This window comes from Pseudomonas sp. 22072, from assembly GCF_052046095.1.
GTDB classification, from domain to species: domain Bacteria; phylum Pseudomonadota; class Gammaproteobacteria; order Pseudomonadales; family Pseudomonadaceae; genus Aquipseudomonas; species Aquipseudomonas paracarnis.
Genome location: NZ_JBQEQE010000018.1, coordinates 87308 through 129093, shown reverse-complemented (window position 1 = coordinate 129093; position 41786 = coordinate 87308). Strand labels below are relative to the sequence as shown.

General features: G+C 61.2%; 35 protein-coding genes. 19 read left to right on the top strand and 16 right to left on the bottom strand.

Annotated elements, in window-relative coordinates; translation table 11 throughout:
- Nucleotides 1-95: 95 nt before the first annotated feature.
- The 3 genes from ACTJLA_RS19095 (at nt 96) to pcsA (ending at nt 2655) form a co-directional block, all read left to right on the top strand.
- On the top strand, nt 96-584 hold the full coding sequence (locus tag ACTJLA_RS19095; RefSeq protein WP_440841878.1) for a DUF1289 domain-containing protein: 489 nt from the start codon (nt 96-98) through the stop codon (nt 582-584).
- 285 nt (nt 585-869) lie between these two features.
- Entirely contained in the window at nt 870-1790 is a 921-nt protein-coding gene (locus tag ACTJLA_RS19090; protein WP_440841877.1) for a class I SAM-dependent methyltransferase, read from the top strand.
- Nucleotides 1791-1938: 148 nt separating this feature from the next.
- Entirely contained in the window at nt 1939-2655 is a 717-nt protein-coding gene (gene pcsA / locus ACTJLA_RS19085) for a phosphatidylcholine synthase (protein ID WP_440841875.1), read from the top strand.
- 4 nt (nt 2656-2659) lie between these two features.
- On the opposite strand, the gene ACTJLA_RS19080 is transcribed toward pcsA, so the two are convergent.
- From ACTJLA_RS19080 to ACTJLA_RS19070, 3 genes are read right to left on the bottom strand one after another with little or no spacing between them, the layout of a single operon-like run.
- Complete coding sequence (locus ACTJLA_RS19080; RefSeq protein WP_198791641.1) at nt 2660-3424, bottom strand: nuclear transport factor 2 family protein; 765 nt, start codon at nt 3422-3424, stop codon at nt 2660-2662.
- Nucleotides 3425-3463: 39 nt separating this feature from the next.
- Nucleotides 3464-3934, bottom strand: coding sequence for a nuclear transport factor 2 family protein (locus ACTJLA_RS19075; RefSeq protein ID WP_054895947.1), 471 nt, complete (start codon nt 3932-3934; stop codon nt 3464-3466).
- Between the two features lie 49 nt (nt 3935-3983).
- A complete protein-coding gene (locus ACTJLA_RS19070; protein ID WP_054895948.1) occupies nt 3984-4883 on the bottom strand; it encodes a haloalkane dehalogenase in 900 nt (299 codons plus the stop codon).
- Nucleotides 4884-4997: 114 nt separating this feature from the next.
- On the opposite strand from ACTJLA_RS19070, the gene ACTJLA_RS19065 reads away from it, so the two are divergent.
- Complete coding sequence (locus tag ACTJLA_RS19065; protein ID WP_440841872.1) at nt 4998-5936, top strand: LysR substrate-binding domain-containing protein; 939 nt, start codon at nt 4998-5000, stop codon at nt 5934-5936.
- A gap of 468 nt (nt 5937-6404) precedes the next feature.
- Entirely contained in the window at nt 6405-7184 is a 780-nt protein-coding gene (locus ACTJLA_RS19060; protein WP_003191011.1) for a TSUP family transporter, read from the top strand.
- On the opposite strand, the gene nudC is transcribed toward ACTJLA_RS19060, so the two are convergent.
- Nucleotides 7152-7985: an NAD(+) diphosphatase gene (nudC, locus tag ACTJLA_RS19055; RefSeq protein ID WP_034127621.1), complete on the bottom strand. Its 834-nt coding sequence runs from the start codon at nt 7983-7985 to the stop codon at nt 7152-7154. The two genes, ACTJLA_RS19060 and nudC, sit on opposite strands and share 33 nt — an antisense overlap.
- A gap of 5 nt (nt 7986-7990) precedes the next feature.
- On the bottom strand, nt 7991-8803 hold the full coding sequence (locus ACTJLA_RS19050) for a crotonase/enoyl-CoA hydratase family protein (RefSeq protein WP_034127622.1): 813 nt from the start codon (nt 8801-8803) through the stop codon (nt 7991-7993).
- Between the two features lie 184 nt (nt 8804-8987).
- Here ACTJLA_RS19050 and ACTJLA_RS19045 point away from each other — a divergent pair, with 184 nt between their 5' ends.
- The 3 genes from ACTJLA_RS19045 to ACTJLA_RS19035 all read left to right on the top strand — a co-directional run bounded on the left by ACTJLA_RS19045 (nt 8988) and on the right by ACTJLA_RS19035 (nt 11558).
- Entirely contained in the window at nt 8988-9542 is a 555-nt protein-coding gene (locus ACTJLA_RS19045; RefSeq protein WP_313043304.1) for a UPF0149 family protein, read from the top strand.
- Nucleotides 9543-9778: 236 nt separating this feature from the next.
- Nucleotides 9779-11035, top strand: coding sequence for a 3-phosphoshikimate 1-carboxyvinyltransferase (locus ACTJLA_RS19040; RefSeq protein ID WP_034127624.1), 1257 nt, complete (start codon nt 9779-9781; stop codon nt 11033-11035).
- A gap of 133 nt (nt 11036-11168) precedes the next feature.
- Complete coding sequence (locus ACTJLA_RS19035; protein WP_440841870.1) at nt 11169-11558, top strand: hypothetical protein; 390 nt, start codon at nt 11169-11171, stop codon at nt 11556-11558.
- 1 nt (nt 11559) lies between these two features.
- On the opposite strand, the gene ACTJLA_RS19030 is transcribed toward ACTJLA_RS19035, so the two are convergent.
- Nucleotides 11560-12159 (bottom strand): NAD(P)H-dependent oxidoreductase, encoded by a 600-nt coding sequence (locus tag ACTJLA_RS19030; RefSeq protein ID WP_440841868.1) that lies wholly within the window; start codon nt 12157-12159, stop codon nt 11560-11562.
- Between the two features lie 72 nt (nt 12160-12231).
- On the opposite strand from ACTJLA_RS19030, the gene ACTJLA_RS19025 reads away from it, so the two are divergent.
- Complete coding sequence (locus ACTJLA_RS19025; RefSeq protein ID WP_054898697.1) at nt 12232-12834, top strand: TetR/AcrR family transcriptional regulator; 603 nt, start codon at nt 12232-12234, stop codon at nt 12832-12834.
- Here ACTJLA_RS19025 and ACTJLA_RS19020 read toward each other — a convergent pair.
- Both ACTJLA_RS19020 and ACTJLA_RS19015 read right to left on the bottom strand, forming a co-directional pair.
- A complete protein-coding gene (locus tag ACTJLA_RS19020) occupies nt 12824-13501 on the bottom strand; it encodes a GNAT family N-acetyltransferase (protein WP_440841867.1) in 678 nt (225 codons plus the stop codon). The genes ACTJLA_RS19025 and ACTJLA_RS19020 overlap by 11 nt on opposite strands.
- A 56-nt stretch (nt 13502-13557) precedes the next feature.
- Nucleotides 13558-14442, bottom strand: coding sequence for a LysR family transcriptional regulator (locus ACTJLA_RS19015; protein ID WP_072447880.1), 885 nt, complete (start codon nt 14440-14442; stop codon nt 13558-13560).
- A gap of 113 nt (nt 14443-14555) precedes the next feature.
- Between ACTJLA_RS19015 and ACTJLA_RS19010 the strand changes: the two genes are divergently transcribed.
- The 6 genes from ACTJLA_RS19010 to ACTJLA_RS18985 all read left to right on the top strand — a co-directional run bounded on the left by ACTJLA_RS19010 (nt 14556) and on the right by ACTJLA_RS18985 (nt 22527).
- A complete protein-coding gene (locus ACTJLA_RS19010) occupies nt 14556-15788 on the top strand; it encodes an MFS transporter (protein ID WP_054921404.1) in 1233 nt (410 codons plus the stop codon).
- A 38-nt stretch (nt 15789-15826) separates the two neighbouring features.
- On the top strand, nt 15827-16537 hold the full coding sequence (locus tag ACTJLA_RS19005; RefSeq protein WP_054898701.1) for a FadR/GntR family transcriptional regulator: 711 nt from the start codon (nt 15827-15829) through the stop codon (nt 16535-16537).
- A 105-nt stretch (nt 16538-16642) separates the two neighbouring features.
- Complete coding sequence (lhgO, locus tag ACTJLA_RS19000) at nt 16643-17836, top strand: L-2-hydroxyglutarate oxidase (protein ID WP_054898702.1); 1194 nt, start codon at nt 16643-16645, stop codon at nt 17834-17836.
- A gap of 55 nt (nt 17837-17891) precedes the next feature.
- Nucleotides 17892-19217, top strand: coding sequence for an MFS transporter (locus tag ACTJLA_RS18995; RefSeq protein ID WP_054898703.1), 1326 nt, complete (start codon nt 17892-17894; stop codon nt 19215-19217).
- 81 nt (nt 19218-19298) lie between these two features.
- Nucleotides 19299-20150 carry a CAP domain-containing protein gene (locus ACTJLA_RS18990; RefSeq protein WP_054921410.1) on the top strand — a complete coding sequence of 284 codons (852 nt, stop codon included), beginning with the start codon at nt 19299-19301 and terminating at the stop codon, nt 20148-20150.
- Between the two features lie 172 nt (nt 20151-20322).
- Nucleotides 20323-22527 (top strand): ATP-binding protein, encoded by a 2205-nt coding sequence (locus ACTJLA_RS18985; protein WP_054921412.1) that lies wholly within the window; start codon nt 20323-20325, stop codon nt 22525-22527.
- Here ACTJLA_RS18985 and ACTJLA_RS18980 read toward each other — a convergent pair.
- The 4 genes from ACTJLA_RS18980 to ACTJLA_RS18965 form a co-directional block, all read right to left on the bottom strand.
- Complete coding sequence (locus ACTJLA_RS18980; protein WP_057977238.1) at nt 22506-23666, bottom strand: GGDEF domain-containing protein; 1161 nt, start codon at nt 23664-23666, stop codon at nt 22506-22508. The genes ACTJLA_RS18985 and ACTJLA_RS18980 overlap by 22 nt on opposite strands.
- Nucleotides 23667-23708: 42 nt before the next feature.
- Nucleotides 23709-25955 carry a 1,4-alpha-glucan branching protein GlgB gene (gene glgB, locus ACTJLA_RS18975; RefSeq protein WP_034127633.1) on the bottom strand — a complete coding sequence of 749 codons (2247 nt, stop codon included), beginning with the start codon at nt 25953-25955 and terminating at the stop codon, nt 23709-23711.
- The gene (gene treS, locus ACTJLA_RS18970) at nt 25952-29299 is read right to left on the bottom strand and encodes a maltose alpha-D-glucosyltransferase (protein WP_440841862.1); all 3348 of its coding nucleotides are present in this window, start codon (nt 29297-29299) and stop codon (nt 25952-25954) included. Before treS ends, glgB begins: the two co-directional genes overlap by 4 nt.
- 154 nt (nt 29300-29453) lie before the next feature.
- Entirely contained in the window at nt 29454-31442 is a 1989-nt protein-coding gene (locus tag ACTJLA_RS18965) for an alpha-1,4-glucan--maltose-1-phosphate maltosyltransferase (RefSeq protein WP_054898707.1), read from the bottom strand.
- A 548-nt stretch (nt 31443-31990) separates the two neighbouring features.
- Here ACTJLA_RS18965 and ACTJLA_RS18960 point away from each other — a divergent pair.
- Nucleotides 31991-33028, top strand: coding sequence for a M10 family metallopeptidase C-terminal domain-containing protein (locus tag ACTJLA_RS18960; RefSeq protein WP_089042612.1), 1038 nt, complete (start codon nt 31991-31993; stop codon nt 33026-33028).
- A gap of 6 nt (nt 33029-33034) precedes the next feature.
- On the opposite strand, the gene ACTJLA_RS18955 is transcribed toward ACTJLA_RS18960, so the two are convergent.
- The gene (locus tag ACTJLA_RS18955; RefSeq protein ID WP_034127637.1) at nt 33035-33532 is read right to left on the bottom strand and encodes an MgtC/SapB family protein; all 498 of its coding nucleotides are present in this window, start codon (nt 33530-33532) and stop codon (nt 33035-33037) included.
- A gap of 123 nt (nt 33533-33655) precedes the next feature.
- Between ACTJLA_RS18955 and ACTJLA_RS18950 the strand changes: the two genes are divergently transcribed.
- The 3 genes from ACTJLA_RS18950 (at nt 33656) to mapR (ending at nt 37058) form a co-directional block, all read left to right on the top strand.
- Nucleotides 33656-33895 carry a DUF3203 family protein gene (locus tag ACTJLA_RS18950; RefSeq protein ID WP_054921427.1) on the top strand — a complete coding sequence of 80 codons (240 nt, stop codon included), beginning with the start codon at nt 33656-33658 and terminating at the stop codon, nt 33893-33895.
- Between the two features lie 184 nt (nt 33896-34079).
- Nucleotides 34080-35489 carry a cytochrome c oxidase accessory protein CcoG gene (gene ccoG, locus ACTJLA_RS18945; protein ID WP_034127668.1) on the top strand — a complete coding sequence of 470 codons (1410 nt, stop codon included), beginning with the start codon at nt 34080-34082 and terminating at the stop codon, nt 35487-35489.
- Nucleotides 35490-35648: 159 nt separating this feature from the next.
- On the top strand, nt 35649-37058 hold the full coding sequence (gene mapR / locus ACTJLA_RS18940) for a GntR family transcriptional regulator MpaR (protein WP_054898710.1): 1410 nt from the start codon (nt 35649-35651) through the stop codon (nt 37056-37058).
- Here the strand turns inward: mapR and ACTJLA_RS18935 are convergent.
- The 3 genes from ACTJLA_RS18935 to ACTJLA_RS18925 all read right to left on the bottom strand — a co-directional run bounded on the left by ACTJLA_RS18935 (nt 37055) and on the right by ACTJLA_RS18925 (nt 41745).
- Nucleotides 37055-37801 (bottom strand): SDR family oxidoreductase, encoded by a 747-nt coding sequence (locus ACTJLA_RS18935; protein WP_034127640.1) that lies wholly within the window; start codon nt 37799-37801, stop codon nt 37055-37057. The genes mapR and ACTJLA_RS18935 overlap by 4 nt on opposite strands.
- 54 nt (nt 37802-37855) lie before the next feature.
- Nucleotides 37856-39949, bottom strand: coding sequence for a putative bifunctional diguanylate cyclase/phosphodiesterase (locus ACTJLA_RS18930; RefSeq protein WP_127881359.1), 2094 nt, complete (start codon nt 39947-39949; stop codon nt 37856-37858).
- A 368-nt stretch (nt 39950-40317) separates the two neighbouring features.
- Entirely contained in the window at nt 40318-41745 is a 1428-nt protein-coding gene (locus tag ACTJLA_RS18925) for an efflux transporter outer membrane subunit (protein WP_054898712.1), read from the bottom strand.
- Between the last annotated feature and the right edge of the window lie 41 nt (nt 41746-41786).

Genomic DNA, 41786 nt, shown 5'->3' with positions numbered 1-41786 from the left:
CAGTCACGGATGTACCCACTGACACACAGCTATCGCGGGCAAGCCCGCTCCCACATTGGCTATTGATGATCCATAGACTTTGCAAGCAAGCCTTTATGCCCAACCAAACCATCAAAACCCCTTGCGTCGGCCTGTGCTCCACCGTCTACGGTGACCTGGTCTGTCGGGGCTGCAAGCGCTATCACCACGAGGTGATCCAGTGGAATGGCTATAACGCCGAGGAAAAACAGGCGGTGTGGCTGCGTCTGGAACAACTGCTGGTGCAGGTAATGGCCAGCAAGCTGGAAGTGTTCGACCCGCACTGCCTGCGACAGCAGTTGGAAGCGCGCAAGATTCGTTTTATGCCGCACCAGTCGCCGTATTGCTGGGCATACCAGTTGATTGCACGGGGTGCACGGGTGATTTCCAGGCTGGATGCCTATGGTTTGACGCTGTTACCGGAGTTTCGTGAACGCCACCTGGCGGAGTTGCGCGATGCGATAGATCGAGAGTTCTTTTTGCTGTCCGAGGCACATTACGAACGCTATATCGCCCCGGCTTTCTTGAAAGAGTCATTCGGGCCGGCGCTGATTGCCACGCGCTGACCCAAATCGCAAACACTGCGGGAACGCGGTAAAGCGCTGGACCTGTGGCGAGGGAGCTTGCTCCCGTGACGGCCCTGACAGCCGACGATGATCCATCTCACGCTCCGCGATCCAAGGTAGATAAGCGTCGACCATCAGGCCGTCATCGCAGGCAAGCCAGTTCCCACAGTTGGATGCCGGGGCTTCAGGTATATATGGGTCGGCTGTCAGGCCGCCATCACAGGCAAGCCCGTTCCTTCCCAATTGTGTTTAAAATGCCGCCCGCCCGATGACTGACGCTTAACGATGAACCCAGACGCACTCGCTACCCTGCACGCCCACTTGCTCACTGTCCTGGCTGACGCGCCTGCGGAAACCCGGCGCCTGTTCCATGGCCGTGGCCGTTGCTGGCCAGGTCTGGAACAACTGACAGTGGACTGGCTGCAAGGGGTGGTGCTGGTTGCTTTGTTCAAAGAAACCGAGCACCTGGATGCCCTGAAGCACACGCTGTTGCAGATCGAGTGGAGCCGTTTCGGCGTGCACACCGTGGCCCTGCAACACCGCTACCTGCCGCAAAGCACCACCGAATGGCTGGTGGGCAACGCCATCGACGAACTGACCATCACCGAGGGCGGCCTGCGCTACCTGATCGACCTGGGTAAAAAACAGAACAGCGGGCTGTTTCTCGACATGCGTTACGGGCGCAACTGGGTGCGCGAACAAGCCCAGGGCCAGCGTGTGCTGAATTTGTTTGCCTATACCTGCGGTTTTTCCGTGGCCGCCATCGAAGGCGGCGCCGACCATGTGGTGAACCTGGACATGGCCCGTGGGGCCTTAAGCCGTGGCCGCGACAACCATCGCCTGAATGGGCACGACCTGAGCCGAGTGAGTTTCCTGGGCCACGACTTGTTCAAGTCCTGGGCCAAGGTGACGAACAACGGCCCTTACGACCTGGTGATCATCGACCCGCCCTCCTTCCAGAAAGGCAGTTTCCTGCTGACCAAGGATTACCAGCGCGTGCTGCGCCGCCTGCCAGACTTGCTCAGTGCCCACGGCACCGTGCTGGCATGCATGAACGATCCGGCCTTCGGCGAAGACTTCCTGATCGACGGCGTGACCCGCGAAGCACCGGGCCTGCGGTTTGTACAGCGGCTGGAAAACCCACCGGAATTTCCTGACATTGACCCACAGAGTGGGCTGAAGGCCCTGGTGTTCCGTCAGGGTTGATGCCGAAACATCCTACGCTTGCTACGCTAACGGATACGCCGGGCGGTGAACCTTATCCTCCCCTTCCCGGTCGATACCTGCATTCCCTGGCCAGACTCGACGGCGCTACGTTGTCGGCTGCCCCGTTTGACCTTTTGGAGAACCGCCCGTGATATCGACCCTGCATGTAGCCAGACTCAAAGCCTGGGGCGCCCACGGCTTTACCGCCACCGGTGTGGTACTGGCCTTTTTGGCCACCCTGGCGCTGCTGGAAAACTCCCCCAAGGCGTGCCTGCTGTGGCTGGGCCTGGCACTGGTGGTGGATGGCGTCGACGGCTCGCTGGCGCGACGGGTGAATGTCAGCACGGTGCTGCCCAGCTTTGACGGCTCGGTGCTGGACCTGGTGATCGACTACCTCACCTACGTGTTCATTCCTGCCCTGTTTATCTACCGCTACATCGACCTGCCCGATTTCACCCACCTGTTTGCGGTGTCGGTGATCCTGGTGTCGTCGCTGTTCTGCTTTTGCAACGTGAACATGAAGAGCAAGGACAACTACTTCGTCGGCTTCCCTGCCGCCTGGAACGTCGTTGCCCTGTGCGTCTATATCATCCAGCCGGATGCGTGGGTCACCTTGCTGACCGTGATCGGCCTGGCGCTGTTGACCGTCACGCCGATGAAGTTCCTGCACCCGTTCCGGGTCAAGCGCTTCATGCCGATCAACATCGCGGTGACCACCCTCTGGCTGCTGTGCAGCTTCCTGATGGTGGTGGATTACCCGAACACCAACCCTTGGACATTTGGCTTATGGTCGCTGATGTCGGCGTACTTCCTGGGTATCTGCATCTGGCGCACGGCCGTGGAATGGCTGGGCGCGCACAAATAACGCTCTAGAATGGGCCGTTGTCGTGGGGTACGACATCGGGGAACACCGCGGCTACCTGCCACTGTTCAGCGATCTTTGCATGCGCATCGATCCTGAACAGGTCCCAGAAGGTATGGGTTTGACCATTGATCCGTCCCTCTGACTGGACCGCCGCAAACTCACCTTCAGCCACCACTTTCCTGATCGCGACATACTCCTTGTCGCTCACCGCCAGCGCTTGCGCCAGGCAAGCGGCGCCATCGGCAATCTCCGTAATGTGCTGCGCCAATCCATGCTTGCTGAGGAACTCAGGCAGGCGCCGATGCTGCCTGTCGACCAGCACCGTCTGGATGAAGGCGGTTGCAGTGTTTTTGCTGTGCGCGGTCCTGTCCGCATGTTCGACTGTCGCCGGCCCGTCGAACTGGGTGCGGCCCGATGCCGAAATGCGCATGACGGGCACCGACGCATCCCAATGCTCTTGGATCTGATCATCCGCAACGCGGAACATGTCGATGCCGACAACGGCTTCGCCGCCGGTGAATACGCCGTTGAGCCAGTTGCGATGAATGCCGTGCAACACCACCAGATCGCCGTCGCTGAAGATCCGCACCAGCTCGTAGCTGTAGTCGTCTCGCAGGCTTGCCACTAACTGCTCAAGACCTTCTCGGCCGGTTTGCACATAGGGGCTGTGCTGTTTGTAGGTGGGGGCTACCCACTTCTGGATCACGGCCGGGTCCTTGGCGGTCATCAGTTCGGTCCACATCGTGGTTACCACATCTTTTGCGTTCATGTACCACCTCGTCTTTGCAATCAGCAATTGCCGCTGTCGCTACCTCGCGTCACCGTCAACGGGACGCGCCAGGCCAAAATCGAGCAGCGCAACGTACGGGTTCCAATGCTCGCGATAGGTTTTGATCTTGCCGCCTTCCAGCGTCACGATCGAAATGTAGTTCTGCTCGTAGAGCTTGCCCGAGCCCTTGATGGTGGCTGTGCCGGTGTATTCATACACGTAGGTATGCGGGGTCTTCAGCGTATGAATGGCCCAATTCTCTACCGGTCCGATATCGAGGTTTTCCATATAAGGCACGAGTGAGCTGAAGTAGCGTTTCATGGCTTCACTTCCACGGACCTCTTTGAAGAACAGGCCAAACTCGGTGGGCGCGAACGGAAATTCCCAACCGCCGTCCGGGGTGAAATAGGGAATCATCCGTGTCGGGTTTTCGGTCCAGCCGTTGACTGCATTGCAGACAAAGCGCGCCACTTCCAAGGCATCGTCGGGGCCTTTGTAGGTGTGTTTCATGGTCTATCTCCAGGGGGTCAGGTCATGCACGGGTGTGAATGGGATGGCTTCAGGTAATGGGGCGCAGTTCTCGCAGGAACAGCGACAGCGCCAGGCCGATCTCGGCCGGAGAGTCTTCCTGCAGGCTATGAATGCCCGGCACGCTGACCTCGCGTTGATTGGCCCAGGTGCGGGCATAGGCCAGCGCACGCCCGGTGAGCACCGCGCCTGGCTCCCCGACGATCAGCAGCTTGGGCAGTGCCTCGGTCGCCAACCATGCGCCAGACGCCTCGATGATCTTGACGACATTGGCCGGTTCACCCTCGATAGGCAGTTCGCGGGGCCAGGCGAGGGTCGGCCAGCGGTTTTCCCGGGTGGCGAAGGGTGCGCGGTAGGCGTCCATTTCCTCGACGCCCAGAGTGCGCAACGTGGTGCGAGGCAGAATCCCCTCGATGAAGAGGTTCTCCTCAAGGATCATCTGCTCGCCTGGTTCCGAGCGCAGGGCTTTGAAGAGGTCCTTGCCTGCGCCAGCGTAATCGTCCCAGCTTCCCGGAAACACCACACCTTCCATATACACCAGCGCCTGTACACGATCCCGGTTGCGGTTGGCCCAATGCGCCCCCAGCGCAGTGCCCCAGTCATCGGTAACCAACACAACGTTGGTCAACCCCATGGCCTCGAACCAGGCCTCGAGATAGCGGGCATGATCCTCGAAGCGATAGGCGCGAGTCGGCGACTTGCCCGAGAGCCCCATACCCACTAGGTCCGGCGCCAGGCATCTGCCGTGCGGCAGCGCGTGAGGAATGATATTGCGCCACAGATAGGACCACGTGGGGTTGCCGTGCAGGAAGACGATGGGCTCGCCTGCGCCGACGTCCACGTAGCTCATGTCGGTGTCGAGGACGGCAACTCGCTGGCGTGGATGCGGGTCGCCATATTGCGCAAGATTGTCGGCGGTAAGCAGAGGCATGTCGGCGGCTCCTTGAGTGCCAGTTGATTCGGTGAGTCATCAGCCTAACCAAACGACAATCATCCCAATAGATGCTATTTTTGAACCATCTGTTACCTGAAATCGGACAATAGAATGACCACCCAGGCTGTGCTGGAGGACCTCAACGATCTCTACTATTTCTCCATGGTCGCCGAGCACGGCGGGTTCTCGGCGGCGGGCCGAGTGCTAGGCATCCCCAAGTCGCGGCTCAGCGCACGCGTTGCGGCGCTCGAACAACGCCTGGGCGCCCGCCTGTTTCATCGAACCACACGCCATGTGTCTCTGACTGACCTCGGTGAGCGATTTTTCATCCATTGCCGCGCCTCGATCACTGAAGCGCTGGCGGCTCAGGAAGTCATCGACATGGCCAGCGCCGCGCCGCGCGGGCTGGTGCGCATCAGTTGCCCGGTGCTGGCGACCCAGATATTCCTGGCCCCTTACCTGCCGCCGTTCATGGCCCGTTACCCCCAGGTGCGCGTGCAGGTGCTTGCCACTGATCGCACGGTGGACCTGCAGGCGGAATCGGTGGACATTGCCGTGCGGCTGCGTCAGCCGGAGGATATGGACCCCGACCTGGTGGCCAAACCGCTGGGGATCAGCCGGCGCATCCTGGTTGCCAGCGCGGACTACCTCAAGCGCACAGGGCCGCTGTCTCATCCGGACGAGCTGGCACAACGGCCAACGCTCTACTACGAAGCGGCAGATGAGCCACAGCCGCAATGGCTACTGGTTGGCCCTGATGGTGCGCGCACCACCGCCAAGCTGCGGCCGACCTTGATGTGCAGGGAGCATGAAACGATCCTGAATGCGGCCATCCAGGGGTTGGGCATCGCGATGATGCCGGATGTTGCGTGCCTGCCCGCCCTGGCTCGACAGCAACTGGTGGTGGTGCTGCCAGAATGGAGTGCCCCCGAGCTGACACTGCACCTCGCGTATTCGGCGCGGCGCGGCATGCTGCCTTCGGTCAGGGCGCTGATTGACTTTCTGTCCGAGCATCTGCCACAGATTGTGATGCAGAACTCGGTTCGGTGAGGCTGGTGCCTACACAATACTTGTTAAGTACCAAATACCTTGTGGGGCTTGCCTGCGATAGCGGTGGTTCTGTTACGGACTCAGTGACTGACACTCCGCTGTCGCGAGCAAGCCCGCTCCCACAGGGGGACTGGGCCAGGCGCTGATTTTTGTGGGCCATACATGGCCAATGTGGGAGCTGGCTTGCCTGCGATAGCGGTGGTTCTGTTACGGATTCAGTGACTGACACTCCGCTATCGCGAGCAAGCCCGCTCCCACAGGGGGACTGGGCCAGGCGCTGATTTTTGTGGGCCATACATGGCCAATGTGGGAGCTGGCTTGCCTGCGATAGCGGTGGTTCTGTTACGGACTCAGTGACTGACACTCCGCTATCGCGGGCAAGCCCGCTCCCACATTTGCATCGCATAGACCCGCCACATCGCAGTAAGATGCAGCCTTTCTGCGGCCCTCCAACAATAAGCCCTGCCCATGCCCTTCGAACTCAGCGTTGACCTCACCACCCTGGCCATCCTGGCCGTTGTCGCCTTTATCGCCGGTTTTATCGACGCCATCGCCGGCGGTGGCGGTTTGTTGACCACGCCCGCCCTGCTCACCGCTGGTATGCCGCCGCACCTGGTGCTGGGCACCAACAAGCTCAGCTCCACCTTCGGCTCGGCCACCGCCAGTTTTACCTTCTACCGGCGCAAGCTGTTCCACCCACGCCAATGGGTGCACGCCATCGTCGGTACCTTGATCGGCGCACTGACCGGCGCGGTCGTCGCGCATTACTTGCCTGCCGAAACCCTGAACAAAATGCTCCCGGTGATCGTCTTCGCCTGCGGTGTGTACCTGCTGTTCGGTGGCACGCCCAAGGCGCCACTGGACGCGGAGGCACCGATCAAAAAGAAATGGCAAGCCACCCAGGGCTTTGGCCTGGGTTTCTACGACGGCGTGGCGGGGCCCGGCACGGGGGCGTTCTGGACGGTCAGCACGATGCTGCTGCACCCCATCGACCTGGTGAAGGCCAGCGGCGTGGCGCGCAGCATGAACTTCGTCAGCAACGCGGCGGCGCTGACGGTGTTTATCATCAATGGTTCGGTGGACTGGATTGTCGGCCTGGCGATGGGGGTATCGGTGATGTGTGGCGCGTTCTTTGGCGCACGCAGCGCGATCAGCGGCGGCGCCAAATTCATTCGCCCGGTGTTTATCACCGTGGTCCTGGGCCTGACCGTGCGTCTAGCCTGGCAGCACTGGTTCAGCGTGGCCTAAACGGCGGGCCACGTAGAGGTCGATGAGGTAACGCGCAATCGAGCGTGACGCCGGCAACGGCGGCAGCTCGTGGATATTGAACCACTGCGCGTCCTCGATCTCGTCGGCCTGGGGCACAATATCGCCACCGGCGTATTCGGCGTGAAAGCCCAGCATCATCGAGTGAGGGAACGGCCAGCATTGGCTGCCCATGTACTGGATGTTCTTGACCTCCAGCTGCACCTCTTCACGCACTTCACGGATCAGGCAGTCTTCGGCGGACTCACCCGGCTCGGCAAAACCGGCCAGGGTGCTGTAGACCCCGGTGACGAAACGCGGCGAACGCGCCAGCAGGATGTCATCGCCACGGGTCACCAGCACGATCATGCTCGGTGAGATCCGTGGGTAGCTGCGCAGGTCGCAGGCCTGGCAATACATCGCCCGCTCCCTCGGCACCTGTACCATCGCCTGGCCACAACTGCCACAAAAACGGTGTTCCCGCGCCCAGGTACCGATCTGCGCGGCGTAGCCCAGCACCTTGTACAGGGTGTGATCACCTTGCAGCATAAAGCCGCGCAAGCCCTGCCAACTGCACCCTGGCACATCAGCCGGCGAGTCGAGTTCCAACAGGTACACCGGCTCGCCGTCGAGGTGGCCGATGCCGTGTTCGGCAAACACCGGCAGGTCCTGGCGCTTGAGCCATTCGCGCGGGAACAGCGGGCCGTTGGTGTCGTGTAAGAAGCCTTCGCGGCTGCGGGCGACGGCCCAGCCGCCGGGGGCGTCGTTGTCCAGCAGCGTTGTGGTAATCCAGCCTGGGGTCATGTCAGTCAATCCACGAATTCGGGTTTCTGCTTACTCATATGGGCCGCAATGGCCACGCGCAGGTCGTTGGATTGCAACATAGCCGAGTTCCAGGTGGCAACGTATTCCAGGCCGTCATTGACTGTGTGGTCACGCATGTAGCTGATCATGGCCTTGGTGCCGGTCACGGCAATCGGCGACTTGGCGGCGATTTGATGGGCTAGGTCCATGACACCCGCCAGCAGGCTTTCATGATCGGCAAACACGCGATTGACCAGGCCGATGCTGCGCGCTTCTTCAGCGCCGAACTGACGGCCGGTGTAGGCCAGTTCACGCAGCATCCCGTCGCCAATAATGCGCGGCAGGCGTTGCAAGGTGCCGACGTCGGCGGCCATGCCGATGTCGATTTCCTTGATCGAGAATTGCGCGTCCTCGGCTGCATAGCGCATGTCGCACGCGCTGATCAGGTCGATGGCGCCGCCAATGCAGTAGCCCTGGATCGCCGCCAGCACGGGCTTGCGGCAAGTGTCCACGGCGTTGAACGAAGCTTGCAGCTCGAGAATCTTGCGGCGCAGCAGGCGCGCATTGCGACCCACGTCCTTGCCAAAATCATTGGCGATCGAGGCCAGCATCATCAGGTCGATGCCCGAGGAAAAATGCTTGCCCGCGCCGCTGAGCACCACGGCACGCACGGCGTCGGTCTCGTCGACCCATTGGAAGATGTCGATGATTTCGGTCCAGAACGCCGCGTTCATGGCGTTGATCTTTTCCGGGCGATTGATCTGCACATGGGCAACGTTGCCGCTGAGTTCGACAACGAAGGCTTGGTATTCGGACATGGCAGTGATCCCTGACTGGCGATTGAGAAAGGCCAGACTATATCAAGGGTGCGCCACGGCGCATCGGCCAAAAACGGGACTGACCACGGTGAGGGAAAAGACGCTGGATAAAACCCGATGCACAGGCCATCCTTTGCGCTTTAAGCCGCGCTGTGCGCGGCGCTCGACGTTTTAAGGAAATGCCATGCACGCCCAACCCCTCGCTCCCGCCGATTTCGAATTCATTGACGCCACCTTGCTCAAATACGGCGAAGACCACTCGGTGCTGAACATGGCCGAACTCGACGGTTATTTCACCGCCCTGGTTTCCAGCCCGGCCAAGGTGGATGTGGCCGAGTGGTTCCCGGCAATCTGGGGTGGGCAAAACCCTGAATGGGACAACATGGACGAGGCCCAGGCTTTTCTCGAGCTGTGTGTACGCCATATGAATACCCTGGCCGCACAATTGGCCACTGACTCCCAGGCATTCAAAGCCCGTTTCGATGAAACCGAACATCAAGACCAGGCGGTGACCCTTGCCGAGGAATGGTGCTTTGGTTATGTGCGCGGCGTGACAATCGCCAACTGGCCGCCATTGCCCGCTGTACAAGCCGGGCAACTGGAGCGGATTTCCTGCTGCGCCGAACAGGACAATTTCGAACTGCCGGCAGACCTGGATGTAAACGCCCATCAACTGCAGGTCAGCGAAATCGAACCGGCTGCACGGGCGCTGCATGACTACTGGTTGAGCCAGCGCTAAGGCAGTAGGAGCGAGCTAGCTCGCGAAAAACTTACAGGCGCCGCGTTCATTCAGGAAGCACGCTTATCGTTGACGTTTTTCGCGAGCAAGCTCGCTCCTACATTCGGGCCGCAGCGCATGCCAATAAAATACGCAGATCACCCACTCACTCGACAAGCATGGCGTGTTTGCCTGATGATTCGGGTCCGCACGTCGGCCACTCCACGCCACCTCGCCTTGACCAGGAGCCTTGTACCTTGAGTTCGCAGAAAACCGTGACCGTTACACCGCCCAACTTCCCCCTCACTGGCAAGGTCGCGCCCCCCGGCTCCAAATCCATTACCAACCGTGCGCTGTTGCTCGCGGCACTGGCCAAGGGCACCAGCCGTTTGAGCGGTGCGCTCAAAAGCGATGACACGCGCCATATGTCGGTAGCCCTGCGGCAGATGGGCGTCACCATCGACGAGCCGGACGACACCACCTTTGTCGTCACCAGCCAAGGCTCGCTGCAATTGCCGGCCCAGCCGTTGTTCCTCGGCAACGCCGGCACCGCCATGCGCTTTCTCACGGCTGCCGTCGCCACCGTGCAAGGCACCGTGGTACTGGACGGTGACGAGTACATGCAAAAACGCCCGATCGGCCCGCTGCTGGCCACCCTGGGCCAGAACGGCATCCAGGTCGACAGCCCCACCGGTTGCCCACCGGTAACGGTGCATGGCGCGGGCAAGGTCCAGGCCAGGCGTTTTGAGATTGACGGAGGCTTGTCCAGCCAGTACGTATCGGCCCTGCTGATGCTGGCGGCGTGCGGCGAAGCGCCGATTGAAGTGGCGCTGACCGGCAAGGACATCGGCGCCCGTGGCTATGTGGACCTGACCCTCGATTGCATGCGTGCGTTCGGGGCCCAGGTAGACATCGTGGACGACACCACCTGGCGCGTGGCCCCCACCGGCTATACCGCCCATGATTACCTGATCGAACCCGACGCTTCCGCCGCCACTTACCTGTGGGCCGCAGAAGTACTGACCGGTGGCCGTATCGATATTGGTGTAGCCGCGCAGGACTTCACCCAGCCCGACGCCAAGGCACAGGCCGTGATCGCGCAATTCCCGAACATGCAGGCCACGGTGGTGGGTTCACAAATGCAGGATGCGATCCCGACCCTGGCGGTGCTCGCCGCATTCAACAATACCCCGGTGCGCTTTACTGAACTGGCGAACCTGCGCGTCAAGGAATGTGACCGCGTGCAGGCGCTGCACGATGGCCTCAACGAAATTCGCCCGGGCCTGGCGACCATCGAGGGTGATGACTTGCTGGTTGCCAGCGACCCCGCTTTGGCTGGCACCGCCTGCACCGCACTGATCGACACCCACGCCGACCATCGCATCGCCATGTGCTTTGCCCTGGCCGGGCTGAAAGTCTCGGGCATTCGCATCCAAGACCCTGATTGCGTAGCCAAGACCTACCCTGACTACTGGAAAGCGCTGGCCAGCCTGGGCGTCCACTTGAGCTACTGACACACAAACCTGTAGGAGCGAGCTTGCTCGCGAAAAACGTTAACCAAAACGCGTGTTTGCTGAATGAATGCGGCGCCTGTGAGTTTTTCGCGAGCAAGCTCGCTCCTACAACTGAACCTTGCCGGGAGCGTCAATGACCCTTCGCCAACCCTGCCCACCCGGCGCCTGTGTCTGCAACCGTGAACAACTGCTGGAAGCTCCCGGCGCTGATCTGCGCATTCTGCAACTGACGCGACAGCAGGAAAAAATCCTGCTGGAGCGCCTGGAAAATCTCAAGAGCCTGCAAGACCTCGAACACCTGCAACAGCGGATGTACGACCAACTCGGCATCCGCGTACACATCACGCCCGGGCATACCGAGGTCAAGAGCATGCGCGGGATCCAGATCGTCATCCACGAACTGCCGGGCATGTGCCGCAAGACCCGCCAGTCGATCCCCGCCTCCATTCGCCGTGGCCTGGAGAAAAACCCAGAGATTGCCTACCGCTTGCTCGACGCCTACGACCTGTTTCGCGACGCTTGAATTATCCCGCGATGGCCTCACGCTCAAACAACCCCTGCCCCACGGTCCGGGCCTTGTGCAAATGCGCCTGGGCCGTGCCACTTTCCGAGTCCAACAACAACTCGGAAGTGACTACCCGCGCCCCGCAATAATCAAAGATGCCGTAGTCGATCTGGGTATTCATGGCCTTGGCATAACCGTGTCGATCGAAGGCGCTTTCGTCAGCCGCCCCCAGGGCCAGCACATGTACGTGCAAATGCCTGAGTTTCTTCTGCACCGGTGTATCGGGGCCGTAATCAATCGCCCAGCCATTGACGAATACGCGGTCGACCCAACCCTTGAGCAACGCCGGCATCGACCACCAGTAGATGGGGAACGCCAGCACCAGCGCGTCGGCGCGATCTATGCGGGCCTGTTCGGCCACCACGTCGGCTGGCGGCGTCGCCCGAGTACGGTGCACCCGATGGTCGGCGACGGTGTAGCGTGGATCGAACCCTTCAGCGGCAAGGTCGGCTATTTCAAAGGTGTGGCCAGAGGCGGTCAAGCCCGCGCCCACCTCGGCGGCCACACTGTGGGTGAGAGATTGCGGGTCGTGATGAGCAACTACGATCAGTGCGTGCATGACTCTAACTCCATTTCGGATTAATCTACTTTTAGTAAGTTACATCGAATAAGTTACTTTTGGTATATAAGCATGTCAAGCAGTGAATCCCCTGCCCCACGTCGTCGTTTGTCCCGTGAAGATCGCCTGCGCCAGTTACTCGACGTCGCCTGGCAATTGGTGCGTGACGAAGGCACCGACGCCCTGACCCTGGGCCGCCTCGCCGAGCTGGCGGGCGTCACCAAACCAGTGGTTTACGACCACTTCGCTACACGCGCAGGGTTACTGGCCGCGCTGTATGCAGACTTCGACGCGCGCCAGGACCAGGTGTTTGCCGATGCCATCGCCACCAGCAAGGCGACTCTTGAGGACCGCGCGTGGGTTATCGCGTCGTCGTATGTCGATTGTGTGTTGTTGCAAGGTCGGGAAATCCCCGGGGTGATTGCCGCCTTGAGCGGTTCGCCGGAGTTGGAAGCGTCCAAGCGCGAATACGAGGCGATCTTTCTCGATAAATGCCGAGACGCGCTGTCGCCCTTCACCCACGGCGGCAGTATTTCCCAGGCCGGGTTGCGCGCCATGCTCGGCGCAGCGGAAGCCCTGTCCCATGCGGCGGCCAATGGCGAGATCAGCCGCGAGGAAGCTCAGCAGGAACTGCTGGAGACTATCCTCGCGATGGTCATGCGCGTCAGGCCGTAGGCAGACGGCCCTGGACGAACAGTTGCGCCTTGCGCGTCAACTGGTCCAGGTGCCGATCACGCTGTTTCTCTGCGTCGACCATGGCGCGCTTGCCGTGTTTTTGCAGCAGGTAGGTGTGGATCTGCCGCACTTCCAGCGAGCTGTAGATTGAAGCCACATCCAACACGCCCATCAGCCCATCGGTGCCGTAGTTGCGGGTGTTCATCACGACCTGGGTGCCACGCGCACCGCGTACCTGGAAACCCATGGCTTCGAACAACGCAACCTTCTCTACCGCACAGGCCAGTTCGGCGTGGGGATAACGCGCCAACACTTCGTCCATCATGCTGCGTGCCACACCCTGGCGACGAAAGCCCGCCTGCACCGCCATAAACGCGATGCCACACGCGTGCGGATCATCCTTCACCGGCAGATACAGGCAAAAACCCACCACCGTCTCGTCTTCCATCGCCACGACCAACTCGACGGCGATGCCCTTTTCGCCATTCAACGCCTCAAGGTACAGGTGCACCTCAAACCCGATGGCGTACTGGTAGATGCTGTAGAGCAGATTGCTCGGTGCCAGCGCTACGCTGCTGATATCGGTGAGGTTGTCCACCACCATCTGCAGGATCTGGCTGTTGACCGGTTCGGGGCACGGCGTGGTGTAGCGGGTAAGACTGAACATGCAAATTCCTGGGGTTTCGCGTCAAGGCAGCGGCGATTGTACCTGTTGCGCGCCGATCATGGCCCGCACACCTCGCGCAAACATGCGCGCAGCCAGCGATGGGCCAGGTCGGCGTCCTGCCGCGGGTGCCACAGCATCGCCACGGTAAATGGCGGCAATGTCACCGGCAGCTCAAAGCAGTACAAGCCTCGAGGCGGCACGGTGATATAGCGCTCAGGCACGCTGGCGATCAGGTCGGTATCACGCGCTAGGGCGATGGCCGTGTTGAAACCGGCGACCACGATGCCGACCTGCCGAACCAGACCTTGCGCCTCAAGGGCCTCGTCGATCTGGCCACGGTCCTGCCCACGCCGCGACACGTAGACATGTTGTCCCTGGGCGAAACGCGCTGCGCTAAGAGGGCCGCGGCTCAGAGCATGGCCCTCGCGCACCACGCCCACCAGGCGGTCACGGAACAGCGCCTGGGTCAGCACCTCCGGGCTGGCGCCGGCATCGACCACACCGGTTTCCAGGTCGACGACACCGTCGCGCAGCAACGTACTGTGCTTGTCGCTCTTGTGCACGAAACGCAATCGCACCCCAGGGGCGTCCTGGGCGATACGCGCCAGCAAGGCGGGGCCGAAGCGTTCGACGAACTCCTCGCTAGTGCGCAGGGTGAAGGTGCGCACCACCTCACCCAAGTCCAGGGTGTTTGCCGGGCGCAATACCGCATGGGCGTCCTGCACCAATTGGCTGACCTGTTCACGCAATCGCAACGCCCGGGGCGTCGGTACCAGGCCGCGCCCGGCACGTACCAGCAGCGGATCGCCAGTGGCTGCACGCAAACGCGCCAGGGCCCGGCTCATGGCCGAAGGGCTCAGGCGCAGGCGCTGGGCCGCGCGAGCGACGCTGCCTTCGGCAAGCAACACGTCCAGGGTGATGAGTAAATTGAGGTCGGGCATGGGGACTCCTTATCAGGCGTTGGACGCAGCTATAACCTGCAACCCCTGCGTCTTCCGCCATCTTAGGCGACGCCGTAGATTTGCGACAGGTGCATTCACTCAAGGAAACACGCATGCAAACCTCCACACGCGGCGGCCTGGTGGCCTTGTCGCTGTCCATGTTGCTGGCCGCCCTGGGCACCAGCATCGCGAATGTCGGCCTGCCCAGCCTGGCGCACGCCTTCGGGGCATCGTTTCAGGCCGTGCAGTGGGTGGTGCTCGCCTACCTGCTGGCCATCACCGCCGTGATTGTCAGCGCCGGGCGCCTGGGCGACCGTCTGGGGCGCCGGCGCTTGCTGCTGGCCGGGTTGCTGGTGTTTGCCCTGGCCTGCGCCGGGTGTGCCGCCGCGCCAACCCTGTCCTGGCTGATCGGCGCACGGGCATTCCAGGGCCTGGGCGCGGCGATCATGATGGCGATGACCCTGGGCATGGTCGGTGACACCGTCACGAAAGCGAATACCGGCCGAGTCATGGGCCTGCTCGGCACTATGTCGGCACTCGGCACGGCCATGGGGCCGAGTGTCGGCGGAGTATTGCTCAGCCTGTGGAGCTGGCGCGCGCTGTTTCTGATCGGCCTGCCCTTGGCGGGTGTGGCTGCCGCCCTCGCCTACCGTTATTTGCCGGCGGATGCTAACGCCCGCGAAGCTTCGCCAGGCGATACACTCTGGGCGCCCCTGCGCGATGCGCCGTTGCGCGCCGGCCTGGTCATGAGTGTTCTGGTGTCGGCGGTGATCATGGCCACGTTTGTGGTGGGCCCGTTCTACCTGTCCCGTGGCCTGGGCCTCGATCCCGCCTGGATGGGCTTGGCCATGGCCGTCGGGCCAACGGTCGCGGCGGTTACCGGTGTACCGGCGGGTTACCTGACCGATCGCCTCGGCAGCCAACGCCTGACCTTCGTGGGATTGAGCGTGATGCTGTGCGGGGCCCTGTTGCTGTCGCAGGCGTCCGGGCTTGGTGTTTATCTCGCGGCGCTGATCGTGTTGACAGCCGGCTACAGCCTGTTCCAGGCGGCCAACAACACGGCGGTAATGAGCGATATACAGGCGACACGCCGAGGCACAGTGTCCGGCCTGCTGAATCTGTCGCGCAACCTGGGCCTGATTTTCGGCGCCTCAGCCCTCGGCGCGGTGTTCGCCCGCGCCACCCCGGATGTCAGCCATGCCGCGCCCCAGGCGGTGGAAGTCGGCTTGCACGCCACCTTCGCCATGGCGGTAGGTTTGCTGTTACTGGCTGTGCTGATCGCCTGGAGACGCGCACATTCCCTGGCCAGCGCGAAGCAGACAAACGTTGACAAGCTAAAATCGTAACGACTATTGTCTGACAACCTGATCACCAAGGTTTTCCCATGCTTGAGCTCCAGCGCCCCGATTCGCTTGTCGTACGGGTTGTCAGCGCCATTCGCGCAGAAATCGAATCCGGCCAACTGGCCCCGGAGTCGCGCCTGCCGACCGAACAGCAACTGGCCGAACAACTCAACGTCAGCCGCTCCGTGGTGCGTGAAGCCATTGCCCAGCTCAAGGCCGACGGTGTGCTCACCGCCCGCCGTGGCCTGGGCTCGTTTATTTCGCAGACCCCTGCAGGCACGGTGTTTCGGTTTCCACAGCCCAATGGTCGGCGACCTGACCTGGCGCAAATGTTCGAAGTGCGCTTGTGGATCGAAACCCAGGCCGCTTCGATTGCCGCCCAGCGCCGCGACACCGCCGACCTGCAGCGCATGAAAAGCGCGTTGCAGGCCATGCAGGACAACCGCGACGACTTTGAAGCCGCAGCCCTGGCCGATGTGGAATTCCACCGTGCCATTGCCGACGCCAGCAAGAATGACTACTTCGTGGCCTTCCATGACTTCCTCAGGAGCCAGTTGGCCAGTGCGCGTAAAACCGCGTGGGAAAACTCGGCCTCGCGCTTTGCCACCGGTTCGGCCGACGCGACCCTGGAACATCAACAGCTCTACCAGGCCATTGCCGACGGCGACGCCCAGCGCGCCGCTGCCAGTGCCGAGGCGCACCTGCGTGCCGCGGCGCGACGCCTGCAACTGGAATTACCCACCACGAATTGATCCACCTTGTTTGCAGCGTGTCCGTGGACACGCCATTTTTTTAACAAAAACATTAGTCTGACAACCTGATAAGCAGACTGAAATGTACAGCCTAGGTACCCAGCAATGATTCATGACTTTTGCATTATCGGCGGCGGCATTGTCGGCCTGGCCACCGCCATGGAGCTGCTCAAGCGCCAACCCGGCGCGTCGCTGGTGATCCTGGAAAAAGAGTCGGTACTGGCCAGGCACCAGACCGGCCACAACAGCGGCGTGATCCATGCCGGCATCTACTACGCACCCGGCAGCCTCAAGGCCGATTTGTGCAAGCGCGGCGCCGAAGCCACCAAGCAGTTCTGCCGCGAACACGGGATCAAATTCGAGGTGTGCGGCAAGCTGCTGGTGGCCTCAAGCCCGCTGGAAATGCAACGCATGGAAGCGCTGTACGCCCGTGCCCAGCTCAATGGCATGCAGGTGGAGCGTTTGAATGCCGAACAACTGCGCCAGCGTGAACCGAACATCGTCGGCCTCGGCGGCTTGTTTCTCGATGCCACCGGGATTGTGGATTACCGCCAGGTGTGCGAGACCATGGCCCAGGTGATTCGTCGCAACGGTGGGCAGATCTGCCTGGAACGCACCGTCACTGCCATCCACGAAAACACCGATACGGTCACCGTCAACACCGAGGGCGAGACCTGGCAGGCCCGCCACCTGGTGGTGTGCGCCGGCTTGCAGTCGGACCGCCTGGCCCGGCTGGCCGGCATCCGCATCGACCATCAGATCATCCCGTTTCGGGGCGAGTACTTCCGCCTGCCCGCCGCCAAGAACAACATCGTCAACCATCTGATCTACCCGATCCCTGACCCGGAGCTGCCCTTCCTCGGCGTGCACCTGACCCGCATGATCGACGGCAGCGTCACCGTCGGCCCGAATGCCGTGCTGGGCCTGGGCCGCGAGAACTACCGCAAGTTTTCGGTGAACTGGCGCGACGTGGCGCAGTACGCCAGCTTCCCGGGTTTCTGGAAAACCCTCTGGCAAAACCTCGGTTCGGGCACCACCGAGATGAAGAACTCCTTGTTCAAGTCCGGCTACCTGGAGCAGTGCCGCAAGTACTGTCCGTCCCTGACCCTCGATGACCTGCTGCCCTACGAGGCCGGTATCCGTGCCCAGGCAGTGATGCGCGACGGCAGCCTGGTGCACGACTTTCTGTTCGCCCAAACCTCACGAATGCTGCATGTGTGCAATGCGCCCTCGCCGGCCGCCACCTCGGCCATGCCCATCGGCGCGATGATCGCCGACCGCCTGTTCCACCCCCAGTAACACCGCACCGCCCGCTCACCCAACAATAACTACAAAGACCAGAAGGAAGTCCAGCATGTCGGCATCCGCCTCCATCCCCGGTACCGAAACGCCCGAACAAACCCGCAAGCGCCTGCGCAAAGTCGCCGCGGCCACCATCTTCGGCTCGATGCTGGAGTGGTACGACTTTTACCTGTACGCCACCATGGCGGCGATTGTGTTTTCGAAGATCTTCTTCGATAACAGCGACCCGAAGACTGCCACGCTGATGGCCTTTTCGACCTTTGCCATCGGCTTTATCGCCCGCCCCTTCGGCGGCATCCTGTTTGGCTACCTGGGCGACAAGTTCGGGCGCAAGCAAGTGCTGGTGCTGACCTTCTGCCTGATGGGCGTGTGCACCACCTTGATCGGCTTGATCCCCAGCTACGCCTCCATCGGCATCTGGGCCCCGATCCTGCTGGTGTTTATCCGCATCATCCAGGGCCTGGGCGCGGGTGCCGAGTTGTCGGGGGCGGCGGTCACGTCCTACGAGCATGCCTCCCAAGGCAAGCGTGGCAGCCAGGGCGCCTGGCCGGCACTGGGCCTGAACCTGGGCCTGTTGCTGTCCTCGCTGACCATTTACCTGCTGACCATCAACGGCAACGAGTTCCTGTTGGCCGGCGGCTGGCGCATTCCGTTTATCTGCAGCATCGTGCTGGTGGGCGTCGGCCTGTGGGTGCGCAACAGCATTCCGGAAACCCCACAGTTCGAAGCGCTGAGCAAGGAAAAAGCCAGAGCCAAGCCATCGCCCCTCAAGGCCTTGTTCAAGAACGACCTCAAGGGCCTCGCCGTGGTGTTTTTTGTCGCGATTGGCTACAACGCCCTGAGCTACATCTTCAAGACCTTCTCCCTGGCGTACCTGACCCAATTCAAAGGCGTGGACGTGCATGTCACCTCGCTGTCGGTGACCATCGCCAGCCTGGTAGCCATCGTCGCCGTGCCCTGCTTCGGCTGGCTGTGTGACAAGTGGAGCAGCAAGGCCGTGTTGATGCTCGGCGGGCTGTGCTCGCTGTTGTTCGCCTACCCGTTCCTGGCCCTGCTCAACAGTGGTGAAAGCCTGATGATTTACCTCGCAATCGGTGTGGGCACCGGTATCCTCGCGCCGATGATGTTTGCGCCCCAGGGCTCGTTCCTGAGCCGGCAGTTCCCGACGCAAACGCGCTCTTCGGGTTTTGGCACCGGGCGGGAAATCGGCACCGCCATTGCCGGTGGCCTGGCACCGCTGGGCGCGCTATCTATGGTAGCGGCCTCGGCCACCCACTCCACCGATGGCGTGGTGGTGATCCTTGCGATTTCTGCCTTGTTGGTGGTGGTGTTTGCCCTTTGCGATCAGGGCGCGAAACACTCGGCATTCAAGAACTGAGCAAAAAAGTTCGGACCAACGGGTGCATGGATGCACCTGGATCGCGCATCATGGGCACTTTCAAGCTCAAGGGTAACGTCCATGCGCGTTCTGTCATTGATGATGGGTCTTGCGACGCTGGCCGCCACTACGGTGTTCTGCGCCAGCGCGATGGCGAATGAAGAAAGTCAGTTAGTCCAACAGATCAACCAATACCGCAGCCAGGTGCAACGCTGCGGTGACCAGGGTTCCCAGGAGCTGCCGCCGCTGACCAGCGATACACGGCTGGTGTTGCCGGCCTCCAATGTCGGCGATTTGCAGCAGTCGCTGGCGCGGGCTGCGTACCCGATGGTGAACGTGCAGGCCATCAGCCTGTCCGGTCCCAAGGATGCCGAGGCTGCGATGAAAGCGGTACGCGAAAGCTTCTGCCGCGTAGTGCTCGATCCGCAATTTGTCGACATCGGGGTCAGCAACAGCGGCCAGGACTGGCGCATCGTGCTGGCTCGCCCGTTGGTGACCAGCGGCCTGGGCGATTGGCAGACCGAAGGCAGAAAACTGCTCGACCTGATCAACACCGCCCGTGCCGAGCCGCGCCAGTGTGGCACCCAGGCGTTCACCGCCACGGCGCCCCTGTCGTGGAACGACACCCTGGCCGGCGCTGCCAACAGCCATACCCGCAACATGGCCAACGGCAATTTCTTCGACCACCTGGACCCCGACGGCCGTACGCCCGGCGACCGCGCCGAGTTGGCGGGGTATATCGCGAAGAATATTGGTGAAAACATCGCCGCCGGCCTCGACACGCCGCGCAAGGTCGTCGACGGTTGGCTCGCCAGCCCCGGCCACTGCGCCAACCTGATGAACCCGCAATTTCGCGAATTGGGTGCCGCCTACGCCATGGACCCCAAGAGTGACGCGGGCATCTATTGGACGGGCTTATTCGGCACGCAATAAGGTTGAGCGCCGGCCCAACCCGGCCAATAATGACGGCGTGCAAATAGACAATGAAATCAAAGTGCTATCAGGGAGATAATTGCGCTGAACTGAATGCGGTCATTCCGGTCTGTTGCTAGTCGGCCTGACTCTTCAAAGCTAAACAATACGTAGCAAGCAAGGTGTGAACCCCATGATGAATTGGCTGCAAGGCAGCAGCGAAATGGCAGAGCGGGTTCGTCAGCACGATTGGGCCAATACGCCCCTGGGGCCACTTGAACACTGGCCCGATGTGTTGAAGACAACCGTTGCGCTGTGCTTCGCGTCGAGTTTCCCCCAGGCCATCGTCTGGGGGCCTCAGTTGATTACTCTCTACAACGACGCGTTCACGCCGATCCTGGGTAGCAAACCCGACGCCTTGGGCCGCCCGTTCAACGAGATCTGGCACGAGGTGTGGGACGATATCAGCCCTATCGCCGACGCCGCGTTCGATGGGCACGCCACCTATATCGAAAACTTCCCGCTGTTGATCCAACGCAACGAAGCGCCGGAACAAGCCTATTTCACCTTTTGCTACAGCCCGATTCGCAATGCCCAAGGCGTGGTGGTCGGTTTGCTCGACACGGTGACCGAAACAACCGCCACGGTATTCCTGGCCCGTCGCCTGGCAGTGCTGGACGCCATCGGCAACAGCGTGGTCAATGCCACCGACGCCGAAACCATCCTGACGTCTACGACCCGCCTGCTGGCCGAACATCTGCAGGTATCCATCTGTGCCTACGCCGACATGGACGAGGATGAAGATGGCTTTACCATTCGCGGCGACTGGTCGGCGCATGGCTCGCCGAGCATCATCGGGCATTACAGCCTCGCGGCGTTCGGGGAATGCGCGGTCAACTGCCTGCGTGCCGGCGAGCCACTGGTGATACGCAATAATCTGATCGAGTTGCCGCCCCATGACGCCGCGAGCTTCCAGGCACTGGGGGTGACAGCCACTATTTGCATGCCGTTGATCAAAGACGGGCGGCTCACCGCGCTGATGGCCGTGCACGACAAACTGCCGCGCTTTTGGTCATCCTATGACATGGCGCTGGTGGGCGAAGTCACCGAGCGTTCCTGGGCGCATATCGAGCGCGTACGCGCCGATGCCGCCGTGCGCGAGGGCCTGGCCGCCTATACAGAGCTCAATGCCAGCCTGGAACAGCGCGTGAATGAGCGTACCCATGCGCTGGCCGAGGCCGAAGCCGCACTGCGCCAGTCACAGAAGCTGGAGGCCATCGGCCAACTGACCGGCGGCGTCGCCCATGACTTCAACAACCTGCTGACCATTATTCGCTCGTCGGTGGACTTCCTGCGCCAGCCCGGCCTGTCCGAGGAGCGTCGGCAACGCTACATGTGCGCGGTGTCCGACACCGTCGAGCGGGCCAGCAAGCTCACCAGCCAACTGCTCGCCTTTGCCCGGCGCCAACCACTGAACCCGCAGGTGTTCGATGTCGGCCAGCGCGTGCAAAATATCGGCGAGATGCTCGAGAGCGTTACCGGTGCACGCATTCATGTGCAGGTTAAATTGCCCGATCAGCCCTGCTATGCGCGCATCGACCCCAGCCAGTTCGAAACCGCACTGATCAACATCGCCCTCAACGCCCGCGATGCGATGGACGGCCAGGGTACCCTGACCCTCAAAGTCGCCAGCGAGCAAACGCTGCCACGTATTCGTGGGGATGCCGAGTCGTGCATGCCCTACATCACCATTTCCCTGGCCGACACCGGCAGCGGGATTCCCAGCGACACCTTCGAGCGCATCTTCGAGCCGTTCTTCACCACCAAGGCCGTGGGCAAAGGCACCGGCCTGGGCCTGTCGCAGGTATTCGGCTTTGCCAAGCAGTCAGGCGGCAATATCGATGTGGCCAGCACCCTCGGCCAAGGCACGGTGTTTACCTTGTATCTGCCGCAAGTCGAAGGCGAAGCGGCGCCGGATCAACACACCCCTGCAGATCTGCCAGCGCCGCAGGAGGCTGCTCATCAACATGTGCTGATCGTTGAGGACAACTTAGAGGTGGGACGCTTCGCCAGCCAGATCCTCAAGGACCTGGGTTACCAGACCACCTGGGCGACCAATGCCGAACAGGCGCTGAACCTCGCTGGCAATGACGTCCAGGGGTTCGACGCGATTTTCTCCGACGTGGTGATGCCCGGCATGACCGGCGTGGCCATGGCCAGGTTGCTGCGCCAGCGCCGCCCCGACCTGCCCGTGGTACTCGTCTCTGGCTACAGTGAGGAACTGGCAGACAGCGGCTACGAAGGCTTTGAGTTCCTCGCCAAGCCCTACTCCGCCGACCAAGTTGCGCGGGTGCTGGCAAAGGCGATGTGCAAGGATCAGTCGACGACCGCTACCTGATTGCGACCCGATGCCTTGGCCTGGTACAGGGCCTTGTCGGCGCTGTTCATCAAGGCGTTCAAATCCAGAGGCTGAGTGCAGGTCGATGCTACGCCCAGGCTTGCGCTCACCCCTTGTACCGGGTCGGCGGGCAAATCATGAATCGTCTGGATCAACTCCTCGGCGATGCTGCGTGCGGTCTCCAACGAGGTATTGGGCAGCAATACCGCAAACTCTTCGCCCCCCAGGCGACCGTAGATATCGGTCTGGCGAAAGGACGCACTGATCACCGCGCCAATCTGGCGCAACACCTGGTCGCCGGCCTGGTGGCCGTAGGTGTCATTGATGGCTTTGAAGTGGTCCATGTCCATCATCAATGCACACAGCGGCTGCTGCTCGCGAAGGCACTGGGCATACAGCAATTGGGCCTGTTCGTAGAACGCCCGACGGTTCATCAGCCCGGTTAACTCATCGGTCTGGGCGGCACGGGTGGAAATATGATGAGCGCGCTCCATTTGCCTCGTCAGACGGAAGGCTTTTTCCAGGGCATCGGACAGCTTGCGCGTCGCACCGACCACAAACGAAGCAAACACCAGCACCGCCAGCGCCACGCCAACCTGCATCGGCGAAGGCTGAAACAGCATCCATACCGTACAGGGAAGCAACACCAGCGCCATCGAGCCCAGCGTCATGTAGCGATAGGCTGAATAACAGGACACCGCGCTGACCGACATGCCCACGGTAAACAGCATCACCAGCACCTGGGACAAGCGGTCATCGACCGGCATCACCGCCAGCGCCCCGCCGCCCCAGATACCCGCCGACAGCATCAGCGTGACCCAGTAGTGGCGCTCCCAACGTGCGGGTGTGCGCCCCGCGTCAGGGCAGCGAAACCATTGCACAAACAGATGCAGGCGCACCAATGACGAGCCCGCCAGCAGTACCAACCACACCAGAATGACCTGCTGATCGAATCGATCCCAGCACAGCCAGCAGAGCATGACGGCGCCCAGGTAGCTGCCGAAGATCGCCGAGAATGATTGACGAAAGAGCTGGTGCAAACGGTCGGTTCGCACCTGCTCTTCGATGGAGTGACCCTGATCTTGCCCGAGGCTATGCATGGGGTTGGCCTGTTTGACCGGCGACGGCAAAGGCGCCATTGTGGCACCTTGCCAGCAAGCCGAACAGCGGCATACGCTGCGCTAGAGCGTTTCAGGCTCTTGAGGTCGCAAAATGAGCACGCCCAGGGGCGGCAGGTTCAACGACAGCGACACCGGTTGCCCATGGCGCGGCTCATCCTGGGTAAACACGGCCCCGCCATTCCCGTAGTTGGAGCCCGCGTAGGTATCGGCATCACTGTTGATCACCTCACTCCACCGCCCGCCAAACGGCACACCGACTGCGTAGCCTTCACGGGGCACCGGGGTGAAGTTGGCAACCACCAACACCGGCTTGCCATCCTTGCTCCAGCGCAGCCAGGCGTAGACGCTATTGATCGCGTCATCACCGATCAGCCATTGGAAGCCCTGGGGCGCATCGTCCTGTTCGTGCAGCGCCGGCTCTTCGCGGTACAGGCGGTTCAAATCGCCTACCAGCTTCTGCACCCCACGGTGCTCGGGGTACTGCAGCAAATACCAATCCAGTTGCTGATCGTGGTTCCACTCGCGCCATTGGCCAAATTCGCAGCCCATGAACAGCAACTTCTTGCCGGGGTGCATCCACATGAAACTGAGGTAGGCGCGCAGGTTGGCAAATTTCTGCCAGCGGTCGCCGGGCATCTTGTCGATCAGCGAGTGCTTGCCGTGCACCACCTCATCATGGGAAATCGGCAGGATAAAGCGCTCCGACCAGGCGTACACCAGCCCGAAACTCAGCTCGTTGTGATGATGGGCGCGGTACACCGGGTCTTGCTGGATGTAATGCAGGGAGTCGTGCATCCAGCCCATGTTCCATTTGTAATTGAACCCCAGGCCACCCTGTTGGGTAGGCTGGCTGACGCCAGGCCAGGCCGTGGACTCTTCGGCAATCACCAAGGCGCCCGGGGCTTCAAGGGCAACCACGTCGTTCAGGTGCCGCAAGAAGTCGATGGCTTCCAGGTTCTCGCGACCGCCATGGCGGTTGGGCACCCATTCACCGGCCTTGCGCGAATAATCGCGATACAGCATGGAGGCCACTGCGTCCACGCGCAGGCCATCGACGTGGAAATGCTTGAGCCAGTGCAAGGCCGACGCGAGCATGAAACCGTGGACCTCGGTGCGGCCCAGGTTGTAGATCAGCGTGTCCCAGTCCTGGTGAAAGCCTTCCAGGGGGTTGGCGTATTCGTACAGCGCGGTACCGTCAAATTGCGCCAGGCCGTGGGTATCGGTGGGGAAATGCGCGGGTACCCAATCAAGGATCACGCCGATATCGGCCTGATGGCAGGCATTGACGAACCAGGCAAAGTCTTCCGGCGAGCCAAAGCGAGCACTGGGGGCAAACTGGGATAACGCCTGATAGCCCCAGGAGCCACCAAAGGGGTGTTCCATGATCGGCATCAGCTCGATATGGGTGAAGCCCAATTGTTGAACGTAAGGAATCAGCCGCTCAGCCAGTTCGCGCCAGCCATATTGACGGGCCACTTCACCGGCCTCGTCCAGCTCGCACTGCCAGGACCCCACATGCAGCTCGTAGATCGACAACGGCGCAGTGGTTTTCTGCTTGTCTCCCCGCGATTGCATCCACTCATGGTCCTGCCAATCCACTTGCAAAGGTGCGGCGACCTTCGAGGCGGTGTCCGGCGGCAGTTGGGTGGCCAACGCCACAGGGTCGGCCTTGAGCGGCAAAATGCCGTGGGCACCGAGAATTTCATACTTGTAGGCCGCGCCCGGCTGCAAGCGTGGGATGAAGATTTCCCACACGCCCGATGGATGGCGCAGGCGCATCGGGTGGCGGCGCCCGTCCCAGATATTGAAGTCGCCCACCACCGAAACCCGCCGTGCGTTCGGCGCCCAGACGGCAAAGCGCACGCCTTGCACGCCGTCGACGCTGACCACCTGAGCCCCCAGGCAGTTGCCCAGGTCACGGTGATTGCCTTCGGCAAACAGGTACAGGTCCATTTCCCCCAGCAGCAATTGGCTGAAGCTGTAGGGATCTTCGGTGATCTGCTCACCGCCGGCCCACTGGATTTTCAGCAGGTAGGGCTGGCGAGTGCTGAAGTGCCCAATAAACAGGCCTGGCACCTGGGTGGCATCGAGGCTGCCAAACGGCTCACCTGTGTCACGCGCCAGTACCTGGACACTCAGGGCCTCGGGCAGGAACGCACGGATAAACTGGCCGCCCTGCTCGTCATCATGGGGCCCCAGGATCGAAAAAGGATCGGGGTGCTCGGCGCGCACCAGCGCATCGACGTCCTTGGACGCCGGCAATGCAGTCAACTTGGGCTGCAGCGGTTCTCTCTGTGTAAAACTCATGACGTCTCCCCACCGCGTACAGGTTTAGATATAGGTGTCAGCCCGCTCAGCAAGCCGTGCAGCCCTTGCAGGGGCACCGGCAGCCAGCTCGGGCGGTTTTCTGCTTCGTAGGCCACTTCGTACGCGGCCTTTTCCAGGCTGAACAAGGTCAGCGCTGCGTCTTGGCCGTTGGCATCCTGCCAGTCATGCGCCAGTGTAGACGCAGCGGCCTGGTAAGCCTGGGTAAATGCTACGCGGGCTTCATTCAGGTAGCGGTCGGTCACACGTTTACGCGCAGCGTTCGCTTCTGGCGTGTGATCCACCCCCTGCACATTCAGCGCCATGGCCGCGGCATAATCGAAGGAACGCAGCACACCGCTCACATCTTTATAAGGGCTGTGTTTGCCGCGCCGCTCATGCAGCGGTCGCGCCGGTTCGCCCTCGAAGTCGATCAAGTAGGCATCGCCCTTGACCACCAATACCTGGCCCAGGTGCAAGTCACCGTGGACGCGAATGCGCAACCCGCCCACCGTGGCTTTGGCCAACGCCTGAACATGCGCCGCGATGGCTTTTTTCTGCGCCAGTAATTCACTGACCAACGCCTGGTCGGCGGGGTTCAACTGGCTTTGATTAAGCTTGAGCAACTGCAAGGCGCGGTCGATCTGGGCGCCGACATCCTGGGCCCAGGCTTGGGTGTCTTTGGCTGTGGTGGGTTCGGGTTTGAAAGCCTTGTCGGCGGTTGGCGCACCCAACACCAGGTGCATTTCACCCAGGCGCTGACCGAGCAAACCGGCAAAATCCGCCAGTTCGCCGAGGGCGTTGTAATGCTGTTCCTGGTCAGAGATCGCGTCGGCCAGCTCATCGCGGATCGCCCGCTCCAGGTTGTTCTGGGTCCAGCTCCAGGCATCGCCCTGATTGCTCAGGTAACCCTGGGCAATCATCAGCAGGTTGTCCTGCCCCTGCCCGTCGCGGCGGCTCATAAAGCCCAACAGCGGCGAGATATTCGGGTAGCCGGCGGCGGTCAGGTAGGCACTCATTTCCAGCTCCGGGTGCACACCGGCGCTGACTTTACGAATCAGCTTGAGCACCAGGCTGTCACCGACCACCACCGAGCTGTTGGACTGCTCGGCAGACAAATAACGCACCGGCGATTCACGGGTCAGTTGCAGTGCAGCCAAGTGCTCAGTCGCCTCGAACCGCAGATCGCCGTCAGGGGTATTGAGCACGGTGCCGGCCTGCATGGCCTGGATCACCTCAAGGATAAAATGCTCAAGGCTGAAGGCATCGGTCACCAAACCTACCTGACGGGTACGTCTCACTCGGGCCAAAGCCAATTGCTGGGGCAAGGCGCTGGTGAACTGGTCTTCGCCAAGGAAGCCCAAGGGCAGTTGGTAGCGGCTGACCTGGCCAGCACTGGTCACTTCGATCTCACTGAGCAACACCGGATGCTGCGGGTCGCCAAAACGCACGCCATAAGCGATGTGCACCGTGTCGATTGCCGTATCTTTGCCGGCAAACCAGCGACGCTTGGGCAGCCAGGCGGGCAGTGAAGTCTGTTCCAGGCTGGTGCGGCAAGGTTCTTCCAGTAACTCTTCCATGCGTTTTTTCAGTACCAAAGTGGTGAAGTCGGGCATGCTTTGCGCCGGTTCCACATGCCAGCTGGGCATCTGGTTTTCCGCTGCCAGCACGAACCAATAGAAACCATAGGGCGCCAGGGTCAGCAGGAAATTCAGCTGACCGATCGGCGGGAAGGCATTACCGCCGAGCATCTCCACCGGCACCATGCCGGCAAAGGCCGACAGGTCCAGCTCCGCCGCCTGGGCGCTGCGCGACACATTGGCTACGCACAGGATGATCTCGGTGTGGCCGTCTTCGCCGGTGTATTCACGGGTGTAAGCCAGGATGCGCCGGTTAGTCGGCGAGAGCATCTTCAGGCTGCCACGGCCAAACGCCTTGGACTGCTTGCGCACTGCGAGCATGCGCCGGGTCCAGTTGAGCAATGAATGCGGGTCCTGGGCCTGGGTCTCAACGTTGACCGACTGGTAGCCGTATTGCGGGTCCATGATCGGCGGCAACACCAGGCTGGCCGGGTCGGCACGGGAAAACCCGCCATTGCGGTCGATAGACCATTGCATGGGCGTGCGCACGCCGTCACGGTCGCCCAGGTAGATGTTGTCGCCCATGCCGATTTCATCGCCGTAGTACAAGGTTGGCGTGCCCGGCATCGACAGCAACAGGCTGTTGAGCAATTCCACCCGCCGACGATCACGCTCCACCAGCGGCGCCAGGCGTCGCCGAATGCCCAGGTTGATACGGGCGCGGCGGTCTGCGGCGTAGTAGTTCCAAAGGTAGTCGCGCTCTTTGTCGGTGACCATTTCCAGGGTCAGCTCATCATGATTGCGCAGGAAAATTGCCCACTGGCAATTGGCGGGAATCTCCGGGGTCTGGCGCAGAATGTCGGTAATGGGGAAGCGATCTTCCTGGGCCAACGCCATGTACATGCGCGGCATCAGCGGGAAGTGGAACGCCATGTGGCATTCATCGCCGTCATCACCCTTTCTGTCACCAAAGTACAGCTGCGTGTCTTCGGGCCACTGGTTGGCTTCGGCCAGCAGCATGCGGTCGGGGTAATGGGCGTCGATCTCGGCGCGGATTTGCTTGAGGACGTCGTGAGTTTCCGCCAGGTTTTCGTTGCTGGTGCCGTCCCGTTCGATCAGGTAGGGAATGGCGTCCAGGCGCAGGCCGTCGATGCCCAGGTCGAGCCAATAGCGCATCACCGACAGCACCGCTTTCATGACCTGCGGGTTATCAAAGTTGAGGTCGGGTTGGTGCGAGTAAAAGCGGTGCCAGAAGTACTGGCCGGCCACCGGGTCCCAGGTCCAGTTGGACTTTTCGGTGTCGAGGAAAATAATGCGTGTGCCGTCGTATTTCTGGTCATCATCCGACCACACGTAGAAGTCCCGTGCGGCCGAGCCCGGCTTGGCCTTGCGCGCGCGCTGGAACCAGGGGTGCTGGTCGGAGGTGTGGTTGATCACCAGTTCAGTGATCACGCGCAACCCGCGTTGGTGGGCTTGGGCAATAAAGCGCTTGGCGTCGGCCATCGTCCCGTAGTCGCTGTGCACGCCGCGGTATTCGGCAATGTCGTAGCCGTCATCACGGCGGGGAGACGGGTAGAACGGCAGCAGCCAGATGGTGTTCACGCCGAGGTCGGCGATGTAGTCGAGCTTGGCGATCAGCCCGGCAAAGTCACCAATGCCGTCGTTGTTGGAGTCGAAATAGGATTTGACGTGAACCTGGTAGATCACCGCGTCTTTGTACCAGAGCGGGTCTTTGATAAAGGTGGCTGCCTTGGGTTTCTTGGCCATTGCAAACTCCTGAAAATACAAAGTTCTCGAGGATCGTTCCCACGCTCCGCGTAGGAACGCAGCCCCGGACGCTCCGCGTCCCAAGCGCGACGCAAGGCATTCCCACGCAGAGCGTCAAGTGAGACGTTCCCACGCAGAGCGTGGGAACGAGCACTCATGATGTGCTGATGCGCCAGATCCCGAACGGCATCTGCGGCTCCAGCCGGGTCCATTGGGTCTTGCCGTACCAGGTCCAGCGGTGGCCGTTCATCAAGTCTTCGCCCTGGGTCTGGGCATCGTCGGGCAAGCCCATCTCCCACAGCGGCAATTCAAAGTGGGCTTCCTGGGCGTTGTGCGGGTCGAGGTTGACGGCGACCAGAATGAAATTGCTGCCGTCTTCGCTGCGCTTGCCGAAATACAGAATGTTGTCGTTCCAGGCGTTGTAGAGCTTGAGCCCCAGGTGCGTGTGCAACGCCGGGTTCTGGCGGCGGATGCGGTTGAGCTGGGCGATCTCGGCGATGATGTTGCCCGGCGCGGTGAAGTCCCGAGGTCGGATTTCGTACTTCTCCGAGTCCAGGTATTCTTCTTTGCCCGGCACCGGCGCGGCTTCGCATAACTCAAAACCAGAATACATTCCCCACAGGCCCGAGCCCATCGTGGCCAGCGCAGCGCGGATCAGGAAGCCTGCGCGCCCGGACTCATGCAGGAAACCCGGATTGATGTCCGGCGTATTGACGAAAAAGTTCGGGCGGTAGCACTCACGCCAGGGCGACTGGTTCAGTTGGGCAAGGTACTCGCTCAGCTCAGCCTTGGTGTTGCGCCAGGTGAAGTAGGTATAGCTCTGGGAATAGCCGACCTTGCCCAGGCGCGCCATCATCGCCGGGGTGGTGAAAGCTTCGGCGAGGAAGATCACCTCCGGGTACTTGGCACGCACGTCGCTGATCAGCCATTGCCAGAACGGCAGCGGCTTGGTGTGCGGGTTGTCGACGCGAAAGGTCTTCACGCCCTCTTCCACCCAGCCCACCACGATGTCACGCAGCTCGGTCCACAGGCTGGGGATGGCATCGGCCGCATAGAAATCGACGTTGACGATGTCCTGGTACTTTTTCGGCGGATTTTCCGCGTATTTGATCGTGCCGTCCGGGCGCCAGTTGAACCAACCCGGATGCTGTTTGAGCCACGGGTGGTCCTGGGAGCACTGGATGGCGAAATCCAGGGCGATTTCCAGGCCGTGGTCGGCAGCAGCCTTGACCAACCGGCGGAAATCATCGCGAGTGCCCAACTGAGGGTGAATAGCCTCGTGACCGCCCTCCTCACTGCCAATGGCGTAGGGGCTGCCAGGATCATCAGGGCCGGCGGTGAGTGAGTTGTTCTTGCCCTTGCGGTGGCTACGGCCGATGGGGTGGATCGGCGGGAAATACAGCACGTCGAAGCCCATGTCGTGAATCATCGGCAAGCGTGCGTGCACGTCGTTAAAGGTGCCGTGCCGCGCCGGATCGTCGGTGATCGAGCGGGGAAACAGCTCGTACCAGCTGGCAAATTGTGCGGCTTCACGTTCCACGTCAATCGGGTACGCGGGGCTGACGCTCAAATAGGCGCGATGGTCGGCCTGGGTCATCAGGTGTGCACTGTCTTCGTGCAGGAACAACGCCACCTGCTCAGTTTCCAACAGGCCGGAAAGCTCATGGTGCAACAGCATCAAGCGGTCACGCAGTTCGTTGTCACTGCGTTCGGCGGCCTGCAGCACCAGGCTACGGCCCTCCTGCAACTCCAGGCTGACGGGCACGCCAGCTTCATGCTTCTTGCGCAGTTCGTAACAGAAGCTGGCAAAGGTATCGATCCAGGCTTCGATGCAGTACTCATGACGGCCTTGGTGGGCCACGGTAAACGCGCCCTCCCAACCGTTGTTGCCGATATCAAGCATGACTACGCTGTGCCAGCTTTCGTCTCCCAGGGCGCGCCAGCGGATCAACACCGCCAGTTTATCGTGGCCATCGGCGAACACTTTGCTGGTGACATGAACCCGCTGGCCCACCACCGCCTTGACGGCAAACTCCCCGTTGTCGATGACCGGCATGGTGCTTTCGATCGCGATCCTGGGTAGCAGCAGCGCCTGCGACAACGGCAGCACGGAGTCTTCTGGAACCAGTGTTTCGGCAGTCATCGAGCAGCTTCCCCTTACGCCCTTTGGACGCTCTTTGCTTGATACGAATTCAGGTACGGCGACGCTATCCTTGAGCTGGGCCGTTTAAAGTCCGAGCCTGGGCGCTGCCCAAAAGTTCAGGTGGATATACCGCCCCTGGGCGGGAATCATTTCCAGCAGGCAATGGTCCACCAACAGAGCAAAGCACAAACGAGGCCATACCCATGAGCATCCCGACACCTCCTGAACCCGAAGATCCGAATATCGACGCCCCCCCACTGCCCCCGCCCGAACCGGAACGCGACCCTGAACAGGAGCCGCCTGAAAACCAGCCGCCACCGGTGCAGGAACCGCCCACGACGATGCCGCCGGTTATTGCCTGACTCACAGACACCCAAGCACTTGCCCGTGAAAAAATATCGCGGGCAAGCGCTACTGAGCTTTCCTACTTCAATCACCGACAATACCGAGATCCCGCTCTTGATGAACAAGATAGATTCAGTCACCCGTACGCTGCCTCGCCCCCTTGCCGGCCGCAGACTATCTTGTCCGTTAAGCGAGTACCTTCTATGCGCACCTCACTACTGCCCCCGTTCTCGGCTGTTCACGGCATCCAACAACCGCCAGTCAACGATCATCGGGAAAAACTGAACGATCTGTTCAGGGCCGGCCCAAGCGCAATCATGCGCAGGAAAGAGCCTGACACGCCCGCCTCCGCCCCTTCCAGGGCGCCGCAAACCTTTACCTTGCCCAACCCTGCCCCCTCTGCGAACGTAGAGCCGAAGACGGCCGGTGCCGACGCCACCCAGCTTGCCCAACTTCGTGCGCTGACCAGCCAGCAGAACATTACCAATATGCTGCGCGCGCCCAACTCACACGAGACCTCCGGGCAGGTGACCACGATTCGAAGCCTGTTAAGCAGGGAAAACGTCAAATCCTTGCTGCACGGCCCGGATGCAGACGAAGCGCGCAAACTGATTACCGATGTGAAGGAGCGTTTAGGTCAATCAAGCCTGCAGATGATTCATGACCGATCCTCACATATCGAGGACCCGGGCTTGAGCCTTGAAGAAATTCGCGAGCGCACCTCCACTCTTGATCCCGAGGCAGGTTTCAACTGCGCTATGCAAATCGAGCGTGATCTACGCATTGAGAAGCTTTCTGCCATACAGCGAATGCGGCAAAGTACGCCTCTGGCTTCAGCCCTCTTCAATATCGGCAAAGAGGCGGACCTCGGCAACCCGCCCCCTCAACCGGATAATCCACCGCCCCCGGCAGAAAGCCTCACACACAACAACAATGCCAGGAATGACAATGGTCAGACCTTCACCTTCCGTAATACCCGTGAATCAAGTTTCGACGCACCTGAGCAAGTGATGGATTTTGACCACCACAGAGACAAACTCGATGTATCGGCAATTAGAAATCAACTCGGCAACACGCCATTGAAATTGGTAGGAAACTTCTCGGGAGCCAGTAGCGAGGTACAGATTCACTATAGCCCGGCTCACAATACGAGCGTGGTGATGATCTCCGGCAACCCGGGAGAGTCGCCCTTTGTGGTGAAAGCCTTAGGTGAGGTGAGATACGGCAACCTCATCACTTGACCTCCTTCACTCATCCTTCTCCAGCAGCTTGACGATCCGTGGCATCACGCTGAATACCGCCAGGGCCAGCAGCGTACTGAGCACCGCCGTCGATTCACGCCCCATTCCCGCCGCAACCCCAATGGCGGCGGTCATCCACAACCCGGCCGCGGTGGTCAGGCCCTTTACATGCTGGCCCTCTTCGTCTTCCTTGCCCTTGAGGATGGTGCCAGCGCCGAGGAAGCCAATGCCCGCGATGACCCCTTGAACCACACGGCTCATGGCATCCGCCTGGCTGCCGGACATCTGCGGCACCAGCACAAATAGCGCGGCGCCAAGCGCCACCAGCATATGGGTGCGCACTCCGGCCGCCTTGCCCTTGTGTTCACGCTCAAACCCCAGGATGCCGCCGAGGATCGCCGCGATCAGCAGGCGCACGGTCACTTGGGTGAGTTGCCGGGCATCGCCAATGTCTGCGAATTCGGCTTGCAGGGTTTGCCACGCCAGATGCCACCAGGCCTCCATGGATGCGCTCCTTTTTATTATGGATAGATAAAGGATGGACAGCGCAGACCGCCAGTCAGTTGCCTGGAACCCGTGCGCATGGCGGCCGCCTAACGCTGCATAGCCCACAAAACGGAGATTGTCATGACCGTACGCATCGAAAATCATCTGTGCTACTTCACGCTCGACGACAATGGCCAGGAACAAAGCCTGCCAGCCACACGGGTGACCGTCCTGACCGATCACGACAAAGCCATGTCTTATCTGGAACTGGCAGGTTCGCGCATCTACATCACCGAAGCCGAGGCGGACGCGCTGACGGTTGAAGGCGCAACCGATGGCCGTGAGCATGTAAAGGCGGACCAACCTGGTTCGGTGATTTAATTGATCTGCATCATCAGACCCGCTCAACCCCTGCACCCCTATGCCCATGGGGTGCAGCAGATTGACGCACAAGAACGCTTCAAGCTGATCTGATCCGCTTTTTATCACCCCACCTGAGTCTGTTATGCAAACAGTCTGTCGCCCATAGTTCGTCGGCCTGATGGAGGCTGATGAGCGAATGACCATGAGCGAACGAATCCCAACCGTGGAAACCTTTGAGCCCATTCACCCCAAGAAAGTGAAGGCCAAATCCAGCGACAACCTGATCCATACCCGCAGCTTTACCGGCTTGTTTCGCACCCTGCGAGTGGGCGGTGCCGGCCTGCTGTTCCTGGCTTTTTTCGGCACCGTGTGGCTGAACTGGGGTGGGCGCCAAGCCGTACTGTGGGACCTGGCCGAGAGCAAGTTCCACATTTTTGGTGCGACGTTCTGGCCCCAGGACTTCATCCTGCTCTCGGCGCTGTTGATCATCTGCGCCTTCGGCCTCTTCGCGATCACGGTGTTTGCCGGCCGCGTATGGTGCGGCTACACCTGCCCGCAAAGCTCGTTCACCTGGCTGTTCATGTGGTGCGAGAAGGTGACCGAAGGTGAGCGCAACCAGCGCATCAAACTTCAGGCCGCCCCCTGGAGCCTGAATAAGCTGGCGAGGCGCTCGGCCAAGCACACATTGTGGCTGGGTATCAGTGTGTTGACCGGGCTGACGTTTGTGGGCTACTTCACCCCGATCCGCCCCTTGGCCGCCGAACTGTTGACGTGGCAGATCGGTGGGGTGAGCCTGTTCTGGGTGCTGTTTTTCACGGGCGCCACCTACATCAATGCCGGCTGGCTACGCGAAGCGGTGTGCATGCACATGTGCCCCTATGCACGGTTCCAGAGCGTAATGTTTGATAAGGACACCCTGACCATTTCCTACGACACCACCCGCGGCGAGCATCGGGGCCCGCGTAAACGTGACGTGCAGCCAGCCGAGGTTGGCCTTGGCGATTGCATCGATTGCCAGCTGTGCGTTCAGGTTTGCCCCACGGGAATCGACATCCGCGACGGCCTGCAAATGGAATGCATTGGTTGTGCGGCCTGCATCGACGCCTGTGATTCGATCATGGACAAAATGGGCTATGCCCGTGGCTTGGTCAGTTACACCAGTGAGCATCAATTGCAAGGTGGCAAGACCCACCTGCTCAGGCCGCGCCTGATCGGCTACAGTGCCGTGCTGCTGGTGATGATCGCGGCGTTGGTGGTGGCGCTGATTGAACGGCCGATGGTGTCGCTGGATGTGACCAAAGACCGAGGTATGTTCCGTGAAAACAGCCAGGGGTTGATCGAAAACATCTACAGCCTCAAGGTGATCAACAAGACCCAGCAGCGCCAGGACTACCGCCTGGAACTGGTGGATGCCGAGGGGTTCCAGCTGCAAGGCAAGACCCAGGTCAGTCTGGCTGCCGGGGAAATTGTCGATATACCGGTGTCGGTAGCGTTGCTGGCGGACACACCGGCCAGCAGCTCTCAAACCCTGCGTTTTAAAGTCACTGATGTGGATGAGCCTTGGATTTATACCGCTGCTGACAGCCGCTTCGTTGCGCCCTTGAATCGCTGAACAACGATAGAGATCAACTGTAGGAGCGAGCTTGCTCGCGAAAAACTCACCGTCGCCGCGTTCATTCAGGAAACACACGTTATCGTTGACGTTTTTCGCGAGCAAGCTCGCTCCTACAGTTCGCCCTGCATACACATTCAAAAAGCTAATCAGGCCGCCATGAAACGCTACGAAAAATTTGCCGACGACATCGCAGAACTGATCCGCTCCGGCGTCCTCGGCCCCGGCCAGCGCGTACCATCGGTACGCTATGCCAGCCAGGCCTACGGCGTCAGCCCGTCCACGGTATTCCAGGCCTATTACTTGCTGGAGCGTCGTGGCCTGATCAGGGCGCGCCCGCGTTCTGGCTACTTCGTCAACACCCACGCGCCGAGCCCGTTTTCCGAGCCGGTGGTGAGTGAGCAGGTGCATGAGTCCACCGATGTGGGTGTCAGTGAGCTGGTGTTCTCGGTACTGGACTCGATCAAAGACCCCAACACCGTGCCCTTCGGCTCGGCCTTCCCCAGCCCCATGCTGTTCCCGCTGCCGCGCCTGGCCCGCTCCCTGGCCAGTGCCAGCCGCGACATGGACCCCCGCCTGGTGGTCACCGACATGTCGCCAGGCAACCCACAACTGCGCCGCCAGATTGCCCTGCGCTATATGGTCGGCGGCCTGATGCTGCCGATGGAGGAGTTGCTGATCACCAACGGCGCCCTCGAAGCACTCAACCTGTGCCTGCAGGCCGTGACCGAACCGGGCGACCTGGTGGCCATCGAAGCGCCGGCGTTCTACGCCTGCTTGCAAGTGCTTGAACGCCTGAAGCTCAAGGCTGTGGAGATCCCGGTGCACCCGCGCGACGGTATTGACCTGAACGCCCTGGCCCAAAGCCTTGAGCGCTATCCGATCAAGGCCTGCTGGACCATGACCAGCTTCCAGAACCCCATGGGCGCCACGTTGCCTGAAGAGAAAAAACAGGCGCTGGTGGAACTGCTGCGCAGCCATCAAGTGCCTCTGATCGAAGATGACGTCTACGCCGAATTGTATTACGGGCAACAGGCCCCGAAACCGGCCAAGGCCTTCGACACCGAAGGGCTGGTGATGCACTGTGGCTCCTTTGCCAAGAGCCTGGCACCGGGTTACCGCGTGGGCTGGGTCGCCGCCGGGCGCTTCGCACAGAAGGTCGAGCGGCTGAAACTGATGACCTCACTGTGCCCGTCGATGCCGGCGCAGGCGGCGATTGCCGACTACCTGCAACACGGCGGCTATGACCGGCACCTGCGCAAACTGCGCTACGCCCTGGAAGAACAGCAAAGCGCCATGCTGGCGGCCATCGCTCGTTATTTTCCGGCGCAAACACGGGTCAGCCAGCCGGCGGGAGGCTATTTTTTGTGGTTGGAACTGCCGGAGCAGACCGACTCGCTGAAATTGTTCCAGATGGCTCTGGCCCAGGGCATCAGCATTGCGCCGGGGCCGATCTTTTCCGCCACTCAGCGGTTCAGAAACTGCATTCGCCTGAATTACGGAAGCCCTTGGAACGAGGCGTCGGAAAAGGCCATGGAGACACTAGGTCGGATCGTGCGCTCGTTTTAACGGCCGCCGCCCAAGTCGATAAACGTTCCGGTGGAATACGATGCCTTGTCCGATAGTAACCAGATAATCGCCTCCGCTACTTCATCCGGGCGCCCGCCACGCGCCATCGGGATACCGGATTCCAGCTTGCTGACCCGGTCCGGGTCGCCGCTCAGGGCATGGAAATCGGTAAAGATATAGCCAGGGCGCACGGCGTTGACGCGAATGCCCTCGCCCGCCACCTCCTTGGACAGCCCCAGGGTAAAGGTGTCCAGCGCCCCCTTGGAGGCCGCGTAGTCGACATACTCTCCCGGCGAGCCCAGCCGCGCCGCCACCGACGACACGTTGACGATACTGCCTCCCTGCCCTCCATGCCGGGGCGACATGCGCAATACCGCGTGTTTGGCACACAGGATCGGGCCCAGCACATTGGTCTTGAGGATTTTGAGGATACGAAACTCGGACATCTCATCGACCCGCGACTTATGCCCCACGGTGCCGGCGTTATTCACCAGCGCGGTGACCCGGCCCAGTTCCGTATCAACGCGATTGAACAGAGCGATCACTTCATCCTCGCTGCTGACATCGGCCCGCACGGCAATCGCCTGGGCACCCAGCGCGCGAACCTGATCCAGTACACGCAGGGCAGCGTCTTCATCAGACTGGTAGTTGATGCAGATGCGATAGCCTTGGCGAGCGGCGAGCAATGCCGTTTGGGCGCCAATGCCACGACTGCCCCCCGTGATGATGACGACTTTGTCCATGGCTGCGGCCTCCCGATTCAACCGGATGTTTAGGGTTGGATCCAAGAATACCCGTCACTGACTGCTTTTGTCAGGCGCCGGCTGTTCGGCGCCCCGGATATTCGCCATGAAGCTATCGGCCGGCAATGGATGCCCCAATAAGTAGCCTTGCAAGGAGTCACACCCTAGCCGGGTGAGGAACCGCTGCTGCATATCGGTCTCCACCCCTTCAGCGACAATTCGCAGGCCCAGGGCCTGGCCGAGGGCCACGATGGCCGAGACGATGGCCGCGTCATCGCTGTCATGTTCCAGGTCACGCACAAAACCGCGGTCGATCTTCAACTCGTTGGCCGGCAGGCGCTTGAGGTACATCAGGCTGGAGTAACCGGTGCCAAAGTCATCGATGGACAGGTCAACCCCCATGTCCGAGAGCTGCTGCAATACCGTCATGCTTGCATCAGCATCGCTCATGGCGGTGGTCTCGGTGATTTCCAGCGTGAGGCTGTTGGCTGGCAATTGGTGCCGTTCCAGTGCAGCCGCTACGCTGTTGACCAACCCGGCGTGGCAGAACTGCAACGCCGAGAGGTTCACGGCAATGCGCCAGTGCTCATAACCCTGTGCGTACCACTGACTCATCTGGCGACAAGCTTCATCGAGCACCCATTCGCCGATGGGAATGATCAGCCCGGTTTTCTCCGCCAGTGCAATAAACGTAGCGGGCATCAGCAAGCCCTGATGCGGATGCTCCCAGCGCAACAGCGCCTCGGCCCCCACAGCAAGACCGCTGACGGCGTCGAACTTGGGTTGGTAATGCAAACGAAATTGCCCCTGCTCAAGGGCAATGCGCAGGTCCTGCAGCAATTGCAGTTGTTTGCGCGCGTTGGTGTTCATCGACACATCGAAGAAGCTGTAGCCATTCTTGCCCATGCCCTTGGCGTGATACATCGCCGCGTCGGCGTTCATCAGCAGCTCCTGGGGGTTGCTACCGTTGCCCGGGAACATGGCGATGCCGATGCTGGCCGAGATCTGCAACTCATGCTCGGCCACCGTGAACGTGCGGTTGATCAGGCCCACCTGGCGCTCGGCCAAGCCCATCGCATCATCGGGCTGGGTGAGTTGCACCAGCAACACGAACTCATCGCCGCCGATACGGGCCAAGGTATCCTGGCTGCGCAAGTCCTCGCGCAGGCGCAAGCCAACTTCGCGCAGCAACTGGTCGCCCAGGTGATGACCAAAGGCATCGTTGACCGGTTTGAAACCATCCAGGTCGATAAACATCAAGGCAAAGCAACCGCCCCGCTCGTGCACCGCCTGGATGCCTTGTTGTATGCGATCTGCCAGCAAGGTGCGATTGGGCAGGCCGGTGAGCATGTCATGCAGGGCCAGGTGGGTGAGTTCCTGGTTGGCCAGGGTCAGGGAATCGGCGAGTACGGCGGTGCGCGCTTCCAGGCGCGCATCCAGCACCGACGTCAACAGCGCAATGACCAATACCGCCAGCGAAGTGACCAAGACCAGGTTATCCAGGCCCTTGCCGCTCAGGCCCGTCAGTGCGGCACCGCAGAAGCTGTCATCGGCAAAGCGCGCCGCAGCCATCCCGGTGTAGTGCATCCCAACGATGGCCACGCCCATCACCACGGCTGCGCCGCCCCGAGCCAGACGCACATAAGGTGTGTTGCGCCGCAGGTTGAAGGCGATCCACAGCGCGGCGCCGGAAGCCACCACCGCGATCAACAACGAAGCGCCGAACAAGGCCGGGTCGTAGTCGATGCCCGGCGTCATGCGCATCGCGGCCATGCCGGTGTAATGCATGCTGGCGATACCGGCCCCCATCACCAGTGCGCCAAACGCCAGTTGCCAGGCCGGCAAGCGTGGCTGGCTGACCAGCCATAACGCGAAGCCACTGGATAGCACGGCGATCAACAGCGACAACAGGGTAATGCCTACCTCAAACCCAAGGGCAAACGGCAGGCGCAGGGCCAACATCCCGATAAAGTGCATGGACCAGATGCCGACGCCCATCGCCACTGCGCCACCCGTGATCCACAGGTAAACGGCACGCCCCTTGGCGGTCGCGATACGCCCGGCCAGGTCCAAGGCGGTGTAGGACGCCAGGATGGCCACGCACAGGGAAATCACGACAAGGGAGGTTGAATAGCTACCGATCAGCATGGGACGTCTCGCAGGCGACCGGCGCAAAAGCCCGTGCCGGGTGGCAAATCGGGCGATTGTAGCGAGTATGAATACAGGACAGGTGATTAATTAATCCATTGGCCATCACGCAATTTCTGGCGTCAATCGGCTGGCTTTATCTGGCTGTTTTCAACCACATCATGGACATCAAAATGTGCGGGGCTTGCGCAGATTTCCTGTGGGAGCGGGCTTGCCCGCGAAGGCGGTGTGTCAGTCACCGCATCTGCTACTGCACTAACGCTTTCGCAGGCAAGCCAGCTCCCCCCAGGGTGCTGTGCTTGACTGACTGGCATTGGGGCAAGCCCACACATTTGATCTTGCTCCCACAGGATGCGCGGCGTATCCGGTTACTCCTTTTCGGCCAGGGAGGTCTGGCCATCCCAGCCTCCGCCCAATGCTGCGATCAACTGCACACTGGCCACCAGCCGCGACTGCAGCAAGGTCAATACCGTGCGCTCGTTGCTCAATGCCGTCGCCTGCACCGTGACCACATCCAGATAGGCAATCAACCCGGCCTTGTACTGATTTTCGGTCAAGCGCAAGGATTCACGCGCGGCTTCCAGTGCTTCATTGCTGACCACCGCCTCATCGGCGAGCACCTTGAGCTGGACCATGTAGTTTTCCACCTCACGGAAACCGTCCAGTACGGTCTGGCGGTATTTGGCCACGGTCTCGTCATAGCTGGCCACGGTGCGGTCGACTTCCGCCGAGCGCTGGCCGCCATCGAACAGGGTCATCGCCAGTTTCGGCCCTACCGACCAGAAGCGGTTTGGCAGGCTGATCCAATCTTCATAGGTGCTGCTGGAGTAGCCCCCCGCCAAGCTCAAGGTCAGGTCGGGGTAATAGGCAGCCTTGGCCACGCCAATATTGGCGTTGGCGGCGATGACCGAGCGCTCGGCCGAGGCGATATCGGGGCGACGCTCCAGCAACTGGGACGGCAGGCTCACGGGTATCTGCGGCAGGGCCGGGATGTCTTTGCTCACCGCCAAGTTGAAGTTGGCTGGCGCTTCACCGATCAGTACGGCGATGGCGTTTTCCAATTGGGCACGCTGCCAGATCAGATCAATCAGGCTGGCCTGAGTGGTCTTGAGCTGGGTTTGCGCCTGGGCGATGGCATCCTTGCCAGCCACACCGGCACGGTATTGGTTTTCGGTCATTTTCAATGAGCGCTGGTACGTGTCCAGCGTGGCTTGCAGCAAACGCGTCTGCTCGTCCATGACCCGCAGTTGCAGGTAGCTTTGCACCAGTTCGGACTGTTGGCTCAGGCGCATCGCGGCCAGGTCGGCCGAGCTCGCCTCGGCGCTGGCTTCGTTGGCCTCCAGGCCTCGGCGCAACTTGCCCCAGATATCGGCTTCCCAACTCACGCCCAACTGGGCGTTGAGGGTGTCGCGGATACCACTGCTGGAACTGCTGAGGCTGGCACTGCTGCTGCCGGTGCCCTGGCTGGCGCGGGTCTTGCCGACGCTCAGGTCAACGCTGGGGTAAAAGGCCCCCCGTGAGCTGCGTACCAGCGCCTGTGCCTGGCGAAAACGCGCCTCGGCCTGGGCGACGGTCTGGTTGGACGTGTTAAGGCGCACCACCAGGTCATTGAGTTGTCGGTCACCGTACAGCTCCCACCAGGCGCCACGCGCCAGGGAGTCGCTCGGGTTAGCCTGGCGCCAGCCTTGGGCCTCCTTGAACTGCACCGGCTCGATGACGTCCGGGCGTTTGTAGTCAGGGCCGATGGCGCAGGCGCTGAGCAACACACCACATATCATCACGGCCAATAACTTCATGCCATTGCCGACAGCTTTATTGTGGCGAGGGAGCTTGCTCC

What these genes read in the sequence shown, in the direction of transcription:
- ACTJLA_RS19035 (WP_440841870.1), top strand. Translation starts at nt 11,169, where the DNA reads ATGACCCTTCGCCAACCCTGCCCACCCGGCGCCTGTGTCTGCAACCGT.
- nudC (WP_034127621.1), bottom strand. Translation starts at nt 7,985, where the DNA reads ATGACCCCAGGCTGGATTACCACAACGCTGCTGGACAACGACGCCCCC.
- ACTJLA_RS18980 (WP_057977238.1), bottom strand. Translation starts at nt 23,666, where the DNA reads ATGGCGCCTTTGCCGTCGCCGGTCAAACAGGCCAACCCCATGCATAGC.
- ACTJLA_RS19080 (WP_198791641.1), bottom strand. Translation starts at nt 3,424, where the DNA reads ATGAACGCAAAAGATGTGGTAACCACGATGTGGACCGAACTGATGACC.
- ACTJLA_RS18955 (WP_034127637.1), bottom strand. Translation starts at nt 33,532, where the DNA reads ATGGAGGCCTGGTGGCATCTGGCGTGGCAAACCCTGCAAGCCGAATTC.
- ACTJLA_RS18995 (WP_054898703.1), top strand. Translation starts at nt 17,892, where the DNA reads ATGTCGGCATCCGCCTCCATCCCCGGTACCGAAACGCCCGAACAAACC.
- ACTJLA_RS18925 (WP_054898712.1), bottom strand. Translation starts at nt 41,745, where the DNA reads ATGAAGTTATTGGCCGTGATGATATGTGGTGTGTTGCTCAGCGCCTGC.
- ACTJLA_RS19060 (WP_003191011.1), top strand. Translation starts at nt 6,405, where the DNA reads ATGCCCTTCGAACTCAGCGTTGACCTCACCACCCTGGCCATCCTGGCC.
- glgB (WP_034127633.1), bottom strand. Translation starts at nt 25,955, where the DNA reads ATGAGTTTTACACAGAGAGAACCGCTGCAGCCCAAGTTGACTGCATTG.
- ACTJLA_RS19015 (WP_072447880.1), bottom strand. Translation starts at nt 14,442, where the DNA reads ATGCCCGACCTCAATTTACTCATCACCCTGGACGTGTTGCTTGCCGAA.
- ACTJLA_RS19070 (WP_054895948.1), bottom strand. Translation starts at nt 4,883, where the DNA reads ATGCCTCTGCTTACCGCCGACAATCTTGCGCAATATGGCGACCCGCAT.
- mapR (WP_054898710.1), top strand. Translation starts at nt 35,649, where the DNA reads ATGAAACGCTACGAAAAATTTGCCGACGACATCGCAGAACTGATCCGC.
- ACTJLA_RS19095 (WP_440841878.1), top strand. Translation starts at nt 96, where the DNA reads ATGCCCAACCAAACCATCAAAACCCCTTGCGTCGGCCTGTGCTCCACC.
- lhgO (WP_054898702.1), top strand. Translation starts at nt 16,643, where the DNA reads ATGATTCATGACTTTTGCATTATCGGCGGCGGCATTGTCGGCCTGGCC.
- ACTJLA_RS18935 (WP_034127640.1), bottom strand. Translation starts at nt 37,801, where the DNA reads ATGGACAAAGTCGTCATCATCACGGGGGGCAGTCGTGGCATTGGCGCC.
- ACTJLA_RS19045 (WP_313043304.1), top strand. Translation starts at nt 8,988, where the DNA reads ATGCACGCCCAACCCCTCGCTCCCGCCGATTTCGAATTCATTGACGCC.
- ACTJLA_RS18930 (WP_127881359.1), bottom strand. Translation starts at nt 39,949, where the DNA reads ATGCTGATCGGTAGCTATTCAACCTCCCTTGTCGTGATTTCCCTGTGC.
- ACTJLA_RS19075 (WP_054895947.1), bottom strand. Translation starts at nt 3,934, where the DNA reads ATGAAACACACCTACAAAGGCCCCGACGATGCCTTGGAAGTGGCGCGC.
- ACTJLA_RS18950 (WP_054921427.1), top strand. Translation starts at nt 33,656, where the DNA reads ATGACCGTACGCATCGAAAATCATCTGTGCTACTTCACGCTCGACGAC.
- ACTJLA_RS19065 (WP_440841872.1), top strand. Translation starts at nt 4,998, where the DNA reads ATGACCACCCAGGCTGTGCTGGAGGACCTCAACGATCTCTACTATTTC.
- ACTJLA_RS19025 (WP_054898697.1), top strand. Translation starts at nt 12,232, where the DNA reads ATGTCAAGCAGTGAATCCCCTGCCCCACGTCGTCGTTTGTCCCGTGAA.
- ACTJLA_RS19030 (WP_440841868.1), bottom strand. Translation starts at nt 12,159, where the DNA reads ATGCACGCACTGATCGTAGTTGCTCATCACGACCCGCAATCTCTCACC.
- ACTJLA_RS18965 (WP_054898707.1), bottom strand. Translation starts at nt 31,442, where the DNA reads ATGACTGCCGAAACACTGGTTCCAGAAGACTCCGTGCTGCCGTTGTCG.
- ACTJLA_RS19050 (WP_034127622.1), bottom strand. Translation starts at nt 8,803, where the DNA reads ATGTCCGAATACCAAGCCTTCGTTGTCGAACTCAGCGGCAACGTTGCC.
- ACTJLA_RS19010 (WP_054921404.1), top strand. Translation starts at nt 14,556, where the DNA reads ATGCAAACCTCCACACGCGGCGGCCTGGTGGCCTTGTCGCTGTCCATG.
- ACTJLA_RS18960 (WP_089042612.1), top strand. Translation starts at nt 31,991, where the DNA reads ATGCGCACCTCACTACTGCCCCCGTTCTCGGCTGTTCACGGCATCCAA.
- ACTJLA_RS18985 (WP_054921412.1), top strand. Translation starts at nt 20,323, where the DNA reads ATGATGAATTGGCTGCAAGGCAGCAGCGAAATGGCAGAGCGGGTTCGT.
- ACTJLA_RS18990 (WP_054921410.1), top strand. Translation starts at nt 19,299, where the DNA reads ATGCGCGTTCTGTCATTGATGATGGGTCTTGCGACGCTGGCCGCCACT.
- ACTJLA_RS19005 (WP_054898701.1), top strand. Translation starts at nt 15,827, where the DNA reads ATGCTTGAGCTCCAGCGCCCCGATTCGCTTGTCGTACGGGTTGTCAGC.
- ccoG (WP_034127668.1), top strand. Translation starts at nt 34,080, where the DNA reads ATGAGCGAACGAATCCCAACCGTGGAAACCTTTGAGCCCATTCACCCC.
- ACTJLA_RS19090 (WP_440841877.1), top strand. Translation starts at nt 870, where the DNA reads ATGAACCCAGACGCACTCGCTACCCTGCACGCCCACTTGCTCACTGTC.
- ACTJLA_RS19020 (WP_440841867.1), bottom strand. Translation starts at nt 13,501, where the DNA reads ATGTTCAGTCTTACCCGCTACACCACGCCGTGCCCCGAACCGGTCAAC.
- treS (WP_440841862.1), bottom strand. Translation starts at nt 29,299, where the DNA reads ATGGCCAAGAAACCCAAGGCAGCCACCTTTATCAAAGACCCGCTCTGG.